Genomic DNA, 55,353 nt, shown 5'->3' with positions numbered 1-55,353 from the left:
CGATTCCCTCCGCCGCCAGCTCGTCGCGCAAGCGGTCGGCCTCGGCGAAGTCGCGGGCCTCGCGAGCCGCCGCGCGGCGGCCGATCAGATCCTTGATGCGGGCGCCGTCGCCGTCGCTGGTTCCCTGGAACCAGACCCCGGCGGGCTGGCCCAAAAACCCCATCAAATCGGCCGCAGCGCGCAGTCCGGCGCCATCGCCGGCCGCCGCCAGGGCATGCATCTCGGCGATGGCCTGGGGCGTGTTGAGGTCATCATCAAGCGCCGCCAACAGGCCCGCCGGCAGCTCGCCCGCGGCCGTGGTGATGTCGGCCACACGGTACCAGCGGTCCAGCGTCTGTTTGGCCTGGCGCACGCCATCACGGCTGAAGTCAAGCGGCTGACGGTAGTGGGCCGTGAGCAGGGTCAAACGCAAGGCCTCGCCGGGAAACTCGCCCAGCAGCTGGCGCACCGTGAGGATGTTGCCCAGCGACTTTGACATCTTCTCGCCCTCGACGGTGAGAAAGCCGTTGTGCACCCAAAAGCGCACGAACTCGGCCTCATGGGCGCAGACGCTTTGGGCCAGCTCGTTCTCGTGGTGGGGGAACGTCAGGTCCCGGCCGCCGCCATGGATGTCGAAGGGCTGGCCCAGGTGCTTGCGGCTCATGGCCGAGCACTCGATGTGCCAGCCCGGCCGGCCCCGCCCCCAGGGACTGTCCCAGCCCGGCTGCTCGTCGGCCGAGGGCTTCCACAGCACGAAATCGGCCGGGTCTTTTTTGTAAGGCGCCACCTCGACCCGGGCGCCGGCGATCATCTCGTCGCGATTGCGGCCCGAGAGCTCGCCATAGGGCGGGTGCGAAGCAACGTCGAACAGCACGTGCCCCTCGGCCTCATAGGCATGGCCGCGTTCGATCAGCGCCGCGATGGTTTCGATCATCTCGGCGATATGGCCGGTGGCGCGGGGCTCGACGTCGGGCTCGAGTGCACCCAGGGCCGCCATGTCGTCGTGGTAGGCCTGACTGGTGCGCGCCGTAATGGCCTCGATGGCCTCGCCTGAGGTCTCGGCGGCGGCCATGATCTTGTCGTCGACGTCGGTGATGTTGCGCACGTATTTGACTTCGGCGTATTCCCGCTTGAGCAAACGGTAAAGCACGTCGAACACCACCACCGGCCGGGCGTTGCCGATGTGGGCCCAGTCGTAGACCGTCGGCCCGCAGACATACATGCCCACACGGTCGGCCTGAAGGGGCTCGAAAAGCGCCTTTCGGCGCGTTTGCGTGTTGTAGAGCGCGAAGGCCACGGGACCGTTAACCTATTGAAAGACAAAAGTTTTCCGACCGAACACCAGAGCGACTGGTTTGAGCCGCACAGGCGTAGCAGATTCCCGCCCCCAGGTCCACGCCGGGGGAGGCGCTCGCGTCAGCGACGCTGTTTCTTCCGCTCCTCGAGATCGCCCAAACCCGCGAGCCGCACCGGCGGGCGATCAGGAAAGCGTGCCGTTAGTTCCAGACTGCCGCCCATGGCCTCGATGTAGCCGCGCAGCGTCGAGAGCAGCAGGTCGCTGCGGCTCTCCAGGCGAGACACGCTGTCCTGACCGATGCGCAGCTTCTGCGCCACACTGACCTGAGTCTGATCGAGCGCCTTGCGCAAATCGCGTAGCGTCGACTCCTTGGTCAGCAATACCCCAGTGCGTGCCGCGATGGCCTCGCGCTCGTCCGGCGGTAACGATTCCAGCACCTGCTCCAACGATTTCGCCATTATCGGCCCCCTTTGCTACCGGAGTTCTCCAAATGGTCGGCGAACCGCCCATCGGCATGAGGCCGGGCCAGTTGCGGACCAAACACCTTCAGCAATCCCGCCAAAGAAGCGATTTCGACGCGGACCGCTCGGGACAGATCCAGGATCTCCGGCACAAACGCTTCGGCGATTTCAACGTCCCACACCATTACTAATTATGCAGTTCAGACCATATGGCTTCAAGATCATTATTGGTTATTTTCGAGATTCATGAGGAAATCCACGAAACGTCAGGTTTTCAACTGATATCCCTTGGGATGGTGATCGAGTGGAGACCTTAAATCGAAATTTCCGATCGATCGATTGAATTTATGATTGCTTTTCGCCCATCAGCGGGCCACAATGGGGCTCCTGGTTGGGGGGCCCTGTGGGGCCTACTTCCAACGACCTGGAAGACTGAGAAACAAGATGATCAAGGCGGAAAAACGGCGCGGTGGGGGGCGAGGCGTGATACCCATGTTGCGCTATCGCATTGCCCGGGCGCGGCGCACGGCCGAGCTTTCCAAGGCACAGTTGGCCCGTCGTCTCGGCGTTCCCACCCAGGTGGTGGCCGACTGGGAGCACGGCACGGATCAGCCCGGCCCCTTTCAGATCAAGCGCCTGGCCCGGGTGCTACACCCCGGTTTCGGCAGCGCGCAGATCTGGCTGCGAAGCGGCCCGCCAGTGCCGCGGCCCACGACCGGCGAGCCTTCGCCGGCAGCCATGTTGGAGGCCGTCAAGGCCTACCGCGAGAGGCGGACCAGCTGGTAACAGCCTGACCCGCGGGCCGACTCTCCGGCCGCGCGGAGCAAATGAATATCGCTAGCCAAACCGGTGCCAGGCGCCGCCGCGCCCACGACCTTTATACCGCCGCGCGGGTGGTTTGAAAAAAATGCGAGGACAGTAATATGCCAAGTCTAGAGAGCTACGCGTCGACCAACGAGGGCAAACAGGATTTCGCCGGGATCTACAATCGGCCCGATGCCCGCACCTATTTCCAGACCCTGAAGCGGGTCGATTACGCCATACCCGAGGTCGCCAAACCGATCTTCAGGGGGCTGCTCGGCGATCTCAGGGCAAGGCGCAACGGTGGCGGCGACGGTGGCCTAAAGGTTCTCGATCTCGGCTGCTCATACGGTGTCAACGCCGCCATGCTCAAATACGATTTCACCATGGAGGGGCTTTACGACTATTACGACCGCGGCGAGGAACGCCCCTTCGACGAGGCCGTGCAGCAGGACCGGCACTATTTCGGCCGCCAGGACGGGGACCAGGAACTGAACGTCATCGGCCTGGACGAGGCCGACCGCGCCGTCGACTACGGCATTGCCACGGGCCTGCTCGACGATGGCGTCGCCGCCAATCTCGAAACCTCGCCGCTGGGCAACGGAGACGCCGAGAAAATCAAAGGCTGCGATCTCGTCACCTCGACGGGCTGTGTCGGCTACGTCACCGACCGCACATTCCGTCAGTTGTTGTCGAGATTGAACGATCGCCCTCGGCCCTGGTTCGCCAACTTCGTGCTGCGCATGTTTCGCTACGAACCCATCGCCGAAGTGCTGTCCGACGCCGGGTACGTCACCCGAAAGCTCGAGGGCGCGCTGTTTGCGCAGCGCCGCTTCGCCAGCATCGAGGAGCGCGAAGCAGCATCCGAGGCCATCCAGCAACTCGAACTCGACCCCGAAACGGAGCTCACGACCGATCGTTACTACGCCGAGTTCTTTCTCTCCCAACCGGCCGAAGAGGCCGACAGCGTTCCCCTCGAGAGACTGGCGAGGTGGGCACAGGGAGCACAGGGAGCACAGGGAGCAGAGGGACCGGCTGGCCAGCAAATCCCTTAGCAAAAACTTGACGCGCTGATCGTGTTCGCGTCATGGGTTTTTGCGAAACAATTGCGTCACAAAACCCCTTATTTGCTGACATATTGGCGCAGCATCGAAATACCCCTGACACAGGACGCCCCTATGGTGGACGCTGCCTCATAGCGACGAGATCCGAGGCTCCTGAAGCAAGTTAGCCCGCATTTCTCACCGGGTCATGGCCTCTGGGGCCTCTGGGAGCCTCCGGAGCCCCCGGCCACCTTACCCCCTATCACGAAACCGGTTGGTAATCGGATAGCGCCGGTCGCGGCCGAAGTTGCGCCGCGTGATCTTGACGCCGGGGGGGGACTGGCGGCGTTTGTATTCGGCGATGTAAAGCAAATGCTCGATGCGGCGTACGGTGGCCTCGTCGTGGCCCCGGGCGACGATCTCGGGCAGCGCCATTTCGGCCTCGATGAGGCAACCCAGGATATCGTCGAGCGCCTCGTATTCGGGGAGCGAATCCTGGTCGGTCTGGTCGGGGCGCAGCTCGGCGCTGGGCGGCTTGGTGATGATGCGTTCGGGGATAACGCGGCCCTGGGGGCCCAGGCCACCGGCCGGATGGTGCTGGTTGCGCCAGCGCGAGAGCGCGAACACCATGGTTTTGTAGACGTCTTTCAGCACCGAATAGCCGCCGCACATGTCGCCATAAAGGGTGGCGTAGCCCACCGACATCTCCGACTTGTTGCCCGTGGTCAGCACCATGTCGCCGAACTTGTTGGAAAGCGCCATCAGCACCAGGCCACGGAGGCGAGCCTGGATGTTTTCTTCGGTAATGTCGGGCGCCCGCCCGGCGAAGGCGGCGGTCAGCATGTCATGGAGTGCCGCCACGCCGGGCACGATGGGAATCTCTTCCAGGCGCGCGCCCATAAGCCGGGCGCACTCGGCGGCGTCGATCAAGCTTTCCTCGGAGGTATAAACGGACGGCAGCATGATGCAGCGCACGCGCCCGGGGCCGAGCGCATCGGCAGCCACCGCCGCCGAGAGAGCCGAATCGATACCGCCCGAAAGCCCCAGCACGACGCCGGGAAAGCCGTTCTTGTCGACGTAGTCCCGAAGCCCCGCAACCATGGCCTGGTAGACGGATTCGAGGCCCTCGGGCGGCTCCTCGATGGCGCCTTCGGCGCAATGCCAGCCCCCTTGGCCGCGCTGCCAGGCGGTGGCGACCACCGTGCTTTGCCAGGCCGGCGCCTGCACGGCGCGCGCACCGTCGCCATTGAGCACGAACGAGGCGCCGTCGAAGACCAATTCGTCCTGGCCGCCGACCTGGTTGACGTAGATCAGCGGCCGGCCATTGCCCTGGATACGCTCGGCCATGAGCCCGACGCGTTCGCTGAACTTGGCGGCTTCGAAGGGCGAGCCGTTGAGCACCACCAAGATCTCGGCCCCGGCGGCGGTGAGCGCGTCGACCGGCGCCTGGGTCCAGACGTCCTCGCAGATCAGCACGCCCAGCGAGACGCCGCGAAAGGCGACCGGTTGCGGCTGGGGCCCCACGGAAAAGACCCGTTTCTCGTCGAAGACGCCGTAGTTGGGCAGGTCGGTCTTGAGGCTGAGCGCCGCAACCTTGCCGCCGTCCAGCAGCACCGCGGCATTGTACAAGCGCCCTTCCCGGCGCCACGGCGTGCCCAGCAGCAGCGCCGGGCCGCCGTCGCCGGTTTCCGCCGCCAGATCCCCGACCAGGGCCTCGATACGGTCCTGGAAGGCGGGCTTCAGCACCAGGTCCTCGGGCGGGTAGCCGCTGACCACCAGTTCGGGCGCCACGACCAGGTCGGCGCCCTCGGCGGCGGCCGCTTGCCGTGCCGCCCGCACCAGCTCGACATTGCCCTCGAGATCCCCGACGGTGGGATTGAGCTGGGCCAGCGCGATGGTCAGTGCCTCGGTCATGGAGCCTGTTTAGCGCATTTCGGGATCGATAGGAATCGCCGGGCCAGCCAAGCCCGGCGATCTGCTATAACTTGGGAAATCACCCCAACCCATCTACGCGAGGATCCGATGCGCAACACCAACCGCCGTGTCACCCTGGCTGCCCGCCCCACGGGCTTTCCCAAACCGAGCGATTTCGCCCTCGTGGAAGATCCCATCCCCGAGCCCGGCCCGGGCCAGGTGCTGGTGCGCAACCACTACCTTTCGCTCGATCCCTACATGCGCGGCCGCATGAACGACGTCAAATCCTACGTGCCACCGGTACAGATCGGCGAAACCATGGTCGGCGCCACGGCGGGCGAGGTGACGCAATCCAACGCCCCGGGCCTGGCGGTCGGCGACTTCGTCATGGTGCCCGGCGGCTGGCAGGACTATTCCGTCGCCAGCGCCGCCGAGGCCCTCAAGCTCGACGCAGAAGCCGCTCCCATCTCGACCGGGCTGGGGGCGCTGGGCATGCCCGGCATGACGGCCTATTTCGGTTTGCTGGATCTGGGCCAGCCCAAGCCCGGCGACACCGTCTTCGTCTCGGCCGCTTCCGGTGCCGTGGGTGCCGTGGTGGGCCAGATCGCCAAGATGTGCGGCTGCCGCACGGTGGGCAGCGCCGGCTCCGACGCCAAGGTGGCCTACGTTCTCGACGAGCTCGGCTTCGACGCCGCCATCAACTACAAAACCGCCGATCTGGGAGCAGCCATCGACACCGCCTGCCCCGACGGCATCGACGTCTACTTCGACAACGTCGGCGGTGCCATCACGGACGCCGTTTTCGAGCGCATGAACATGTGGGGCCGGGTGGCGGTCTGCGGCCAGATCTCGCAGTACAACCTGACGCAAGAAGACCTGGGCCCCCGGAATTTGCGCTTTTCCCTGGTCAACCGGATCAATATTCGCGGCTTCATCGTCTTCGATTTCATGGCGCGCTACGGCGAGGCCCGCAAGCGCCTCACGCGCTGGTACCAGGAAGGCAGCCTGAAGATCCTGGAAGACATCAGCGACGGCCTGGAGAACGCGCCGGCGGGGCTCATCGGGCTGTTGCAGGGCGAGAACTTCGGCAAGAAATTGATCCGCATCGTCAACGAATAGGAAAACGCCATGGCGGAGAGATTCAGCGAGTACAAGGTCATCCACATCGTCGAGGGAGGCTGCGGCACCGTCTTCCTGGGGGCCTCGGGCATCCCCATCCAGAAGCTGGAAGCGGAGTTGAACGAGCTGGCGGCGGAGGGCTGGCAGGTCGTCTTCCAGGTCATCGAGAGCAAGCGCTTCATGCTGTTCTGGACCCGCGAAGCGGTGCTGGTGACGCTGGGGCGGTAGTTCGGGAAACGCCATGCGGTCGCTGCTGCTCCGGCTGATCGGCTGGTACCGGCGCCGAGGCGGCGGTGTGGCCATCGGGGTGGACTGCAATTTCACGCCCACCTGTTCGCGCTACGCCGCCGAGGCCATCGAACGCCATGGCGCCTGGAAGGGGCTCGGGCTGGCACTTGCCCGGCTGCGGCGCTGCCGCAACCGTGATCAGGTGGGCCGTCTGGCGGATCCGGTGCCGTGAGTTGGTTCGACGTCGCCGCCGAGGACGGGCCCCTGAAGCAACGCGAGGAGGCGCTGCGCCAGCGCCTCAGCCGCCTCGCCGACAGCCAGCGCAAAACCTACTACCAAGCCTACAAGCAGGCGCTGCGCGATCCCGACACATATGCCGTGCTGGTTTACAGTTTGGGGTTTGGGCTACAGCACTTCTATCTCGGGCGCTATCTCAGGTTCGCGCTCGATTTCCTGACCTCGGTGTTCTTCTACGCCAACCTCATCGTCTGGCTATGGAGCGGCGAGTTCCTCTCGTTCTGGCTCAGTATGTTTTGCCTGGCCTACAACGTGGTCGATTTCGTGCACAGTTTGTTTTGGTCACAGCGCATCGTGACAGGGCACAACATCACGGCTGGCGAGGCGCATCGCCGGCGAGGTCGAATCCGTCGCTACGGCCGCTCCAGCAGGAACTCGCGGCCAACCTTGACCACCGGCTCGTCGTCATAGGCCACGATGTCGGCGGTGGCGTAGGTCTCGGCCCAGTTCTCGGGGAGGTAGGACCCCGTGCCGACGACGTCGATGGGTGCCCCGACGCTAGCCATGACCGCGCACTTGGTGATTCCGAAGCCCGAGGAAGCAACGATCTTCACCTTGTCGAAACCGGCCGCATCCAACTGCTCACGCATGTGGAAGATGGCCGCCGCCGAGACGCCGGTGCCGACCAGGCATTTGAGCTCCTGTTCGGTGCGGTACTGCTTGACGGCCAGCGGCGAGTGGCGTTCCAGCACCTCGTAGGAAGCTTGCGTGTCGAGGCCTTCGACGAAGCGGCCGCCATGGGTGTCGACACGTACGCCGAGCCGGCCCTCGGCCGCCAACTCGGGAAAGCGCCGGCAGACGGCCAAGGTATCGCTCACCTCCTGGCCGTAATAATCGACCAGCACGGTTAAGTTCTCGTCGGGGAAGGTTTCGTGGAACATCTCGGCCGCCCTCAGCGTCGAGCCGGCGTAGCCGATCAGCGCGTGCGGCATGGTGCCGAGCCCCTTGTCGGCGCCGAAAAAATGCGCCGTGGCATCGGTGGCATTGCCGATGAAACCCACGGCACCGGCGTGCTGCTGCGCCGCCTTGGAGCCCACACTGGCGGCATAGGCCATCAGCTCGGCCATCTTGGCGCCGGCGCAGTGGCGGGCATCGAAGGCGACGAAGGCGGTCTTGGGCAGATCGCAGCACATGACATAGGCGTTGTAGGCCGCCACGCAGGGCGCGCCCAGAAGCTGGAGGTAAAGGGTCTCGAGATCGACCAGGTGGTAGAAGGAGCCCGAGATATATAAGAGCGGCTCGCCGGCGCCGACCCGGTCGCCCTCCTCGAAGCAGAGCTTGAGATCGAACTCGACGCCGCGCTCGGCCGCCACCTCGGCCAGCCAATCCACCATCAGGCGCGGCGTGAACAGCACCGGGCGGCGCATGAACACGGCATAGGTGACACGGCGGTCGCCGAAGCGGCCGACGGTCTCCTTGGTGCGCCAGAAATATTTGTCGGTGAGGCGCCCGATCTCGTCGTCCTGCATCTTCGACACGGTCAGAACGCCTCGACGATAGCCGCGGCCCCGGCGGCGTCAGCGCTGCCGGCGCGCCGCTGCTTCAGGCTATCGGCAATGAGAAACGCGAGCTCGAGGCTTTGCGTGGCATTGAGCCGGGGGTCGCAGTGCGTGTGATAGCGATGGGCCAGGCCGTGCTCGGTGATCTCCTGGGCGCCGCCCAGGCATTCGGTGACGTCCTGGCCGGTCATCTCGATGTGGATGCCGCCGGCGTGGCTGCCCTCGGCCTGGTGCACGGCGAAGGTGCGCTCGACCTCGCTCAGCACCTGATCGAAGGGCCGGGTCTTGTAGCCGGTGGCCGATTTGATGGTGTTGCCGTGCATCGGGTCGCAGGCCCAGACCACCGAGCGGCCCTCGCGCTGGATGGCCCGCACCAGCGGCACCAGGCCTTTTTCCACGCCGTCGGCGCCCTGGCGGGAAATCACCGTCAGGCGGCCCGGCTGGTTGGCCGGGTTGAGGATATCGACCAGCCTAAGGAGCTCGTCGGTCCCCAGGCTGGGCCCGGCCTTGAGGGCGATGGGATTCGAGATACCGCGCATGAACTCGACGTGGCCGCCGTCGGGCTGGCGGGTACGGTCGCCGATCCAAAGCAAATGCGCCGAGGTGTCGTACCAGTCGCCGCTGGTCGAATCGACCCGTGTCATGGCCTCCTCGGCGCCCAGCAGCAGCGCCTCGTGGGAGGTGTAGAAATCGGTCTGGTAGACCTCCGGCACCTCGTCGGCGGTGAGGCCGCAGGCGCCCATGAAGGCCAGCGCCTCGGCGATGCGGTCGGCCAGGTCCTCGTAGCGCTCACCCTCTGGCGTGTCGGCCACGAAGCCCATGTTCCAGCGGTGCACGCGGTGCAGGTCGGCATAGCCGCCCTGGGCGAAAGCGCGCAGGAGATTGAGCGTCGCGGCCGCCTGGCTGTAGGCCTGCAGCAAGCGGTCGGGGTCCGGCCTGCGGGCCTCGGGGGAAAAATCCATGCCGTTGATGCAGTCGCCCAGGTAGCTCGGCAGCGTTTGGCCGTCGCGGACCTCAATGGGCTCGGAGCGGGGCTTGGCGAACTGGCCGGCCATGCGTCCCACCTTGACCACCGGGCAGGCCGCGGCGAAGGTCATCACCACCGCCATCTGCATCAGCACGCGGAAGGTGTCGCGGATGTTGTCGGCATTGAATTCGGCGAAACTCTCGGCACAATCGCCGCCCTGCAGCAAAAAGGCCCGCCCTTCGGCGACCTCGGCCAACAGCGTCTGCAACTGCCGCGCCTCACCGGCAAAGACCAGCGGCGGATAGCGCCCAAGCTGCTTCTCGACGGCGGCCAGGGCCGCCGCATCGGGATATTCGGGCTGGTGCGCGACGGGCAGGCCGCGCCAGCTATCGGGGCTCCATTTGCCGCCCATAACCTGCTCCTTGTGAAATCGGCCCCAGCCTATACGCCGGAAGCCCCCCCTTGCCAAGCTTTCTGCGGGCGCAAAACGCCCTATTCGGCGGCCTTGGCCTCCTCAGCCACGTACTTCTCGCGCATGGTGACGAATTCCTCGGCCGCCGAGGGATGGACGCCGACGGTGGCGTCGAACTGCGCCTTGGTGGCACCGCAAGTCAACGCCACGCCGATGCCCTGGATGATCTCGGCGGCATCGGGGCCGACCATGTGGGCGCCCAGCACGCGATCGGACTTGGCGTCGACGATCAGCTTCATCATGGTTCTTTCCTGGCGCCCGGAAAGCGTGGCCTTCATGGGCCGGAAGCTGGATTTGTAAATATCGACGTCGAAGCTTGCCCGCGCCTCTTCCTCGGTCAAGCCGGCGCTGCCGACGCTGGGGTTGGAAAAGACGGCCGAGGGCACGAAGCGGTAGTCAATCGTTCGCGGCGCGCCGCCATAGACCGTGTCGGCAAAGGCCCGGCCCTGGTTGATGGCCACCGGGGTGAGGTTCATGCGATCGGTGACGTCGCCGATGGCGTAGATGTTGTCGACCGAGGTGCGGCCGAAGTCATCGACGACGATGGCCCCGCCCTCGCCGGTGTCCACACCCAGCGCCTCGAGGCCCAGGCCCTGGACGTTGGGCCGGCGCCCGGTGGCATACATGACGAGGTCGGTTTCGATGACGTCGTCCTGGACGGTAGTGACAACGAAATGGCCATCTTGATGGCCGATGCGGGCGACTTGGCAGTCGAGGCGCAGGTCGATGCCACGGCCCAGCATCTCGCCGGCCAAGGCGTCGCGGACATCGCGGTCGAAGCCGCGCAGGATCTGCTCGCCGCGGTAAAGCTGGCTCACCCGGCTGCCCAGGCCGTGGAAGATGCCGGCGAATTCGACGGCGATGTAGCCTCCACCGACCACCACCACGAGGTCCGGCAGGGTCTCGAGATGGAAGGCTTCGTTGGAGCTGATGGCGTGTTCGATGCCGGGCACCTCGGGCGTCCAGGGCCGGGCCCCGGTGGCGATGAGGATGGTCTCGGCCCTCACCTGGCGTCCGCCGATGTCCAATGTGTGGCGGTCCTTGAGCTCGGCCCGGCCTTCGATCAGGCTGACGCCGGCGCCCTCGAGCATGCCCAGATAGATGCCGTTGAGGCGGTCGATCTCGCGATCCTTGTTGGCGATCAGGGTGGCCCAGTCGAAGCTTGGCGGCGCTACGCTCCAGCCATAGCCGGCGGCGTCTTCGGCGTCCTCGGCGAAGTGGGCGGCGTAGGTCAGCAGCTTCTTGGGCACGCAGCCGCGGATGACGCAGGTACCGCCGACGCGGTATTCCTCACAGATGCCGGCCCTGGCACCATGCGCGGCGGCGCGCCGGCTGGCCGAGACGCCGCCCGAGCCGGCGCCGATGACGAAGAGGTCGAAGTCGAAATCCGTCATCAAATCCCGCCCATGCAGAGGTATTTGATCTCGAGAAATTCGCCGATGCCGTACTTCGAGCCCTCGCGGCCGATACCCGATTCCTTCATGCCGCCAAAGGGCGCCACCTCGGTCGAGATGAGGCCCGTGTGGACGTAGCACTGCTGGCGAAAAAGGTTCTTGTCGGTGAGCTTCATGGCGTCCCTGCTCCGGCACGAAAAATTCGGCTGCAAGCCTAGCACATTGCCGACCGGGCCAAGTCCAGACCTTGAATATGGTACGCTGGATACCGAATGCACGGCATTCGTGCCGGCCGCCACCTTCGCCCGGGGAAAATGATGCGGATTCGTGGTTTGCGCTTTCTCCTGCCGCTGCTCCTCGCCCTCTTGACAGCCTGTGCCCCCAGCCCGGAACCTCGTGACGTGAGCGACAAACCCTACCATCACACGCCCACCGGCTTTCGCAACGCCGAGGGCAGCCCGCGGCGCGCCACCAGGCACGGCTTCAGCGACCGCTGGGGTTTCCTCTGGCGGCGCATCATCATGCAGCGCCAGACGCCCAAGCCGCCGGCAGACCACGTGCTGCCGCGCCGCCAAGCGCTGGCCGAGCTGGCGGCGCACACCGCCAACCCCACCATCACCTGGCTGGGCCACGCCGCCTTCCTCATCCGCATGGGTGGCAAGACGGTGCTGACCGATCCCTACCTCAAGAAATACGCCTCGCCGCTGGGGCCGCTGGGCCCGGCCCGCTACGCTGGCCCCGGCCTGGAAGTGGCGGAGCTGCCGCCCATCGACGTGGTTATCGTTTCGCACAACCACTACGACCACCTCGACGCGGTCACCATTGAGGCGCTGCCCGGGAAAGATCGTATCACCGTGCTGGCACCGCTGCGCTTGGGCGATTTCTTCCGTGAACGCGGCTACACCGACGTGCGGGATGTCGATTGGCACGACAAAGTCGAATTCGGCGAGCTCGTGGTGACGGCGCTGCCGGCCGTGCATTGGTCGCGCCGCAGCCTCAACGACATCAACCAGACCTTATGGATGGGGGCCATGCTGGAGGGCGACGGCCGGCGTGTCTATTTCTCCGGCGACACCGGCTATGGCCCGGTGTTCACCGAGCTCGGCCGACGCTACGGCCCCTTCGACCTGGCGCTGGTGCCGATCGGCGCTTATCTCCCGGTGTGGCTGATGAAGACCTCGCACACCAACCCCGAGGAGGCGGTGCAAGTGAGTCACGACCTCGGGGCGCGGACGCTGCTGGCCCACCACTGGGGCACGGTGGTGCTCTCGGACGAGCCCCCCTTCGAGCCACCAGAGCGCTTCCGCGCCGCAGCCCGGGCCGCCGGCTTCGACGACGACCACACCTGGGTCATGAAGATCGGCGAAACCCGGGCCCTAGGGGCCTCGAAATAGTAGTTTTGAGGACAGGAAAGTAGGGACAGGGACCACTTTTTTCGCCGCCTGCGAAATCGAAAAACTGTTCTGCTTCAAAAGGTTAAGCTGAAAAAAGTAGGGACAGGGACCACTTTTTTTAGGAAAAGCGTATGAGCGCCATCGCATTCGACATTCCCGACGAAATCGAAGCCGTAAAAGACGGGCTGACGGGATTTCTCGACGCCGAGGTCATTGGCCGGCACGAGAAACACCACGAGCTCTTGTCGAACCCGCGCCATACCTATGGCGAGGACGGGCGCTATGTGCCGGAAGTGGTGGCGCTGATCCGCGAGGTGCGCATGGCCGCCGCCGAGGCCGGTTACTACAACATGTGCGTGCCCGAGGACTTGGGCGGCGCCGGGCTGGGCAAGCTCGCCTACTACGTCTGCTGGCATCATGCCTTTCACCACTGTGGCCCGCTGAACTGGCTGACCGTCTACGCCATCAGCCACTGGGCCTTCGGGCCGAGCCCGGTGCTGGCCAAAGTCACGCCCCAGGCGCGCGAGGAAATCCTGGCCGACATGCTGGCCGGACGCACCTCCATGTGCTTTGGGCTCTCGGAACCGGGCGCCGGCTCCGACGCCGCCGGGCTTCGCACCCGGGCCGTTGCCGACGGCGAGGGCTGGCGCCTGAGCGGACGAAAGATCTGGACCACCAATTCGCCCATTGCGGACTATTGCATCGTCTTCGCCATCAGCGATGCCGACAAGGCCGCGGCCCGGCGGGGCGGCATCAGTGCCTTCCTGGTGCCCACCAGCGCGGCCGGCTTCGAGATCGAACGCATCATCCGCATGCACGGCTCGGTGGGCGGCGACGAAGCGGAGCTGGTGCTGGAAGATGTGCGCGTCGAGCCCTACCAGCTGGTCGGCGATCTCCACCAGGGCTTCGCCACGGCGCTGCTGGGCGTATCATTGGGGCGCATCTACAATTCTGCCCGGGCCACCGGCCTGGCGCGCTGGTCGCTGGAGTTGGCGCTGGATTACGCCAAGACCCGCGAAGCCTTCGGCAAGACCATTTCCGACTACCAGGGCGTCACCTTTCCGCTCGCCGAAGCGGCCATGGAAGTGCACGCCGCCCATCTCATGGGCCTCAACGCCGCCGCCCTTCTCGACCGTGGCGAGCCGGCCATCAAGGAGCTCTCGATGGCCAAGGCCTACTCCGTCGAGGTCGGTGTCCGGGCCATCGACCGGGCCCCATCCAGACCTTTGGCGCCATGGGCTTCACCAACGAATTGGGCCTCTCGGAGGCCTACAAAACCGTTCGCGTCATCAACGTCGCCGACGGCACCAACGAGATCCTGCGCCGCACCATCGTGCATCGGATGTTGGGCGGCGACTTGGAGCTTTAGTTCCGCAAGCGGCGCACAAAATCCACGAAGCGAAAGACTCAGTAAGTACCACTTTTTCTAGTAATAATTAGAGTATATTACTATTTTTGCTAGTTTTTTTTCAACTTTCTAGCAATATCCTTGCATTTCAGCGAAGGGTGCGAAATACTCTTTCATTCAAGCAATAGCTGCTGACAAGTTCATTATGCTATCTACCATTGCTATTCGGACAGAAGAGAAATTGGGAGAAGCACATAAGGCCTTAAAGCTACCTGTCCTCATTTTTCCCTTTTTAATAATAACCCAATTTCAGAGGGAAAGTTAGTGGTCATCCTGTGGTATTCGGATGTGGATAGTCTGACAAGTGTATTTTGGCCTAGATGTACCCACCCCCTTTTTTTCGACAGTGACGCACGAAGTCAACGAATCGGTCGGCCCAGGGGTTCCCCCCGACGTGCCGCAAGTGGACGTAGCCGGCCAGAAGGTTACCCACCACCAGGCCGTCGTGCTGGCCGTCGAAGCCGTGGCCGCGCAGCACCTGGTAGGCGAAGGGGATCTCGGGGTCGAGGTTCTCGAGCCGCGAATAATGAAACTCATGAGCCGGCAGGCTTTCGCCTGCTTTTCCTTGTAGCGGCCAAAGCCCGGCGCCGGTTTCGCGCAATCTTACGTAGCCCCGGCCCACGGGCCTGGGCGTCATAACCACATCGGCCGGCACGGCGCCGACCATCTGGCGGCGTTCTCCCTGCCAGGCGATGGAGCGCGCCAGGTACATCAGGCCGCCGCATTCGGCATAGGCCGGCAGGCCGGCCGCCAGGGCCTGGCGGATCGCTTGGCGCAAATCCGCGTTGGCTTCCAGCGCCGCCATCTGAGTTTCGGGAAAGCCGCCCGAGATAAATAGCCCGTCGCAGTCCGGCAGCACCGGGTCCGAGAGCGTATCGAAGGCGACGATCTCGGCCCCCGCCGCCTGCAGCGCCTCCAGATCGCCCGGGTAGTAAAATCCGAAGGCGGCATCGCGGGCCACGGCCAGGCGTACGTCGGGACTCCGACTCGTCGCCGCCAGCGCCAGCGCCGGAACTTCCACACTGCCCACACGGCGCAGCAAAAGATCGATATCGACGTGCTCGGAGACGTGCTCGGCGATGACCTCGATGCGGCGGTCGGGGCCGTCGGCTTCGTTGGTCGGCACCAGGCCGATGTGGCGCTCGACAATCTCGAGCTCGCGGTTGCGCTGCACGGCGCCCAGCACGGGCAGGTCGGTGTAGTGGTTGACGGCGGCGTGCAGCTTGCCCTCGTGGCGCTCGCCGCCGACTTTGTTCAGGATCACGCCGGCGATGGCCAGATCGGGCTCGAAAGCCTGGTAGCCGAGAATCAGCGGCGCCACGCCACGGGTGATGCCCTGGCAGTCGATGACCAGCACCACGGGCAGGCCGAGCAAGCGGGCGAGCGCCGCCGTGCTGTCGCCGCCGGCCGGGTCGATGCCGTCGTAAAGCCCCTTGCTGCCCTCGACGATGGCAACCTCGGCAGCCCCGGCAAAGCGCTGGAAATGAGCTTCGATCTCGGCCGCACCTTGGGTCCAGAAATCGAGATTGCGGCAGGGCCGGCCGGCGGCCCGGCCGAGCCACATGGGATCGATGTAGTCGGGGCCCTTCTTGAAGCTCTGGACAGCCAAGTCGCGGCCCGTCAGCGTCGCCGCCAGGCCCGTGGCGATGGTCGTCTTTCCCGAGGACTTGTGCGCCGCCGAGACCAGAAAAGCGATCATGGCTCGGCCGTCGCGGCCTCCGGCTCGGTCTCGGGTTCGGGGTCGGGCTCGGGCTCGGGCGCGCTGTCGGCCAGGCTTTCGGGCAATAGGCGCAGGAGCCCGAGGCCGAGCTGCACGATCAACAGCGCCAGCGCCAGACCGCCGATGCCCAGGCCGATCTCCAGGCCGCTGGGCGCGTAGCCCGAAACCACGCCATCGAAAAACGAGCTCGTCACTTGGCGTCCGGGAAACAGCAGCAGCGGAAACGCCTGGCCGCCGATGATGATGACGTAGACCTGCGCCAGCCCGCCGATGACCACCATCGGAGCGGCCGCCAGCAAGCGCCCGGACCAGGTGCCCAGACGATCGTTGAGCAGGATCAGCAGCGGCAGCACGCCGCCGATCAGCACTTGGCCCAGCCAAAAGAGCAGCGCAAAGACGCCGCCCTCGAGCAAGATAAAACGTTCGATGCCGGCGTGTTCGGCGGCATAGAGGTTGGTCAGGTGCTGCACGGTCGTGAAATAGAGCACCAGCGCCACGAAGATCGCCAGCAAGCGGCCCAGCCGGGCCAGCAGCGCCTCACCCAGCGGCCGGCCGTCGGCGGCACAGGCGACCAGCAGCACCAGCACGAAGATGGCCAGGCCGAAGGAGAACGACATGACGATGAAAAGCGGCGCCATGATGGCCGCGTCGTAGGCCTGACGGGCCACCAGAAAGCCGAAGATCGAGCCCGTACCGGTGGTCAGCACGAGGCGCCAGAGAAAGGCCACCAGCCCGGCCGGCTTGGCGACGCGGGCGAGGCGGGGCTCCAGCAGGAACCAGAGATAGAACCCGGCGATGCCGAGGAAACCGACATAGAGAAAAATATTCCAAGCGAAGATCGACCTGAAATTATAGCTCGTCATGGCCACCAGCAGGCGGTCGGGGCGGCCCAGATCGAGCACCAATACGGCCAGACCGCCGACCAGCAGGCCGATGGCCAGCAGCGCCGACAAGGGCGCCAAAGGTTTGTAAGGCGCACGCTGAAAAACCGAAGCGATGGAGGCCACGTTGAGGGCGCCCGAGGCGGCCACGATGAGGAAAACGGCGAAGACGTGCGGCATGCCCCAGACGATCTGGTTGTTCATGCCGGTGACCACATGGCCGGCGGTTTCCATCACCAAGGCACAGACCAAGCCGACCAACAGCAGCGCGCCCAACGCCAGGAAGACGATCCAGAAACCGCGGCTGGCGGGCAGTGTTTTGAAGGTGATGCCGGGCACCGCTCAGATCCCCCTGTAGACGACGCCCGGATCCAACCCCAGGTCGGCCCGGATGCGGCGGCCGGCGCGGGCCGTGAGCCGGCGCGAGATTTGGCTCGCGGGGTCCATGAGGTCGCCGAATAGCATGGCCCCGTGGGTCTCGGCGCAGGCCTCGACGCAGGCCGGCGTGCCGGCCCGGTCGACGCGGTGGACGCAGAAGGTGCAGCTTTCCACCGTGCCCATGCCGCGCGGGGCAAAGGACTTTTGGCCCCGCACCGGCTGGTGCACGAACGAGCGCGCCTTGTAGGGGCAGGCCATCATGCAATAGCGGCAACCGATGCAGATGTGCTTGTCGACCAGCACGATGCCGTCGGCACGGCGAAACGAGGCGCCGGTGGGGCAGACGTCGACGCAGGGTGGGTTGGCGCAGTGCTGGCACATGAGCGGCAGCGAAAAGCTGCCGTCCGAGGCGCCACCTGTGACCTTGACCTTGCGGATCCACTGGGCGTCGGTGGCCGGGCGGTCCCGGGGGCCTGATCCACCAAGGCCGTTCTCCTCGGCACAGGCGGCGACGCAGGCCTGGCAGTCGTCGGCGCACTTGGCAACATCGATCAACAGCCCCCAGCGCACCGCCGCCGAGGCCGCGACGCCAGCCGGCCTGGCCTGGGCCAACAGCGTCAGGCCGGGCGCCAGCGCCAAGGTGGCGAAGGCCGCACCGCCCTTGAGTAGGGTCCGCCGGGTCTTCACTGTGCCCTCCCCGCCCGCTGATCCGGCTTGGCCGAATGGCAATCGAAGCAATCGATGCGCACGGCGGCATAGCCGTGGCAGGACTGGCAGAAATGCCGCGGGTCGTCGTAGCCCACGGGCTGGGCATGGGCGTCCTTGACGGCGTGGCAGTCGAGACAGCCGGCCAGGCTATACTTGCCGCCTCGGATGCCCAGACGCAGGGTCTGGTCGCGCTGGCGCCTAAGCTCGTCGCCGTGGAAGCGGCGCATGTAATCCACCTCGGCGACACAGGCCTCGCCCCGGCCGCGCGGCGGCTCGGGCCGCGGCACCCTTTCGCCGGCCGCTGCCGGCAGGACCAGCAGCAGCACGAAAAGCCAGGCGCCGAGCCGCAGCGGCATGATTACTCCCCCAGCCCCATCTGAATGTAACCCGAGGGGCAGACGTCGGCGCAGATGTGGCAGCCGATGCAGCGCGAATAGTCGGTGTAGACGTAGCGCCCCATGGTGCTCTCGCCGCGCTTCGAGCGCTTGACCGCGACCTGGGGGCAGAAGACGACGCAGTTGTCGCATTCGAAGCACATGCCGCAGCTCATGCAGCGCTCGGCCTCGGCCTTGACGGCGGCTTCGTCAAGGCCGCTGATGCGTTCGGAGAAATGGCCGAGAACGGCCTCGGTGCCGATCTCGATCTCGCTACGCCGGTTGCGCGGCACCGTGTCCCAGTGGCCGAGAAAGAGCTGGTCGGCCGGGATGATCTCCTGGAACGAGCGGTTCTCGTAATTGTGCACGGCGAAATTGGCGGCGTCGGTACCGCGCACCTCGCCGGGCTCGAAAGCCTCGGGCTCGAGCTGGCCCTCGTGCAGTTTCTGCAAAAGATCGAAGTGCCGCACCTCGACCTTGGGCCGGCGCCCCACTTCTTCGCCTTGCAAGTAGCGCTCGATGCTCTCGACGGCCACCGTGGCCTGGCCCACGGCGGTGGTCAAAAGGTGGGGATTGACGATGTCGCCGGCGACGAAGTAACCGGGCTTATCGGGCACCTGGAAGTTCTTGTCGGCATCGACCAGGCCGCGCTCGTTGGCCAGACCCTCCATGCCGCGAAAGTCGCCGACCTGGCCCAGCGCCGGCACGATCAGATCGCAGGGGATGTCGAACTCGGAGCCCTCCTTGGCCGTCATTTTCTTATTGTCTTCCCACTCCACTTCGATGACGCGCAGCGCCGTGGCCCGGCCGTCGGGGCCCAGCACCGCCTCGACCGGGGCCAGGCAGGTGCGGATCTCGACGCCTTCCTGGCGCACGTGCTCGATCTCCATCTTGGCCGCCGGGGCGCGCTCAATGGGGCGGCGGTAAACGATGGTGACCTCGGCGCCCTGGCGCTTGGCCACGGTGGCCACGTCGTGGGCCGTGTGGCCCATGATGACGTGCTCGACGCGGTCTTTCTCGGCCACGTTTTCGATGTGGCCGATGCGGCGCGCCACCGCCGCCACGTCCATGGCGGTGTCGCCGCCGCCGATCACCAGCACCCGCTGGGCGGCGTGCATCAGGCGGTTCTCGTTGAAGGCGGCAAGGAACGAGATCCCGGAGATGACGTTGGGCGCCTCGCCGCCCGGCACCGGCAGCGCCGTGCCGGCCTGGGCGCCGATGGCCACCAGGATGGCGTCATAGTCGTTCTCGATGGTCTCCAGCGTGACGTCGACGCCGACCCGGGTTTGGAGACGGATCTCGACGCCCATATCGGTGATGCGCTTGATCTCGGCATCGATGACGTCGCGCGGCGTGCGGTAGCCGGGGATGCCATAGCGCATCATGCCGCCCAGGTCGGCGTGGTCGTCGAAGACGGTGCAGCCGTGGCCGCGGCGGCGCAACTGGTAGGCCGCCGCCAGGCCGGCCGGTCCGCCGCCGATGATGGCGACTTTCTTGCCCGTATCGGCGCCCGCCTCACCGAGCCCAAATCCGCGCTCGATGCCGCTGTCGCCGATGAAGTGCTCGACCGCATTGATGCCGACCTGTTCCTCGACCTCGTTGCGGTTGCAGCCGTCCTCGCAGGGCGCCGGGCAGACCCGGCCCATGATGGCGGGAAAGGGATTGGATGCGGTCAGGCGGCGGAAGGCGTATTCCTGCCAATCGCTGTCGTCATCTGATTCGGCGCCCGATTTTTCGATACCGCGCACGATCTGCAGCCAGCCGCGGATGTCCTCGCCGGCCGGGCAACTGCCCTGGCAGGGCGGCGTGCGGTGGACGTAGACGGGGCACTTGTGGGAATAGTCGGCAATGAAGATCTGCTCGTCCAGCGGCCCCGGCGCGTCGTCGCCGTCCTGGTAGCGCCGTGCCGTGCGGGCGGCGAGTTCCGTATCGACCTTGTCGTCCATGTCTTTCCTCGAATCTCGTGACTACTGTTCGCCACCAAGCTGGATGGCGTTCGAGAGCAGCTGATGCACGCCGACGATCATGTCCATGTCATGGCCGTAGTAGGGCAGCACCTTGCTGAACTGGCTCTTGCAGATGGCGCAAATGGCGGCCAAGTGGGTGACGCCGTGGTCTTCGATGACGCGCTGCAGGGCCTGCATGCGGGGGTAGGCGCCCTTGACGCGCAGCTCGGTCAGGTCGTCGGTCAAGAGGCCGCCGCCGCCGCCGCAGCAGTACGTGGCCTCGCCGATGGTCTCTTCGGCCATGTCGACGAAATTGTTGACCGAGGCGCGCAGGATGGCCCGAGGGATATGGAATTGCCCACCGGGCCAGCCGCCCATGCGCGAGGCTCTCGCCACGTTGCAGGAATCGTGAAAGGTCACGACCTTGTCGTCGTTGGCCTCGGGGTCGAGCTTCAGCGCACCGCGTTCGATAAGGTCATAAGTCATCTCGCAGATGTGCTGCGGCGCGGGAAAATCACGATCGAGGAAATCGAAAGGCCCGACCAGGGTGTTCCAGAAACTGTAGGCGACGCGCCAGGCATGGCCGCACTCTCCCACCACCAGGCGCTTGACGCCGAGCTCGAGGGCGGCATCGCGGATGCGCATGGCGACCTCTTGCATCTGGCGCTGCGAGCCGATGAACAGAGCAAAATTGGCGGCCTCGGAAGCAGCCGAGCTCAGCGTCCAGCTGATGCCGGCCTGGTGGAAGACCTTGGCGTAACCCATTAGGCCATCAACGTGGGGCTCGGAGAAGAAATCGGCGCTGGGCGTGATCACCAGCACGTCGGCGCCTTTCTCGTCCACCGGGATGCGCACGGCAACGCCGGTTTCGTCCTCGATGTCCTCTTCCAGGCCCTCCAGCGTGTCGACCAGCGCCGGTTGCGGAAGGCCCAGGTTGTTGCCGATCTTGTGCACCTTGGCGATGATCTCGTTGGAATATTTCTGGCCCAGGCCAATGCAATCCATGATCTCGCGAGCCGCCATGGAGATTTCGGCCGTGTCGATGCCGTAGGGGCAAAAGACGGAGCAGCGCCGGCACTGCGAGCACTGGTGGAAGTAACGGTACCAGTCGTCCAGCCGTTCGCGCGTCAGCTCGGCCGCTCCCACCAGCCCGGGCAACAGCTTGCCGGCAACGGTGAAATGGCGGCGATAGACCTGGCGCAACAGGTCCTGGCGCGCCACCGGCATGTTCAGGGGATCGCCGGTGCCGAGGAAATAGTGGCACTTGTCGGTGCAGGCGCCGCATTTCACGCAACTATCGAGAAAGACCCCGAGGCCGCGGTTTTCCTTAAGCAACTCGCCCAGGCGGACGATGGCCTTCTGCTGCCAGTCCTCGACCAGCTCGCCGGGAAAGCCCAGGGCCTCCTGGTGCTCGGCCGCCGCCACGAAGGGCTGGCTGTGGGCCATGGCACCGGACTCGATTTCCGGGGTCTCGATGAATTCGCCCACTTCGGGCGTCACGAAGTCGTTCATCGGACCGCCTCCGGGGCATGGCGCCGCTCGCGGGCATCGTCGGCCTGGTTGCGACTGGGGCTGAAAAACAGGCCGGGAATGTGCAATAGCTTGGAAAAGGGCAACACGGCCATCAGCAGCGCCACCAGGAAAAGATGCACCAGCAGCACCGGATCGGCCGGCAGCGGCTGCCAGTCGAAGCGCACCAGGCCCAGCGTGAAGGCCTTCAGCGCCACGATGTCGGTGCGTGCCACGTAGCGCATGAAAAGCCCGCTCACGCCAATGGCGATGATCAGCAGCAGCATCAGGTAATCCGATGGCGCGCTGATGAAACGCACCCGGGCCAGTACCAGGCGCCGGGCCAAGAGGCCGAGCAGCGCCAGCACCATGGCGAAGCCGGCGTATTCACCGAAAGGCTGCAGCCTGGTCAACAAAAACCCCACCGGCTCGACGAAATAGCGGCCATGGCGCAAAAGCGCCAGCAGCAGCGCCGCATGGAAGGCCCAGCCGAAGATCCACAGCCATTTGTTGGATTTGAACAGGCTCTCAAAGAGCACCACTTCGCGACCCAGCCTGAGCACCACCCCCGAGCGCCCCAGCGGCGCCGGCATGGTGGGGATCTTGAGCGGCGCCGGCGCCCGCCAGTAGGCCACGATCTTGCGCCCCAGCCCGGCCAGCAAAATCAAGGTGGCGGCATACAGCAGAAGTGCGAAAATAACCCCAAGTACCGTCATCGCACGCCCTCAACCGGAACCGCCTCTAACGGCGGCACCCAGCAACAACAAAAGGCCAGCGAGCTGGCTGGCTAGATGCAGCCGGTGGGCTTGGGCAGGCCGGCGATCTTGCAGGCCTGTTTGGCCGGGCCGTAGGGGAAGAGGGCATAGAGGTACTTGCTGTTCCCTTTGTCCTTGCCCAGCTTCTTGCCGATGGCCTTGGTCAGCACCCTGACCGCCGGCGCGATCTGGTATTCATCGTAATAATCGCGCAGGAAATTGACGACCTGCCAGTGATCCTCGGACATTTCGATCTTTTCGTCCTCGGCGATCAGGCCCGCCAATTCCTCGTTCCAGAGGCCGATGTCCTGCAGGTAGCCCTCCTCGTCAGCCTCGACGGTGGCGCCGTTGAGTTCGTAAGCCATGTTCCCCTTACCTCCTTCTTAGATTGCCCATTATAACCATGAATGAACGGCGGAATGCTCCGCCGCCAGATCGACGAAGCCCCCGTAGTCGACCACGGCGACGCCCTCGAGCAGGCGATCCTCGGCCAGGCCACGGGCGGCCAAGTCGGGACCCAGCACATAGACCTTAAGACGCCCCATGGCCTGGCCCAGAGGCCCGGCCGCGGCGCCGGCGCCATCGGCGGCATAGACGCCGTCCTCGATGAGCAAGACGGCGGCGCCGTCTTCGGCGAATTCGAGGCAGCGTTCCAGTGCCTTGCGTTCATAGGGCGACTTGTTGACGGTGTGCAGCATTGGCATGTCTTGATCCCTACATTTGGCCTAGGAACTCAGGACCACGTCCTGTTCGGCCATCAGCGCCCTGAGCGCCTCGGTCTCAAGGACCTCGACCGGCACCACCAGGTCGTCGGGCGAAAGCCCGCGTTCCTCCATCGAGCGCCGGCAGACGTAGAGCTTTTCCACGTCGTAGTCATCGAGCGCCCTGTAGGTGGGCGAGAAGTTCTTCATGTTGATGGCCTCGGTGTCCTGGTCCTTCTTGATCTGGTAAACGCCGTCGTCCATGAAGACGACACTGACGTCCTGGTCGAAGGCAGCCGCGATCAGTACCATCTCCAGGCATTCCAGGGCATAGATGGTGCCGTAGGGCGCCTTGCGGTTGACATAGAGGAAGCGCTTGACGACACCGCCTTCGCCTTCCTCCCAAGGTTCCGTTTCGCTCATCTTCCTCTCCCGCAAATCAAGTCAATCGCCGAAAACCACCAGGCGGTCGGCCTGGATGCCGGTCTCGATGAGCTGGCCCAGGCCCGAGATGCGGAAGCCGGCGGCCAGGATCTCCTCCTTGAGGCCGCGCCTCAGCGCCGCCGCCACGCAGACCACCAAGTCGAGATCGTGCTCGGCAGCCAGTTCCGACCACAACTTCATCAGGTTGCGGTCGTCGACCTGCGGCTCCATCAGCTTGTTCGAGGTGTTGACGCCGTCGTGAAAGAAAAACACACGGCTCACTTTGTGTCCCTTGGCCAGCGCCGCCTTGGCGAAATGGTAGGCCGTATCGGCAGCCTGGTGGGTAAACGGGCCTTCGTTGACGAGGATTCCGAAGTCCATGGAGGTTTCCTAACTAGAACCTGACATGAGCCGAGGCGTTGAGGCTGCCCCGGGCGCCGCGCCAGTCGTCGATGTGGTACTTGGTGAAGGGGATCTCGGTGAGCTCGAAAAAGCGTGGCCAGCCGATGCGTTCGATCCACTCGCCCAGGCGCTCCCAGTCACGGCCGTCGGCCTTGTAGGCGGCCAGGATGCGCTTGACGATGGCGGCGGCCTCGGGCCAGCGCGGCGGGTTGTTGACGATGCCGGCGGCCACCAGCTTGTGGAAGGTGGGCTTTGAGCGCGCATTGGAATGCTTGCCACCGACCCAGATCGCCAGCTTGGTGTGCTCGGGGTCGTTGATCTGCATGGGCGGACAGGGCGGATAGCAGGCGCCGCAGCACATGCACTTCTTCTCGTCGACCTCCAGCGAGGGCTTGCCGTTGACCAGGGCCGGACGGATCGCCGCCACCGGACAGCGCGCCACCACGGCCGGGCGCTCGCAGACACCGGCGATCAGGTCGTGGTTGATCTTGGGCGGCTTGGTGTGCTGGATGTTGAGGGCGATGTCGCCCTGGCCGCCGCAGTTGATCTGGCAGCACGAGGTGGTGAGGCGCACCCGGTTGGGCATCCCCTCGTTGCGGAACTCGTCGATGAGCTCGTCCATAATCGCCTTGGCCACACCCGAGCCGTCGGTGCCGGGAATGTCGCAGTGCAGCCAGCCCTGGGTGTGGTTGATCTGGGAGACCGAGTTGCCGGTGCCGCCGACGGGATAGCCGGCGCCTTCGAGCTCGTCGATCAGGGCCGCCACGCGGCCTTCCTCGGCCAGCATGAACTCGATGTTGCTGCGCGAGGTGAAGCGCACGTGGCCGTCGGCATATTGGTCGGCGATATCGCAAAGCTCGCGGATGCGGTGGACGTCGAGCTGGCGCGGCGTGCCGGCCCGCACGGTCCAGATCTGGTCGCCGGAGTGGGCCACGTGGTGCAGCACGCCGGGCCGGGGGCGGTCGTGCCAGGTCCAGTCGCCGTAATTCTTCTGCATCAGCGGGTGCATCAGCGGGAAGGGATCGGGAACGCCGCTTTCGATGGCTTCGCGGGGGGCTTCGGACATACCTCTCCCCTCCCCTACTCGGCCGCCTGGGCGCCACCGCGGCGCTGCTGCCATTTCTCGGCCTCTTCGTCCCAGTCGTCGGTGCGGACGTAGGAGTTGGTGCGCGGATGAACCACCATGTTGGGGTCGACCTCGAGGCCGATGCCGTCCAGGAAAGGCACCAAGCCGATACGGTCGATGCACTCGCCGATACGTTCGTGCTCGAGCGCGTTCTCGGCGAAGAAGTCGATGGTCTCCTCGGCCATCTCCTGCAGGCGCTCGAAATCCTCGTCCGTTTCCAGTGGCATGAAGGGCACTACCAGGCTGCCCATGAGGTCACCGATCTTGAGGGTGCGCTTGCCGCCGATGAGGATGGTGACGCCGCGTTTGGATCCTGGCTTGAGGGCCTTGGTGCAGACGTTGATGCAGTGCATGCAGCGCACGCAACTGCGGTTGTCGACGTCGAGCGAGTCGTCGTCGTTGAGGCTGAGCGCATTGGTCGGGCAGCGCGCGATGACGTTGTCGATGAAATACTTGCGCCCGGCCTTCTCGATGTAGGCCTGGATTTCGCCCTGGTCGACCTGCATGTCATCGGCCCAGGTGCCGATGACGGCGAAGTCGGAGCGTTGAATGGCGTTGACGCAGTCGTTGGCGCAGCCCGAGAACTTGAATTTGAACTTGTAGGGCAGCGCCGGGCGGTGCATTTCGTCGATCAGCCCGTTGATGATGTTGCGGTGCGCCCGCACCTCGTCGTAGCAGCTTTGTTCGCAGCGCGCGTGGCCGACGCAGCTCATGGAAGTGCGCAGCGCCGGACCGGCACCGCCCATGTCGAAGCCGAACTCGTTGAGCTCGTCGAAGGCCTCTTGCACTTTCTCCGTGGTGCAGCCCTGGAACATGATGTCGCCCGACTGGCCGTGCAGCGCGATCAGGCCTGAGCCGTGCTTCTCCCAGATGTCGCAAAGCTTGCGCAGCGTCGCCGTGTCGTAGTGCATGCCGGCCGGCGGCTGGATGCGAAGGGTGTGGAACTCGGCCGATTCGGGGTAGTCCTCGGCGATCTCGGAAAAGCGCGGGATGACGCCGCCGCCATAGCCGTAGACGCCGACCGTGCCGCCCTTCCAGAAACCCTTGCGCGTCTCGTAGGAACGCTCTAGCTGGCCCAGCAGATCGTTCATCATGCCGGCCTGGGGATTTTTCTCGTCACCGGCCAGGCGCTTGAGTCCGGTCACGAAGCTCGGCCAGGGACCGTCTTCGAGAACGTCCAGCATCGGTGTTTCGTGTTTCTTTTTCGCCACCCTTCAACTCCCTCCTCGCGCCTTGTATATTACATTATGCTAATATTATGGGAAGCGACAAGGCATAACAGTATTTTCCTAATTAGCCTGCGCCGCAACACGAGACGAAGCCATGCTTTACCTCAGCCATATAGTCAAGGCCCACAGCGACCTCGAGCACTTCGACGAACTCGCCGGCGTGGTCGCGGCGCTGGGCCGCCAGGGCATGATCCTGCTGACCATGGACGAACGCCCGCCCTACGCCGACACGCCGGAAAACCGGGAGTTCGTTCTGGAAAGCGCCTTCACGGAGCACGAGCGATGAGCGGGGGCTTCGAAAGCGCCGCGCCGCTAGCCACCATCGCTGCCCCTTACGGCCGCGAGATCCGCCTCGAGGATTTGGCGGCCGGCGAACTCAGGCTGTTGCGCCTGCGGCTGCGCGAAGGCCGGCGCCACACGGTGCTCGACATCGACGCCGAAACGGCGCGCGCGTGGGGCCAGGCCATGCTCGACTGGGCCGGAGATACGGACATTTGATAAAGTGCCGACGCTCGGTCGTGCCCAAGGGTTGATCACCAAGAGACGTTTCCCGCCGCCGCCGCCCGGGCGAGCCGGCAAATCATCACAGCAGAATGCCTCTGGCATCCGCTCGTAGAACCTTTCCGCTCACGTCATGAAACGAGGATGCAGGTCGGCGTGTCGCCAAGCGCGGTTATCGGGAAAATACCGATCCCCCTTTCCAGACGGTTTCCTTAACTTCAACCGCTCCAATTTCCTCGGCGGACAAATCTTCCAATGGGCGTTCGAGAACCACGAAATCCGCCCATTTCCCGACCGAGAGCGAGCCGCATTCCCTTTCCAGGTCCATCGAGCGGGCGCCGTTGAGGGTGAAGATGGGCAAGGCCTGAGCCAGGGAAATGGCTTGCTCGGCGCCGACGTTGCCGGCGAAGGTGCCGGTGGGGTCGCGACGGCTGATCATGCCGGCGAGGCCGATCCAGGGGTTGGCGTCGGGTGCCGCGGCGGGCCAATCCGAGCCGTAGGTGAGTTCGGCCCCGGCCGCCAGCAGGCTGGCGATGCGGTGGCAACGCTCTGTTCGCTCGTCTCCCAGAACGGCGCGTTGGCCCGCCGTCACGGGATTGGGAAACCAGATCTTCGGTGATACCTCGGCGACCACGTCCAGTTGCCGGAAGCGCGGGAGGTCGTTGTCGTGAATGAACGGGCAATGGGAGATCTCGTGACGCAAACCGCTGGGTCCGTTCTCCTGGCGGGCGGCTGCGATGGCGTCCAGGGCGGTTCTGACCGCAAAGTCGCCGACGGCGTGGATCTTGGTGACGAAGCCGCGGCGGTCGAGCTCGGCAACCGTCTCGGCCATTTCCGCCGGCGACATCAAAAGCGTGGCTAGAGGGTTGTGCAAATCGGCGTCATAGCCGCTTTCCGCCAGATAGGGATCAATGAATGAAGCGCTGTGGCTGGGGGCAACGCCATCCAGGAACAACTTGGCATAACCGGTCCTGAGGTTGGCGGATGCGTAGGCGCTGCGCCATTCCTCCAGCATGTCGTAGGTAACCTCGTCGGGCGAGAGCGGCGAGCTTTTGGTCAGATGGGCGGCCACGTGAAGGGTCAAATCACCCCGCTCGTCGGCCGCCTTGTAGGCCTGGAGATCGGGCTCGAAAGCCATGGGATCCTTCAGGGCCGTGACACCCAAGCCATTGAAATAGCGCACCAGGTGACGCGCGGCTTTCGCCAGCTGTGCCTCCGTGCGCTCGAGATGGCGCTTGATCGGCCGGCAGGCATTTTCCGAGAGTATGCCGTTGGGCTCCCCGGTGGCCGCATCGCGTTCCATGACCCCACCCGGCAGATCCGGGCTGTGGGCGGTCAGGCCGGCAATCTCCAGGGCCCGCGAATTGCACCACAGCGAGTGCTGCGTCACGTCGTTGAGCACCACAGGATGGGCCGGAGAGACCCGGTCCAGGACATCCCGCGGCCGCGATCCCATCTGCGCACGCATATCCGGGCGCCAGGGTCCGCCAAGCACGAATGCTCCAGCTGCCAATGAGGCGGTGCGCTCCGCCACCGCCTGCATCAGCTCGGCGAAACTCGCTTGATAGCCGACATAGACGTCGAACAGGTCCCGGCACGCCCCCCACAAGGCATGGGTATGGCTGTCGACCAGCCCCGGCATCAGGTAGCCGCCGCCCAGATCGTTGAGGCGCGTGCCCGGTCCCGCCAAGGCCCGGATATCCGCCTCTTCTCCGATGGCCAGTATGCGGCCTTCCTTGACGGCCATGGCCTTTGCCCGCGGGGCGCTGGGCTTGAGCGTTTCGATCCGCTCGGCGATCCAGATCTCATCTGCATGTGTCGTGGTCATGATTGCCCTGCCGAACAGTAGGATTCTTCAAGATTGGCCCAGGTTCGTTGACAAAGTCACCATATTCGTTGAATATGTCAATGATTTCCCTGGTCATACCGAAATTCAGAGGGAACATGACTATAGAGGCGTCCGCGAGCGATCCTGCCGCTGAGGCTGTTCATCCTCCAGCCCAGGATATCACCGAGCTGATGGTTTTCCGGCTGGCCCGGCTGGTCGCCATCAACGAGCGCGCAGGTCATCGCTGGTCGGAGCAGATGTTCGCTCTCCGTCTCAACGAATGGCGCGTCTTGGGCCTCGCCCGGGCCCTGGAACCCGTTCAGTTTCGTGAGATTGCCGGACGCCTGATCATGGACAAGGGGCAACTGAGCCGCATTGTCAAAGCGCTGGTGGAGCGTGGATTCCTTGATACGATGGTGGCCAGGGATGATGCCCGTTCGCTGGAAATCCACACCACCGAAGCAGGAAGGCAACTGCATGACAGAGTACTGCCATTCACAAAGCAAAGGAACGAAGCGGCTGTTGAAGTTCTGACCAGGGAAGAATACCTGGAATTCATGCGCGTTCTCGACAAACTGCTGGAACACAACGAAAGCCAGTTGCGCCAGAGCGAGTGGGACAAATGAGCGAGACTGCCTGGGGCTCATCTGCCGATAGGGCAAACTATCTTCCTATTCAGAGATTCGGGCGAATTTGCGCCGGCCTTTTCTCGCTCGTCATCATCGCCATCATCGCCTTTTTCGTCATCGACGAGGCCAACGCCCGTTTCGGCGCCATTGCCGTCAGTGCGGTCATCGTGCTGACGACGCAACCGGCGGCACTTCTGCCCGCCTTTTGGAGGGTTCGTTTTCTCGCCTGGGCCATGGATGCCCTGATCGTCGCGGCCTTCCTTTTTTCCGCCTACTGGTTCTTCCAGGTCAAGGAGGAGCTGTGGACCGGTTTCTATATGTCGACGCCGATGAACATTGCCGCGGCCCTGGCCGGCATGACGGCACTGGTGCTGTTGACCATCCGGGCCTGGGGCTGGTCGCTGGCGATCATGGCTCTCGTTTTCATTGCCTTCGGATTTGCCGGCCCTTGGCTGCCGGGGATTCTCGAGCATTTCGGCGTCAACATGCGCGATTTCATGCAAATCGTCTGGTATTCCTTCGATGGCGTATTCGGACGCATCACCGGGCTGGTCGCCGACAACGTCCTGATCTTCCTGATTTTCGGCGCCGTCCTCGAACGTACCGGCGCCGGCGAAAGCCTGATCCATATCTCGACGGCGCTGATGGCCCGCGTCCGGGGCGGCGCCGCCCACGCCGCCATCGTCGCCAGCGCCGTGTTCGGCATGATGAGCGGCAGCGTGGCGGCGAATATCGCCGGCACCGGCGTCTTTACCATCCCGATGATCAAGCGGCAGGGGTTCTCGGCCAACTTCGCCGGGGCGGTTGAGACCGCGGCCTCGTCGGGCGGTCAGCTGACGCCGCCGATCATGGCGGCGGCCGTCTTCGTCATGGCCGACCTCGTGGGCATGCCCTTTTCGCTGGTCATCGCGGCCGCCGCCCTGCCGGCGCTGTTCAAGTACATCGGCCTTTTTGCCCAAGTCTATGCCGAGGCCATCCGGCTTGACATCAAGACCCTGCCCGAGGACCAGATCCCGCAGCTCAGCGCGCGGGATTGGCTGGACTCCCTGCTGGTCGTGCTGCCCATAGCGATGCTGATGATCACCTTCATCATGGGCAAATCGCCGGCCACGGCGGGGCTTGTCGGTGTGTTGACGGCAATCGTCACGGGTTTCGTGCTCAATTCGGCCTTCCGCAACGATCCGATGCGTATCGTCAGGGCTCTTATCGAGGGCGGCAGATCGGCGGCCCAGATCATGCTGGCCGTTGGCGTAATCGGGATTGTTCTGGCGGTGGTGAACGAGACCGGCGTGGCCATTCGATTCGCCGGAGCGATCTCGGTCTTCGGCGAAGATTATCTGATTGTTGCCCTTGTCCTGGGGATGTTCGGGGCCCTGGTCCTGGGAATGGGCCTGCCGACGCTGCCCGCCTACCTGATCATCGCCATCATGATTGCGCCGGCCATAATCAAGGCCGGGGTATTGCCCTTGGCGGCGCACATGTTCGTGCTCTACTTCGCCGTCTACTCCTCGATCGTGCCGCCCATCGCCTACGGCTGCTTCGTCGCGGCCCCGATCGCCGGCGGCCATCCGCTGCAAACGGCTTTCATCGCGCTCAGGATCTCCATTGTCGGCTTGCTCGTGCCCTACGTCTTCGTCTACTCGCCGTCACTGCTGCTGGTGGCCGGCGAGTTCAGCTGGGCTGAGCTTGTCACCACCATCATTCGCCTGCTTGCCGCCACTTGGATGTTTGGCACGTCTCTCGGCGGTGCGGATCCGATCCTCGGTCGAATCGGACTCAGGCAGAGAGCGCTACGCTTCGTCGTCGGCTCCGCTGCCATGTTCCCCATCGCCGTGCTCTGGGTGCCAGCGGCTCTGTTGGCGCTGGTCATCGGCCTTTTTTCGTCGCGACTCATGCCGTCGTTTGTCGGCAATCGGAATTAACTGAAGGGAGGAAACCATGAAACACGTCATGACCACATCGCTCAGATTGGCTGCTGCCGGCATTCTGGCCGGGGGTTTGCTTACGACCGCCGCGGTAGCGGAAGTCTTCAAAGTCACCTCGATTGCACCCGGGATGTCGCCTTTTGTCGTCAACACGGCCATCTCGAAGGTCGTCAACAAGTACGTCGACGGGGTCGACTTCCAGGTCCGGGCGACCGGGGCGGCCACCAAGCACTTCGTCGACGCGGCCAAAGGTTCGGTCGATTTCCTGTTTGGCTCGCCGACCATCAACTGGCTGCTGGTCAACCACTTCGGCCCCTACAAGAAATTCACCAACGGTCCCGAGCTGGAAAAGCACATCGGCATGATCTTCTCGTATCAGATCGGCCCCTATCACTACGTGACCAGGGCCGATTCCGGGATCAAGACGCTTGCCGATCTCAAGGGCAAGAAGGTCTTTGCCGGTCCTCCCGGTGGCGCCGCCAAGGGCGTCGTGTTGCGGGCGCTCAAGCAGACGGTGGGTCTCACGGCCAAGGACATGGACGTGCAAAGCTTCGGCTTCGACGCCGCCATTCAGGCTTTCCAGGACGACAAGATCGACGTGATCGTGCTGCCCACCAATGTGCCTTCTCCATCCATCCAGCAATTCGCTCTGACGAAAAAGATCCGCATCCTCGATGTCAACGTCGACAAGATGAAGATCAACAAGGCCATCGGTGGCACGGTCAATACAATCCAGCCAGGGGCCTATGGCTCCAGTCAGGTCAACGACACGGCGACCAGAACACATGGTGCCGTGGTGAATTTCTCCGCCGGTATGCATGTCGACGCCGACGTCGTCTATCGGGTCACCAAAGCGATTTGGCAGCACCTCGGGGAGATACACGAAACCGCCCAGTGGATGCCCTCGACGATTACCCGCGAGCTGGGCCTCGAACTGGTCGCCAGCCGGCTGCACCCGGGCGCCGAGAGGTACTACAAGGAAAAGGGCTGGACGATTCCGGAACCGGTCGTTTTCAAGCCAAGGAAATAGCGGGTTGCAACCCCGAGACATGGGGGCCGGCGCATCCGTGCCGGCCCCCAATTACTAACGAAGCAAGCGACACGGAGCCCGCATAGGGTCCATTCCGGCCTCTCGAGGTGGCGGGCGGAAGTCGAAACAGCCAACATCAATTGTCAGCCCCTAATTTCGTCGCCGCCCGAAAAGCGAGCGAGGAAAAAGGGCCCGGCGATGGTGGCGAGCGCGACGATGGCGAAAGCGATCCCCCACGAGGCCACCACGTCGGCACCGCCGGCCAGGTCGAGCATGGCGCCGAAAGCTAGCGGCCCCATGAAGCCACCGCCGAAGCCGACGAAGGAATGCACGGCCATTGTGGCGCCACGCTGTTCGGGCCTGGCCGCCATCACCGTGCCGGCCGTCAGCGAGGCCGAATCGGCGGCGATCACGGCGCTGTAGAGGATGCAGAAGCCGACCAGCAGCGGAAACCACAGGGTAGCCGCAAAACCGATGCCGGCACCGCACAGAGCCGACACAACCATCACCACCGAGATAAAACGCCGCCGCCCGAAACGCCGCGCCCCTTCATTGCCCAGCACGCTGGCCGGCAGACCGACGACCGAGGCCACGGCACCGATCAGAGTGATGCTCCAGCCCAGCGCCGCCGCCGGCTGCAACGCGGCAGCGAAGGTCAGGAACGCCACCGTCCACGACATGGCGGCCATCATCTCGGCGGTATGCAGGGCATAGGCCAGCATGTAGCCGACGGCGGCGCGATTCCTGAAGACCGGCCGAAAATCGAGCAGCAGCGGCGCCTCGTGGTCGCGCACCACCGGCTTGGGCGCCGTCCCCAGCCAGACCAGCAGAAAAGCCACAAGCCCCCCCAGCGACGACACTCCGAAGGCCACCGGCCAGCCCCAAAGGGCGTCGATCTTACCGGCGAAATAGAAGCTCAGCGCGCCCCCGATGGCATAGCTGGCGGTATAGAAGGCGACGCCGCGCGAGGGATCGTCGGTCTCCAGCCGGTCGGTCAGCACCTTGAGCCCGGGCATGTAGCTGCCGGCGAAGCCAACGCCGTGCAGCGCCCGCAGCGCCAGCGCCGACCAGAAACCCTCGGCCAAGAAGCCGAAGGCGAGCAGCGATAGGAAGGAAAGCGCCGTCGAGCCCAGCACCACGAAGCGGGCGTCGATGCGGTCGGTGAGGCTGACCAGCACGATCACCGAGACCATGTAGCCACCGAAAAAGATGCCGTTGAGCCATCCTGCTTGGGTGCCCGAGAGCGACCACTCAGTGATGAAGCCGGGCAGCAGCGCCGGCAGCACCCCCATGCCCAAGAGCCCCGTGGCCTGGGTCAGGCACATCACCACGACAAGCGTGGTGCCCTGGGCGCGCGCTGGTGGCATGGCTTTTTCAAAATCCCCTAAAGAGCCGAGAGACTAGCGATCGCCGTTAGCGGGCGCCAGCAGCAGCCTTTCGAGAAAGCCGCGCGCCAGGTCATAAATGTCCTCGTCCTCGCTGGCCCGCGGGCCACCGACGTTCAAGAGCCGCACCCGGTGGCGGCGAAGCCAGGCGCTGGCCTGGCGCGGCCCCTGGTCAGCCGTGGGATCGACCACCAGGCGCGGCCGGGCGACACCGGCCTGGCTGGTCAGGATGGCGCTGCCGCCCCATCCCCCCTGCGGCCGATGGCGCGCCAGCACCAGCGTGGCGTCGCTGTCGCGCATGTTCCAAAGCGTGCGCTGAACCACCCGGGCCAGCGGCGTCTGGCGCAACGGATAGCGCGCATCGAGCGGCCCATCCTCGGCCCAACGCCCCCTCGGACACCAGCCGCCGCAGGGCATGCCGGCGGCCAGCGCCAGATCGAGGGCGGCCCGGTCGACGCCGGTTTGGCCGCCGCTGACCAGACCCTCCAGGCCGAGCCGGTGCCAGGGCTGACGTCGCAGATCCCTCCGAGCCATGGTAATTCCCCATCTAGCGCAAATAGATTACCCGCCATGGTCGACGAAGCCGAGCCTTCCGCCGGCAAAACGCCCGATCAAGCTGCACGGCGGTCGGAACGGAAAAAACCTTTGATTCTTTGTGCTTTTGGGATCGCGCTTGATATATATCAATGCAATAATCCGAAAGCTCCGGCATTATTCGCGAGCTTTACCCGCCGCCGGCCATCCGGCGGCGGGTAAACGATTAGTGGGAACTCAGCCAAGAAAGTCACGGCCGGATGTTGATGAAGGCACAGCCCGAGGCTGCCAGCAACGCTGAGCGCCGCCCTAACCTGCCCCGGCCCCTGACCGGCAACGAGGCCATCGCGCGCGGCGCCTGGGAGGCCGGGGTGCAGGTTGCGGCCTCGTATCCGGGAACGCCCAGTACCGAGATCATGGAAAGCCTGGCGACCTACGACGCCGAGGACCTGCACGCCCAGTGGTCGACCAACGAGAAGGTGGCCATGGACGTGGCCATCGGTGCCTCGCTGTCGGGCGTCCGGGCGCTGGCCAGCATGAAGCACGTGGGCGTCAACGTGGCCGCCGATTCGATCATGTCGCAGACCTACATCGGCGTCCACGGCGGCCTGGTGCTGGCGGTTTGCGACGATCCCGGCATCCACTCATCGCAGAATGAACAAGACACCCGGATCTTTTGCCGGCTGGCCAACATCCCGGCGCTGGAACCCTCGGACGCCCAGGAGGCGCTCGACTTCACGCGCCTGGCCTTCGACATCAGCGAGCAGTTCGACACCGCCGTGATCGTGCGCGCCACGACGCGGCTCTCCCACACCCGCAGCCCGGTGCTGGTGGGAGAGCGCCACGAGCATCCCTCCAAGGGCTGGGTCGACGATTCCCAGAAAACGGTGATGATCCCGGCCTATGCCCGCATCCGCCACCCCGAACTGATCAAACGCGAAGAAGGTTTGCGCGAGTATTTCGAAAAGAGCGACCTCACGCGCTGGGAAAAAGGCGAGACCAGCTTCGGCATCATCACCCACGGCACCTGCTACCCCTACGTCAAGGAAGTGGCGCCCGAGGCCAGCGTGCTCAAGCTGGCGGCCTCGTACCCGCTGCCCAGCAAAGTGGTCGAGGAGTTCTGTGCCTCCGTCGACCGCGTCTTCGTGGTCGAGGAACTGGAGCCGGTGATCGAGACCGAGGTGCGGGCACTGGGCATCGCAGCCGAGGGCAAGGAATTCTTTCCCCGCGTCGGCGAGCTTTCGCCCGAGGGCGTGCGCGCCGGATTGGCCAAGGCGGGCGTGATGGAAGCACCGGCCGAGGTTCACGACTGGGGCGTGACGCCGCTGGTCAGGCCGCCGGTACTCTGTCCGGGCTGCCCCCACACCACCAGCTACATGGCGCTGAGGGCGCTCGATGCCCGGGTGGCGGGCGATATCGGCTGCTACACGCTGTCCGCCGTCGAGCCGCTGAAATCCATCGAATCCACGGTCTGCATGGGCGCCAGCATCGGCAACGCCGTGGGCATCGCCAAGTCGGGCAGCGAGCAAAAGCCGATCGTCGCGACGCTGGGCGATTCGACCTTCCTGCATGCCGGCATCCCGCCGCTGATCGACGCCGTCTACAATCAGGCCGACATCACCGTGCTGATCCTCGACAACCAGATCACGGCCATGACCGGCGGCCAGGACCATCCTGGCACCGGCCGCACGCTGCGCGGCGACGAGACCCACAAGATCGAGTACGAAGCTCTCTGCCGCGCCGTTGGCGTCGAATGGATACGCACGGTCGACAGCTACGACGTCGCCGCGGTCTACCAGACGCTGCGCGAGGCCACCGAGTACAAGGGTGTCGCGGTGGTCATCTCCGACCGGCCCTGCGTGCTCGACCCGGTCAAGCTGCGCGGCCCGACGCTGGCGGTCGAGGCCGCCGGCTGCGTCGCCTGCCAGGCCTGCATGAACCTGGGCTGCCCCTCGATCAGCTGGATCGACGAGACCTATGAAGGCCACCGCAAGGTGGCCATCGACGGCGCCAGTTGCATCGGCTGCACGCTGTGCGCCCAGATCTGCCCCAGCGACTGCATCCAGCCCGTGTCATGAGCCAATCATGAGCCAGCCTGAACTCCTCAGCCAAGATCAAGCCGCCGCCCTCGATCCGGCCACGGCGGTGACGCGCAACGTGCTGGTGGTCGGCGTCGGCGGCCAGGGCGTTATTATGATTTCCAAGGTGCTGGCCCTGGTCTGCCAGATGCAGGGCTACTCGGTAAAGCAGAGCGAAGTCCACGGCATGGCCAAGCGCGGCGGCTCCGTTTTCAGCCACGTGCGCTATGGCGGCCAGGTCTGGTCGCCGACCATTCCGTTGGGCGAGGCCGACGTGCTGTTGGCCCTGGAGTGGGCCGAGGGCCTGCGCTGGCTGCCTTATCTCCGCCCCGAGAACGGCGTCTTCATCTCCGACACGCAACAGGTGGTGCCGCCCTTTGCCTGCCGCAACCGAGGCATCGGCGCCGAGCTTGGTTATGCCAAGGAGACGCCGGGCGAGATCGTCGCGCGCGTCGGCGAAGGTTATGCCCTGGCGGCCGGCCGCATGGCCGACGAGATCGGCAACAGCCGCGCCGCCAACACCATCCTGCTCGGCACCCTGTCGACGACCTTCGACTTCCCGCTCGAGGACTGGCGCAAGGTGATCGCCATGTTCGTGCCCAAGGGCACCGAAGACGTCAACCTCGAGGCCTTCGAGCAGGGCCGCACCTGGATCGAGGAGGCGCGGGCAAAGCCCGAGCCGGCGGCCGATCCGGCGCCGCCGGCAGCGCCCCTCCCGAGCCAGCCGATGGAAGTGGAACTCGAGATCACCGAGGCCTGGTGCAAGGGCTGCGACATCTGCGTCAAACTTTGCCCCGAACGCTGCCTGGTGCTGGATGCCCGGCAGGTGGCCCGGCTCACCGACCCCGAGGCCTGTACCGGCTGCCGCATCTGCGAGTGGCTCTGCCCCGACTTCGCCATCGCCGTGAAGCATCGCGAGCCGGTCGCCGCCTGATGAGTAACGGTTTGCAACACCTGCACGGCAACCACGCCTGTGCGCTGGGCGCCGTGGCGGCGGGCTGCCGCTTCTTCGCCGGCTACCCCATCACGCCGTCCTCGGAGATCGCCGAGCGCATGTCGCGCGAGCTGCCCCGGGTGGGCGGCACCTTCATCCAGATGGAAGACGAGATGGCCTCGATGGCGGCCGTGCTGGGCGCCTCGATGGGCGGCCTCAAGGCCATGACCGCAACCTCGGGCCCGGGCTTCTCGCTCAAGCAGGAGCACATCGGCTTTGCCGCCGCCACCGAGGTGCCCTGCGTCGTGGTCAACGTCATGCGCGGCGGCCCCTCCACCGGCATGCCCACCAAGCCGGCCCAGTCCGACATCATGCAGGCCCGCTGGGGCAGCCACGGCGACCACCCGCTGATCGTGCTGACACCGGCCTCGGTCAAGGAGATCTACAACGAGACCATCCGCGCCTTCAATCTCTCCGAGGCCTATCGGGTGCCGGTGATCGTCACCTTCGACCAGATCGTGGCGCATCTCTTGGAGACCTTCGAGACGCCGCCCGAGGCCGATATCGTGCGTATCGAGCGCAAATGGGCCGAGGCCGATGCACCCGACTACCAGCCCTACGCCGAAACCTCCGACGGGGTGCCGGCGATGGCCCGGCCGGGCGACGGCAATCGCGTCCACACCACCGGCCTGACCCACGCCGAAAGCGGCTTTCCCACCCAGGAACCGGAGGTGGTGACGCGGGTCATGGAGCGCCTGCTGGGCAAGCTCGAGCGCCACCGGGCCGACATCGAGAGCTACCAGGCGCTCGACTGCGACGACGCCGAGATATTGATCGTGGCCTACGGCATCACCGCCCGGGCGGCCCGCCGGGCACGGCGCGAGTTGCGCCAGGAAGGCTTGAAAGTCGGCCTTTTCCGCCCCATCACGATTTGGCCCTTCCCCGAGGAAGCGCTGCGCCAGGTGGCGGCACAGGCCGACCACGTGCTGGTGCCGGAGATGAACGCCGGGCAACTGGTCATCGAGATCGAGCGCCTGCTGCCCGGGCCCCAGGTGCTGCCCCTCAACCGCATCGACGGCGAACCCATCGGACCGGCCGAGATCGCCGCCCGGGTACGCGAGTTGGCCAGATGAACGAACAAGCGCAATCTTTCGAGATCCGCGACTACCTCAGGCTCGAGCTGATGCCGCACTTCATGTGCCCGGGCTGCGGCCACGGCATCGCGCTGAGGGCGCTGTTGTGGGCCGTGCACGAGCTGGGCATCGACAAAAATGATCTGGCCATCGTTTCCGGCATCGGCTGTTCCGGCCGGGTGGGCGCCTATATCGACGCCAACACCTTCCACGTCACCCACGGCCGGCCGCTGGCCTTCGCCACCGGCCTCAAGCTGGCCCGGCCCGAATTGCGCCTCGTCGTCATCACCGGCGACGGCGACTGCCTGGCCATCGGCGGCAACCACCTGATCCACGCCGCCAGGCGCAACCTCGACATCACCTGCCTGATGCTGAATAACGAGGTCTACGGCATGACCGGCGGCCAGGTCTCGCCGGTAACCTCGCCCGATCGTCTGACCACCACCACGCCCAGCGGCAACATCGAGCCGGCTTTCGACGCCTGCGCGCTCGCCGGGGCCGCCGGGGCCGGCTTGGTGGGCCGCGAGGTGACGCTGCAAACGCCGGCCCTGAAGAACCTGATCAAGGATGGTCTCGAGTATCCCGGTTTTGCTTTCCTCGAGATCATCTCCGACTGCACCGAGATTTACGGCCGCAAGAACGACCTCGGCGAATCGGCCGAGATGATTCTCAGCCAAAAAGCCGACATGCGGCCCGAGGCCTACCACAACACGGCCGACCAGCCCTTCCGGCCAAACAGCATGGAAACCGGCGTACTGGTGCGCCTCGAGCGCCCCGAATACGGCGAGACCTATCGCCGGCATGCGGCGGGGCTGGCGGGGGAAACGGAGTGATGCGCATGGCGGCGATCCCCCCCACCCCGACCCTCCCCCAGTTTCGTTTTTGTGGGGGCGGGAGCTATCACCAGCCATCACAATCTTCACCGCCTTCCACTTCCTTCCCCCTCCCCCTTGATGGGGGAGGGAGGGGTGGGGGTGACGCACCCCGGCCCGAGGCCGAAAATGACTGAGCGCGAGATCAGGCTGGCCGGCAGCGGCGGCCAGGGGCTGATTCTGGGTGCCCGCATGCTGTTCCGCGCCGTCGGCTTCGAGGGCAAGCAGGCGGCCCAGTCGCAGAGCTACGAGCCCACCAGCCGCGGCGGCTTTTGCCACTCCGACGTAGTGGTCAGCGACTCGGACGTCGACTATCCCCTGCTCAGCGCCATCGACGTGTTGCTGGCGCTGGACCAGGTCGGACTCGATCACTCGGCGGCCCAACTCAAACCCGGCGCCCTGGTGGTGCTGGACGAGCGCCTGGCGCCCCAGCCGCCCGAGGGCGACTACCGCCTGCACGCCTCGCCGCTCACCGACCGCGCCATCGAACTCGGCAACCCGCGCGCCGCCAACATCGTCGGGCTGGGCGTGGTGGCGGCGCTCGACGGCATCTGCGGCCGCGAGGCCCTGGAACGGGCGATTCGCGACGAGATCCCGGCGCGTTTTCTCGATTCCAACCTGGCCGCCCTGGACGCCGGCTACGAGCTCGGCGCCGCCTGAGTCTTACGGCCTGCTGTCGAGCCATGTGGAACCGGTTATGCCGCACCATCGGCCGGCTGCTGGTTCACCACCTGGAAAAGCCGGCGCGCAACTACGTGCCCTTCGCCGTCAGCGATCCCGAGACGCTGGGCCGCGTGCTCGAGCCCGGCGACATCGTGCTGGTCGAGGGCAACGAGCGCATCTCGGTGGCCATCAAGTACCTGACCCAGTCGACCTGGAGCCACGCCGCCGTCTACGTCGGCGACGCTGCCGAGTGCGAAGGCGGCCAGTGCCTGATCGAGGCCAACCTCTCCGAGGGCGTGGTGGCCGTGCCGTTGGCCAAATACAAAGGGCACAACACGCGCATCTGCCGCGCCGTGGGCTTAAGCGATTCCGACCGCCGCGCCGTGGTGGAGGCGTTGGTGGCCGGGCTCGGCACCGCCTACGACCTGCGCAACGTCATCGATCTGGCGCGTTACCTACTACCCAAACCGCCGGTGCCGGTGCGCTGGCGGCGCGGCCTCTTGGCGCTAGGGAGCGGCGATCCCAGCCGCGCCATCTGCTCGACCCTGATCGCCCAAGCCTTCCAGTCGGTGCACTACCCCATCCTGCCGCGCCGCGAGCACGAGGTCCTGCACCTGCGTCACCACAGCCTGTTCGTGCCGCGAGATTTCGACCTCTCGCCCTACTTCCAGGTCGTCAAACCGACGCTGGAGACGGGCTTCGATTACCGCAGCCTGACCTGGGGGGATAGTGGGGCGGAGGAGGATTAGGGGATCCGATCCGGCGATATCCAGCATGAATGGGGCCTAATGGTGCCCCCTCTACTTCCGTCAATTGGATATGGTGTCCCCGGAACCCTGGAGACTTTCGCGATAGACCACGTAAAGACCAGCCGCCGCGATGACGGCGGCGCCGATCAAGGTATCCAGATCAGGGAATTCACCAAACACCAAGTAACCCAAGATCATTACCCAGATCATTTTGCTGTAATTGAAGGGTGCCAGAAAAGATGCCTGCGCCTTCGAAAACGCCTGAATCATACAAAAATGGGCGCCAGCCCCCATCGCGCCGATTACCAAGAACATCAGCCATTGGCTAACTGTTGGCGCGGTCCAGAAAAACGGCACAATCAGGCTGGCCCAGGCAGTTCCGCCGATGCTCGTGTAAAGCAGTGTGGTCTCGTGCCGTTCCTTGCCCGCAAAGTGACGTGTGATGAGTTGAAAGACGGCAAAGCAAACCGCGCCAAATAACGCCACGCCCGCTGACCAGTGCCAGACTGCGCCGCCAGGGTGGACAATCAACAGCACACCGGCCAAGCCGACGACAACGGCGAGCCAACGATGCCAGCCTACGCGTTCGCCCAGAAACGGAACGGACAACGCCACAATGAACAACGGCCCGGTGAAGCCGATAGCTGTGGCTTCGGCAATCGGCAAATAGGTCAGGCTGACAAACAAGCTGGTGATCGACAGGACCAGGAAACCAGGGCGCACGAGCTGCATTATTGGCCGGCCGCTTTGCAACAAAGCAAACTCTCTACGGCCGCCGAAGTAACCGGCGACAATTACCGTGATGCCGACGAAATAACCCCACACGAGCATCACCGCATGCAGTTCATCCGTATAAAACTTGCAGGTGGTGTCAACGATGGCAATCAGCCCGGTCGCCGCCAGCAAATAGAGGACGGCAAGATTGTTCTGGGGAAGCGGCATAAAAAATTATCAACTTTGATGAGGATCTTTAGGGGTAAGCCAGCAGGGTCCGGGGACACGGGTCCGGGACACCATACTTAATTGACGCAAGTCCGGAACTTCGGAACTTGGGTAGCCCCCCTACTCCGGCAGCGGGTCCTGGCCGCCGATGTCGCGCAGCAAATTGACGTAGTAGCGAAAATCGTCGAGCTTGACGTCGGGCGGCACGGCGTGGTCGAGGCAGGGGAAGTAGGCGCCGGTTTCCAGCAGGTGCGGCACCTTGGACATGACCTCGTGGCGGATGGCCTCCTTGCCCTCGAGGAAGACGCGCTTGTCGATGTTGCCGCTGAGGACCAAGTCGCGGCCGTATTCCTTGCGCAGTGCGATGGCGTCCATGCCGGCCGCCACTTCCAGCGGCCAGGGGAAATTGACGCCCACCTCGAGCCACAGCGGGATCAGTTCCGTAGCGTCGCCGTCGCTGTCGACATGCAGGATCTCGATGCCCTCGCCGCGCAGGTAGTCGGTGATGACCTGGTAGCGCGGTGTCATGAACTTCTTGAACATCTCGGGCGAGATCAGCGGGCCGGAACGATACGCCATGTCCTCCCAGAAACGCACGCAATCGATGCGCAGATCCTTGAGCACGCGCTTGGCCATGACCAGGCTGAGATGCAGCACCTGGTCCATCATGTCCTCGACCAGATCGGGCGCGTCGTAAAAGAGGTAGATCAGCTCCTCCAGGCCGGTCCATTCGCGCAAGGGCCCGAAATAGCCCTCCAGCAGCAGCATGGTGGGCGCGTCGGTGGCGTTCATGCGCTCGACGTAAGCCTGCCAGTCGGCCGGGTAGCGTTCCGGCGTCTCCGGATCGAGGCGCTTTTTGTATTCCTTCCAGGTGGCCCAGTCCTTGACCGGGCGGTCGACGTACTTGGGCATGCGCCAGGGGTGCTGCTTGTTGACCTCGACGGTGACGCCGCCATAGGTGGTCTCGACGCGGTGGCGCTCGTCCTCGCTGATGATCTCGATTGGGAAGACCGGCATGATGGGCGGCGTGACGTGGACCGAGAGCAGGCTTTGGGTGTCGAGCTCCTTCAAGTCGGCCCGGTTGTGCTCGGAGATGATCTCCTGCAGGCCGTGCAGGTGGTCGAGCCCGAAATATTCGTTGTAGGCGTCCTGGTTTCTGATCTCGGGTGGCGCGCCTTCGTCGATCCAGTTGTCGATGGTCTCGAGCCAGGAGCGGTGGAACCAGTCGATCAGCGAGACGTCGCCATCACGCTCGCCCCGGCAGATGGCCTTGAAGCGCTCGCGGTTGGGCATGGCTGGGGCTGCATCGTTCATCGGGCCACCTCCTGCATCCACTTCTCCGAGACGTCGACGGCCGCCACGAAATCCTCGCCGAAGCCGTCGGCCCCGGCCTTGTCGGCGAACTGCGAGGTCACCGGAGCGCCGCCGATGATGATCTTGACCTTGTCCCGAAGACCGGCCGCGTCCAGCGCCGCGACGACATCCGAGACCCCCACCATGGTGGTGGTGAGCAGCGACGAGATGGCCAGGATGTCGGCGTTGCACTCGCGCACGGCGGTGACGAAGTCCTGGGGCAGCACGTCGGTGCCCAGATCCTCGACCTCGAAGCCGTTGCTCTCCAGCATCAATTTCACCAGGTTCTTGCCGATGTCGTGCATGTCGCCCTCGATGGTGCCGATCACCACCGTGCCCTTGTGGGGCATGTTGATCTTGCCCAGTTCCGGCTGCAACAGCGCCACGCCACTGTTCATGGCGCGGCAGGCAACCAGAATGTCGGGCAAATAGACGGTGCCTTCCTGAAAGAACTTGCCCATCACCTGAATGCCCGGCACCAGGCCTTTCTCCAGGATCTCCAGGGCCTGCCGGCCACCCTGCATGGCCTCGCCCACCAGGCTGGCCACCGCCTCGGCATCGCCGTTCTCAACGGCTTCGCCGATTTGTTCGTAAATCTCCGCCATGCTTGTGCCCTCCGCCCTATGCCTCCCCCACCGCCCATTTAGCCAGACAAACCACCCTCCAGGCAAACGCCTTTAGCCGCCGTCATCGCTTTCCACGATCGGCAGCTCGCCGCCTTCCTTGAGCCATTCCAGTACGATATGCGATTGCACGCGGGCCACCGCGGGGTGGGGCAGCAGCACGTTGCTGATCAGGTCATTGAACTGGTCCAAATCCCGGGCCACGACCTTGAGCAGGAAATCCACGCCGCCGGTCAGTTTGGTGGCCTCGAGAATGTTCCTGTTCACCTCGATCAGCCGAATGAACGATGAAATGTCCTCCTGACTATGGCTGGTCAGCGTGACATCGACGAAAGCCATGATGCCGATGCCGACCTTGCGGTACGAGAGGTTGGCCCGGTAGGCCTTGATGACGCCCAGTTCCTCGAGGCGCTGGCGGCGGCGGCCGCACTGCGAGGCCGACAGCGCCGTCGCTTCGGCCAATTGCTGGCTGGTCAAGCGACCGTCCTGCTGCAGGGCGCTGAGGATCTGGCGATCGAATTCATCGAGATTGATCATTGTGCAAATCCTGTTGCGGACATCACGCATGATCATATGTCCATTCGCAAGTTTTCCGCAAATATCGAGAGTGCCGCCCTGTTATTTGCGCAATTCCTCCCTGACAACTGCGGCATAATACTGAACGAATTCGACAGCCGGTCCCGCCTCGGAATGTTTCGGCTCCTGCCAGACGGACGGAAGGCACCACCATGCTTCAACCCAACTGCATCATCCCCGACGGCGAAAGCCTGAGCGTCGAGGCCACCGCCTTTGCTGCCCGCAACCCCGGGCTGGCCCTGGAGATCAGCGACGAAATCCGCGGCCGCGTTGCCGCCTCGCGAAAACTGCTCGACGAGTTCGTGGCCTCGGGACGCATCATCTACGGCGTCACCACCTCCGTCGGCGGCTTCGTCAATTGGCTGGTCCCGGCGGCCCGGGCCAGCACGGTGCAAAACAACATCCTGCGGGCCGTGCAATCCAACGTCGGGCCGGACCTCGACGACGACTACGTGCGCGCCGCCATGCTGGCGCGCATCAATTCGCTGGGGCGCGGTAACTCGGCGTTATCCACGGCCAACTTCGACAAATACGTCGCCATGTACAACGCCGGCATCCTGCCCTGCATTCCCGAGAAGGGCTCGCTGGGCACCAGCGGCGACCTCGGCCCGCTGGCCTGCATCGCACTGGTCGGCACGGGGCAGTGGCGGGCCAAGTACGAGGGCGAGATCATGCCCGGGGCCGAGGCCCTGCAGCGCGCCGGCATCGAGCCCATGGAACTCGACTACAAGGAAGGCCTGGCGCTGATCAACGGCACATCGTGCATGGCCGGCATGGCGGCCTGCCTGACCACCGACGCGAAGCGCCTGATCAAGTCCTACACGCTGGTGTCCTGCCTCAGCCTGGAGGTCCTAAAGGCCAAGATCATGCCTTTCCATCCCGCGGCCCATCGCCAGAAGCCGCACCGCGGCCAGGTGCTGGTGGCCGATGCCATCTATCGCACGCTGGCCGACAGCGACATGATCGTGCAAGACCATGAGGTCGAGCAATGGCTGCACAAGATGGCCCGGGACGAGCCCCGGGGGCTGGACGAGCAGATCGAGGACGCCTATTCGATCCGCGCCACGCCGCAGGTGCTGGGTCCGGTGGTCGACACAACGCTGTTTGTCGAGGCCACCGTCGAGACCGAGCTCAATTCCTCGAACGACAATCCCCTGATCGTCGTCGAGGAGGGCGACGCGGTGCACAACGCCAACTTCCACGGCCAGTACATCGCCAACGCCATGGACCAGCTGGCCATCGTCCTGGTCACCATGTGCAACCTCTCGGATCGGCGCAACGACCGGCTGCTGGATCCCGACCACAACGGCGACCTGCCGCCCTTCCTCTGCCGCGAGGATCCCGGATTACGCCTTGGCCTGATGGGCGGGCAGTTCATGGCCACCTCGCTGACCGCCGAGATCCGCCAGATGTGCCATCCCATGTCGATCCAGTCGCTGACCTCGACGGCGGATTTCCAGGACCACGTGTCGTTCGGGCTGGTGGCGGCACGGCGCACCCGCGACATCCTCGACAACGCCTACTGCATCCTCGCCTTTGAATTGATCTCGGCCTGCCAGGCGGCCGATATCCGCGGCACCGAGACCCTGAGTTCCGCCACCCGCCGGCTGCACCAGATCGTCCGCGAGGAGGTGCCGTATCTGGATTTCGATACGCCCACCACGGACTACATCGAGGCCGTGGCGGCCCAGCTTCGCCAAGGCCGCATCCTCGAGGCCCTGCCCGAGGATATCGAGGGCTACGAGTGGTGAAGATTACTCGCTAGTCGAGCCCAGCGCCGCCTCGACGGCGCGGGCGATGGAAAACAGCCGCCGGTCGGTGCCGTGCCAGCCGGCCACGGTGAGGCCGACCGGTGCCTCGCCGGGCTGGTGGCAGGGCAGCGAAATGGCACAGCCATCGAGGAAATTGAACACCGAGGGATTGCGCAGCAAGAGCAGGTTGGTCCGGCCGAAGCTCTCCTCCGATTCCACCTCGGCCAAGGTCGGCGCAATGATCGGCACCGTCGGCATGACCAGGGCATCGCAGGACTGGAAGAGCTGGCCGGCGCGGCGGATGAAGTCCGTGCGAACGCCCTTGAGTTCGATGTAGTCGGCGGCCAACTGGTCGCGCCCCTTCAGGATACGGGAGCGCACGTAGGGATCGTAGGCGTCCGCCGCCCGTTCCAGATGACGCCGGTGCCAGGCATAGGCCTCGACCGCCACCAGACCGCCACGGGCGTTGATCTCGGGCAGCTCGGCAAGCTGCTCGAAGGCGATGCCGTTGATCGTGGCGCCGGCCGCCGAGAGCCGCAACAGCGCCGCTTCGAAGGCCTTGGCCACAGCCTCGTCGAGATCGTCGAGGACCAGGGTCTGGGGCACTGCGAGGCGCAGGCCATTGAGCGCAAAGGCCGACGGCGGTGGCCGCCTGTCGCCGGAAAGGATGGTGTCCAAAATGGCGCAGCACTCGACGCTGGCGGCCAGCGGTCCCACCGAATCGAGCGAGGGCGAAAGCGGTGCCACGCCGTTCAACGACACCCGGTTGGCCGTCGGCTTGTAGCCCACGACGCCCGACAGCGCCGCCGGTATGCGACACGAGCCGCCGGTGTCGGTGCCCAGCGCCGCCACCGCCATGCCGTCCGTCACCGAGACCGCGGCGCCCGACGAGGAGCCGCCGGGGATACGCCCGACCTCGCGATCGAAGGGGTTGGCCGGGGTGCCGAAGTGGGGGTTGAGGCCGATGGCGGAATAGGCGAACTCGGTCATGTTGGTGCGCCCGATGATGATCAGGCCGGCCGCCTTGAGGCGCGCGATGACGGGGGCATCGGCCGTGGCCGGCGGCTGCTGCGCCAGCACCTTCGATCCGGCCCGAGTGACCTGGCCGGCAACGTCGAAGAGATCCTTGGCCGAAACCGGAATGCCGGCCAGCGGCGACGGCGCCTGGCCGTTGGCGCGCAACTGGTCCATGGCCGCCGCCGCCGCCAGGGCCGCCTCGGCGTTGACGGTGATGAAGGTGCGGGCACCCTGGCCGTCGGAATCACTGATGCGGGCCAGGCTCTGCTCCACCAACTGGCGGCTGGAACTTTGGCCGGCCGCCAGGTCGGCGGCGAGTTGACTGAGCTTGGGCATGCCGGTACCACCCTTGGCGTATGAGAAATCCAGACCAGTAATTGTACAATCAAGCAGCATCATCGGGCGATAGGGCCGAAATGAAGCAGGCAGACATATCCGCTATCCACCTCGACGCCGTCGGCGGCGTTGCCGGTGACATGTTCGTGGCGGCGCTCCTCGACGTTCGCCCCGAGCTCTGGCCCCAGTGCCAGGCGGCGTTGGCGGCGCTGGAGTTGCCGGCCACTGTCGTGGCCTCCTTGATTCCCCACAGAGACGGCACCCTGGGCGGCAGCCGATTCGTGGTCAGCGACGCCGGCGGCGGCCACGCCCACACGTCCTGGCGGCAGCTCCGCGGCCGCCTCGAAAAGGCGCTGCGGGGCGAGGTGCGCCGGGTGGCGCTGGGCATCTTCCAGGCCCTGGCCGAGGCCGAGGCGGCGGTCCACGCCATCGCCGTCGACGAGGTGGAGTTCCACGAGGTCGGCGCCATCGATTCCATCGTCGACGTGGTTTGCGCCGCCGCCCTCATCGCCGCCATCGGCCCCTGCCGCTGGTCGCTGGGACCGCTACCCAGGGGGCGCGGCCAAGTCAAGACGGCACACGGCGTGCTGCCGCTGCCGGCCCCGGCGACGCTCGAGCTGCTCAAGGGTTTTTTGCTCGTCGACGATGGCGAGGAGGGCGAACGGGTGACGCCCACCGGTGCCGCAGTCCTGCGATTCCTGCAGGCCTCGCAGGAAACCGACAGCCAAGTCAGGCGCCTTGTGGGCGCCGGCACGGGTTTCGGCAGCCGCACCTTTGCCAGCCGCAGCAACATCCTGCGCGCCAGCCTCTACGCCGACGCTCCGGGAGCCGAAATCGGCACCCTGAACACCGACCAAGTCGAGGTGCTGCGCTGCGAAATCGACGACCAGAGCCCCGAGGACCTGGCCGTGGCGCTCGACCACCTGCGCAAGAACGCAGGCGTCATAGACGTCTGCCAGTGGCCGGTGTTCGCCAAGAAGGGCCGCGTGGCCACGGCGCTCCAGATACTGGCTCGGCCCGAGGCGGCCGAGCGGGTGATCGCCGAGATCCTCGACGAGACCACGACATTGGGCGTTCGCCGCGAGGCCCAGGCCCGGTGTACACTCGCCCGCCGAAGCAGCCGGGTGGGTGGCGTCGGCGTCAAGCTGGCCCGGCGGCGCAGGGGCACCACGGCCAAGGCCGAGATGGACGACCTGGCCGCCATCGACGGCGCCCAGACCCGGCGCGCGGCGCGGCGCGAGGCCGAGGCCAAGGCCTTGCGGGAAGGGGAAGGAAACGAGAGTGACGGAGCGGCTTGAACAGAGACTGGCAGGGATCCTGGAGGGTTGCGGCGAGGCCACCGTCGCCGTCTCGGGCGGCGTCGATTCGATGACGCTTTCGAGCTTCGCCCGGCGCACCATCGGGGCCCGGGCAAGCATGGTTCACGCAGTATCGCCGGCCGTTCCCGTTGCCGCCACGGAGCGCGTGAAGACCCAGGCCCAAGCCGAGGGCTGGCGCCTCGAATTGGTCGATGCCGGCGAGTTCGGCGACGAACGCTACCGCGCCAATCCCCTCGACCGCTGCTATTTCTGCAAGACCAATCTCTACCGCACGCTGGCCACCATGACGCCCGGCGTGGTGCTGAGCGGCACCAATTGCGACGATCTCGGCGATTTTCGCCCCGGCCTGCGGGCGGCCGTCGAGAACGCCGTGCGCCACCCCTACGTCGAAGCCGGCTTCGACAAGAAAGCGGTGCGCGCCCTGGCGCGGCGCCTGGGCCTGCCCGAGCTTGCCGCCCTGCCGGCCTCGCCCTGTCTGGCCAGCCGCATCGAGACCGGCATCCCCATCACGGCCCCGGACCTCGAGCTGGTCGACGGCGTGGAAAGCTGGCTGCGCCGGACCATCGAGCCGCGAACGGTACGCTGCCGGGTGCGTGCCGAGGGCCTGGTCATAGAGCTCGATGGCCAGGCCTTCGCTGCTCTGGCCGACCGGCAGGGTCTGATAGAGAGGCTCCGCCAACGCTTCCGCTTGCCGGCCGAGCGTACCCTTCGCCTCACCACCTACCAGCGCGGCAGCGCCTTCGTCGGCGACCGCCAGGCGGCCGAATGATGGAAAGCGCCGAAGTCAAACTCGATTTCCAGCGCCACCAGCGCCTGGGCATCAGTGAGGCCGTGCTCTGTGCCCAGAAGTCGCCGGCCCAGATCGGCGAAATTCTCGACCAGGCCCGGGCCGGCGGCGAGACCTTGCTGCTCACCCGTCTCGGCGCCGAGAAGGCCGCCGAACTGGCCCCGGAACAGCAGCGCCGGCTCGACTACGACCCGGTCTCCGAGACCGCCTTCTTCATGCGGCCTTTGCGGCCTCTGGCGCCGGCCCAGGTCGCCGTGGTCACGGCCGGCACCTCGGACGCCGGCCCGGCCCGCGAGGCCATCCGCACGCTGGAATTCCACGGCCTGGGCTCGACCGCCATCTTCGACGTCGGCGTGGCCGGTATCTGGCGCCTGATGGACCGCGTCGACGAGATCAAGCGCCACCCCGTGGTGATTGCGCTGGCCGGCATGGATGCCGCCATGCCGACGGTGCTGGGCGGCCTGGTGCCGGGGCTGTTGATCGCGGTACCCACCTCGACCGGCTACGGCGTGGCGCTGAACGGCGAAACCGCCTTCGCGGCCTCGCTGGCCAGTTGCGCGCCGGGCGTTATGGTCTGCAACATCGACAACGGCTACGGCGCCGCCTGCGCCGCCATCAGGGCGCTGACGGCGGCCCGCATGGTGGCCGCAAAATAGGTCGCCCGGCCCTCGCCGAAGGCGAAACCAAACACCCCCACCCTGCCCTCCCCCAAGCTTCCGCCCTGTGGGGAGGGGGTGTTTTTCTCTCTGTTCATGCAGTGCCGTCGGGTCGGAAGAACGGCACCACGTAGGGGCCTTCGGGAATCACGGCCACAGCGGGGTCGCCGCTGCGTGCCATGGCTTGGGCCACGGCGGCCTCGAGCGAATCCACCGTCTCCACTCCCGTCAGCAGCAGCTCGTCCGCCGTCAGACCAGGCGTGAAGAACTTGACCTCGCCCAGGCGCATGGCCTTGAGCTGCATCTCGGTCTGCCATTCGTCGACGTCGGCCAGGCGCTTGGCCAGCAGGCCCTCGAGAAAGGCCTCGGGGCCCTGTTCGACCAGGCGCCGCTGGGCCGCCGCGAATTCGACCGAGCCGAAACCCTCCGAACATTCCGAGGCGATGATGATGGTGCCGCCGGGCTCGAGGATGTCCAAGGGCGTCACCATGCCCTTGACGGTCTGGTAGTAGGTCTTGTCCAGGGGATAGCCGGCGGCCGAGGTGAGGATGGTGGCAAAGCGTCGCCCCACCGCCACTTCGGTAGCGCTTCGCACGAAGTCGACGGCCGCCAGGTGGCTCTCGACGATATCGCCGAAATTGACGTAGACCAGATTTCGTTCCTCGTCGAGCACCGTGTTGAGGGCATAAACCGGTGCCAGCAGGTCGATGATTTCGAGCTGTTCCTGGTGCAGCGGGTTGCCCTCGAGGTTGCACTGGATGGCGGCCGGGTCTTCCATGAAACGGGCCGAGTGGAAGGTGCGAATGGTCTCCTCGTGGGCGATGCCGGGCGCCACCACCTTGCGCCCGCCGGAATAGCCGGCCATGAAATGGGGCTCCACCAGTCCCGTGGCGATACGCAGATCGGCCTCGACGAAACGCCGGTCAAGACGAATCGGCGTGCCCCGCTTGGCCGTACGACCCAGGTCGACGTGGTCGGCGTCGTTGCGCGCGAAATGGTTGGCCACCTCGACCGTCTCCAGGACCCAGGGGTCGCCGACCAGTTCCTCGAGCTCGGCGCCCTCGTTGGGGCGATGGAGGCCCGTCGCCACCAGCACGGTAATGGCCTCGGCGGCCAGACCCTGGGCCAGCAGGCGCCGGATCATGGGGCCCAGGAAGAGGCCGTTGGGCACCGGCCGGGTGATGTCGCAAATGAGAATGCAGGCGGATTTGCAGCCCCGCGCCAGTTCGTCCAAGGGAGCCGCACCGAGGGGCCGATCGAGGGCCCTCGCGAGAGCGGCGGCCGGATCGGGCAGTACCGCCAGCGGCCGTTTGCGCAACACCGTGGCCCGGCAGCCCTCCGGCAGTCTGACTGCCAGCGTCGATTCGCCGAATGCCAGGTCGACGATCATCGCCCAAGCCCGGCGATGGCCGCCGGCAATTCGTGAAAATGATCGATCAGGGCATCGGCACCCAGCTCGGCCGGCGGCACCTCGCTGTAGCCGAAGCTCACCGCCACCACGGGAATGCCGGCGGCTTTTGCCGTTCTTACGTCGGTCAGGCTGTCGCCCACCATGATGGCGTTCTCCGGCACCCCGCCGAGCGCCGCGACGACGGCCAGCAGGTGGCCGGGATCGGGCTTGCGCACGGCCAGGCTGTCACCGCCCATGACGACGCTGAAGAAACCGTCGAGCCCGAGATCGGCCAGGAGCGGCGTGGTGAAGCGCATCGATTTGTTGGTACAGACCGCCAGGGCATGTCCGGCCTGGCGCAAACCGCCGAGCACTTCCGGCACCCCGGGGAAGGCTTCGCTGCGGCGACAGAGATTGGCGGCGTAGAAAGTAAAGGCCTGTTCCAGGAGTTCGTCGGTGCGGGCCTCGGAAGGTGCACCGCCGGTGCGCTCCAGGCCACGCACGATCATTTGCCTGAGGCCGCCGCCGATAAAGTCCCTGAGTTCGCGCATGGCCAGGGCCGGCCGGCCGATGATCTCCAGGGCGTGGTTGACGGCGTCGGAAAGGTCGCCGGCGGTTTCCGCCAGGGTGCCGTCGAGATCGAAGATGATGGCCGGGTTCGACATTCGGGATCCAGTGAAAAAATTCGTAAGAATTAGTTACTTGGCGCCTCCCCGGGCTTTGTGGCATGGTCCGCCCGGCTGCCGTCCCGGGTTGTTTTAGACGCCCCGCCGACCGCAGCCAACCGAAAAGGCCGCGCGGCGGCGGAGCCGCGTGGCGGCGGAAACCCGGCCGGCGCACCCGGAGATCGCGAAAGCATGGCAACGGACAGCAACCTCGCCGTTATCGTTCTCGCAGCGGGCAAGGGAACGCGGATGGAATCGGACCTGCCCAAGGTCCTGCATCCGCTGGCCGGCCGGCCGCTGATCGGCCACGTCATGGCCACCCTGGCGGAACTGGGTCCTGCGCGCATGGTGGCCGTGGTGGGCCCCGGAATGGAGGACGTGGCCGAGGCCGTGGCCCCGGCCCAGGTGGTGATCCAGGATCCCCAACTCGGCACCGGCCACGCCGTGCTGCAGGCGCATGAAGCACTGACGGACTTTGCCGGCGACGTGTTGGTGATCTTTGGCGATTCACCGCTTTTCCGAAGTGAGACACTGGCCGCCCTGGTGGCTGCCCGGGGCGAGGCAGCGGTTGCCGTGTTGGGCTTCCGGCCCCAAGGCGAGAACCAGTACGGCCGCCTGGTCACGATGGCTGAGGGCGGCCTCGAAGCAATCGTCGAATGGCGCGACGCCGACCAAGCCACGCGGGCGTTGCAGCTGTGCAATTCGGGCGTCGTGGCGGTCGATGGGAGGCGCTTGTTCGAACTCCTGGACGGTGTCGGCAAGCAGAACGCCAAACAGGAATACTACCTCACCGACATCGTCGCCGTGGCCCGCAGCCTGGGCTTGGATTGCACTTTTTTGGAAGGTGATCCCGAGGAAGTGCTGGGCGTCAACTCGCGGGCCGAACTGGCGCTCGCGGAAGCAGTGATACAGCGCCGCCTGAGAGCCGCCGCCATGGCCCAAGGCGCCACGCTCTATGATCCCGACAGCGTCTTTTTCAGCTTCGATACACGTCTCGGCCGCGACGTGGTGGTCGAGCCCCAGGTCTTCTTCGGCCCCGGCACCGAGATCGGCGACGGCGTCACCATCAAAGCCTTCAGTCATATCGAGGGCGCCCGCGTGGCGGCCGGAGCGACCATCGGCCCCTTCGCCCGGCTCAGGCCCGAAACGGACGTCGGTCCCGGCGCCCGGGTCGGCAACTTCGTCGAAATCAAGAAGGCCAGCATCGAAGCCGGCGCCAAGGTCAACCATCTGACCTACGTCGGCGACGCCCGGGTGGGCCCAGGCGCCAACGTCGGCGCTGGCACCATCACCTGCAATTACGATGGCTTCGACAAATCCTTCACCGACATCGGCGCCGGCGCCTTCATCGGCTCGAATTCGGCCCTGGTGGCACCCGTCAAGATCGGCGACGGCGCCATCGTCGGGGCCGGCAGCACCATCACCAAGGACGTGGACGCCGAGGCGCTGGCCGTCACGCGAGCACCGCAAAAGGAGCTTGCCGGCTGGGCCAGCCGTTTCCGGGCGAGAAAGAGGGGCGACTAGCGCATGTGTGGCATCCTAGGTGTCATCGGTAAGGCCGAAGCCGCGCCCATATTGCTGGCCGGCCTGAGAAGGCTGGAATACCGGGGCTACGATTCGGCCGGCGTCGCTACGCTCGTCAACGGCTCGATCGAGCGCCGCCGCGCCGAGGGCAAGCTTGGCAACCTGGGTGCGCTGCTGGACGACCGGCCTCTGGCCGGCACCATCGGCATCGGCCACACGCGCTGGGCCACCCACGGCGTGCCCAACGAGAAGAACGCCCATCCCCACGCCACGGCACGGGTGGCGATGGTGCACAACGGCATCATCGAGAACTACCGCGAGCTGCGCCAGGAACTGGCGGCCGATGGCTACGACTTCGTCACCGACACCGATACCGAGGCCGTGGTGCAGCTCATCACGGCGCATCTGGATCGCGGGCTCGAGCCGGTGGCGGCGACACACGAGGCCCTGAAACGCCTGCACGGCGCCTTCGCCCTGGCCATCATCTTCGCCGGCGAGCACGATCTGATGATCGGCGCCCGGCTGGGCAGCCCGCTGGTGGTGGGTTGGGGCGAGGGCGAAATGTTCCTCGGTTCCGATGCGCTCGCCCTGGCCGGGCTTTCCGACCGCATCACCTATCTGGAAGAAGGCGACTGGGTGGTTATCGACCGTGGTGGCGCCGAGGTGCGCGGGACCGACGGCCGACCGGTCGAGCGCGAGGTCAAGACCACGGCGCTAAGCGGCGCCACCGTGGGCAAGGGCAACCACCGCCACTTCATGCTCAAGGAGATCTACGAGCAGCCGACGGTGATCGGCGACACCCTCAACGCCTACTTCAATCCGGCCAGCCGCTCGATCCAGTTGCCGGTGCTGCCCTTCGATTTTGCCGAGCTGCCCAAAGTCACCATCGTCGCCTGCGGCACCTCGTTCTATGCCGCCATGGTGGCCAAGTACTGGTTCGAGCAGGTCGCCGGCCTCGGCGTCGAGATCGACATCGCCTCGGAATTCCGCTACCGCGCGGCGGCCATGCCGGCGGGCGGCCTGGCACTTTTCATCTCGCAGTCGGGCGAAACCGCCGACACTTTGGCGGCGCTCAGGTATGCCCGCCAACAGGGCCAGCACGTGGCCAGCATCGTCAACGTCGGCGAGAGCACCATGGCGCGCGAATCGGACCTGGTGCTGCCTACCCACGCCGGGCCCGAGATCGGCGTCGCCTCGACCAAGGCCTTTACCTGCCAGCTTGTCACCCTCGCTTGCCTGGCCATCGCCGCGGCCTCTGCCCGTGGCAGCATCGATCACGCCCGCGAGGAGGAGCTTTCAAAGGCCATCGCCGAGGTGCCGGCCCGGGCCGCCGAGGTGCTCTACCACGACGAAGCGCTGCAGGCGCTGGCTCATGAGCTGGCCGAGGCCCGCGATATCCTCTATATCGGCCGCGGCCCCTCCTATCCGATAGCCCTGGAGGGCGCCCTCAAGCTCAAGGAAATCTCCTATATCCACGCCGAAGGCTTCGCCGCCGGCGAGCTCAAGCACGGCCCCATCGCACTGATCGACGAATCCGTACCGGTGGTCGTCATGGCGCCCTCGGACCCGTTGTTTGAGAAGACCGCCTCGAACATGGAAGAGGTTATCGCGCGAGGCGCCCACGTCGTTTTCCTCAGCGACGCCGCCGGCATCGCGGCGCTGGGCGAACGTGCCAAGCACACCGTCGAGCTGCCCGCCGTCGATGCCTTCGTGGCCCCCATCCTCTAC

55 protein-coding genes and 1 pseudogene (1 of these 56 only partly in view) are annotated in these 55,353 nt (G+C 65.4%); 26 read left to right on the top strand and 30 right to left on the bottom strand.

What is annotated here, in order from left to right; genetic code table 11:
• Nucleotides 1-1,276: the 5' portion of a cysteine--tRNA ligase gene (gene cysS, locus QGG75_21565; GenBank protein ID MDP6069816.1), read on the bottom strand. 47 nt of this gene lie to the left of the window's left edge; only the first 1,276 of its 1,323 coding nucleotides appear in the window; the start codon lies at nt 1,274-1,276; the stop codon falls past the left edge of the window.
• A 119-nt stretch (nt 1,277-1,395) separates the two neighbouring features.
• The gene (locus tag QGG75_21560) at nt 1,396-1,734 is read right to left on the bottom strand and encodes an XRE family transcriptional regulator (GenBank protein MDP6069815.1); all 339 of its coding nucleotides are present in this window, start codon (nt 1,732-1,734) and stop codon (nt 1,396-1,398) included.
• 495 nt (nt 1,735-2,229) lie between these two features.
• On the opposite strand from QGG75_21560, the gene QGG75_21555 reads away from it, so the two are divergent.
• On the top strand, nt 2,230-2,523 hold the full coding sequence (locus tag QGG75_21555) for a helix-turn-helix transcriptional regulator (protein MDP6069814.1): 294 nt from the start codon (nt 2,230-2,232) through the stop codon (nt 2,521-2,523).
• Nucleotides 2,524-2,660: 137 nt separating this feature from the next.
• Entirely contained in the window at nt 2,661-3,593 is a 933-nt protein-coding gene (locus QGG75_21550; GenBank protein MDP6069813.1) for a class I SAM-dependent methyltransferase, read from the top strand.
• A 240-nt stretch (nt 3,594-3,833) separates the two neighbouring features.
• Here QGG75_21550 and QGG75_21545 read toward each other — a convergent pair whose 3' ends face one another.
• The gene (locus QGG75_21545) at nt 3,834-5,495 is read right to left on the bottom strand and encodes an NAD+ synthase (GenBank protein MDP6069812.1); all 1,662 of its coding nucleotides are present in this window, start codon (nt 5,493-5,495) and stop codon (nt 3,834-3,836) included.
• A 108-nt stretch (nt 5,496-5,603) separates the two neighbouring features.
• Between QGG75_21545 and QGG75_21540 the strand changes: the two genes are divergently transcribed.
• From QGG75_21540 to QGG75_21525, 4 genes are read left to right on the top strand one after another with little or no spacing between them, the layout of a single operon-like run.
• Complete coding sequence (locus QGG75_21540; protein ID MDP6069811.1) at nt 5,604-6,614, top strand: NADP-dependent oxidoreductase; 1,011 nt, start codon at nt 5,604-5,606, stop codon at nt 6,612-6,614.
• A 9-nt stretch (nt 6,615-6,623) separates the two neighbouring features.
• Nucleotides 6,624-6,842: a DUF4177 domain-containing protein gene (locus QGG75_21535; protein ID MDP6069810.1), complete on the top strand. Its 219-nt coding sequence runs from the start codon at nt 6,624-6,626 to the stop codon at nt 6,840-6,842.
• 13 nt (nt 6,843-6,855) lie between these two features.
• Nucleotides 6,856-7,074 carry a membrane protein insertion efficiency factor YidD gene (gene yidD, locus QGG75_21530; GenBank protein ID MDP6069809.1) on the top strand — a complete coding sequence of 73 codons (219 nt, stop codon included), beginning with the start codon at nt 6,856-6,858 and terminating at the stop codon, nt 7,072-7,074.
• A complete protein-coding gene (locus tag QGG75_21525; protein MDP6069808.1) occupies nt 7,071-7,550 on the top strand; it encodes a hypothetical protein in 480 nt (159 codons plus the stop codon). The genes yidD and QGG75_21525 overlap by 4 nt, the downstream gene beginning before the upstream one ends.
• Here the strand turns inward: QGG75_21525 and QGG75_21520 are convergent.
• The 4 genes and pseudogenes from QGG75_21520 to QGG75_21505 form a co-directional block, all read right to left on the bottom strand.
• On the bottom strand, nt 7,493-8,608 hold the full coding sequence (locus QGG75_21520) for a nicotinate phosphoribosyltransferase (protein ID MDP6069807.1): 1,116 nt from the start codon (nt 8,606-8,608) through the stop codon (nt 7,493-7,495). The two genes, QGG75_21525 and QGG75_21520, sit on opposite strands and share 58 nt — an antisense overlap.
• A gap of 11 nt (nt 8,609-8,619) precedes the next feature.
• Complete coding sequence (locus QGG75_21515; GenBank protein MDP6069806.1) at nt 8,620-10,017, bottom strand: 3-deoxy-7-phosphoheptulonate synthase class II; 1,398 nt, start codon at nt 10,015-10,017, stop codon at nt 8,620-8,622.
• Between the two features lie 80 nt (nt 10,018-10,097).
• Complete coding sequence (gene gor / locus QGG75_21510) at nt 10,098-11,471, bottom strand: glutathione-disulfide reductase (protein ID MDP6069805.1); 1,374 nt, start codon at nt 11,469-11,471, stop codon at nt 10,098-10,100.
• Nucleotides 11,471-11,605 (bottom strand): annotated as a pseudogene (locus tag QGG75_21505) (aldehyde dehydrogenase family protein). Before QGG75_21505 ends, gor begins: the two are co-directional and overlap by 1 nt.
• A 267-nt stretch (nt 11,606-11,872) precedes the next feature.
• On the opposite strand from QGG75_21505, the gene QGG75_21500 reads away from it, so the two are divergent.
• Nucleotides 11,873-12,865: an MBL fold metallo-hydrolase gene (locus QGG75_21500; GenBank protein MDP6069804.1), complete on the top strand. Its 993-nt coding sequence runs from the start codon at nt 11,873-11,875 to the stop codon at nt 12,863-12,865.
• Between the two features lie 131 nt (nt 12,866-12,996).
• The gene (locus QGG75_21495) at nt 12,997-14,295 is read left to right on the top strand and encodes an acyl-CoA dehydrogenase family protein (protein ID MDP6069803.1); all 1,299 of its coding nucleotides are present in this window, start codon (nt 12,997-12,999) and stop codon (nt 14,293-14,295) included.
• Nucleotides 14,296-14,589: 294 nt separating this feature from the next.
• Here the strand turns inward: QGG75_21495 and QGG75_21490 are convergent, their stop codons facing one another.
• From QGG75_21490 to dsrA, 13 genes are all read right to left on the bottom strand, one after another.
• Nucleotides 14,590-15,972, bottom strand: coding sequence for a cobyrinate a,c-diamide synthase (locus QGG75_21490; GenBank protein ID MDP6069802.1), 1,383 nt, complete (start codon nt 15,970-15,972; stop codon nt 14,590-14,592).
• Complete coding sequence (nrfD, locus tag QGG75_21485; protein MDP6069801.1) at nt 15,969-17,213, bottom strand: polysulfide reductase NrfD; 1,245 nt, start codon at nt 17,211-17,213, stop codon at nt 15,969-15,971. Before nrfD ends, QGG75_21490 begins: the two co-directional genes overlap by 4 nt.
• Before the next feature lie 3 nt (nt 17,214-17,216).
• Complete coding sequence (locus QGG75_21480) at nt 17,217-17,939, bottom strand: 4Fe-4S dicluster domain-containing protein (protein MDP6069800.1); 723 nt, start codon at nt 17,937-17,939, stop codon at nt 17,217-17,219.
• Nucleotides 17,936-18,316 (bottom strand): Hdr-like menaquinol oxidoreductase cytochrome c subunit, encoded by a 381-nt coding sequence (locus QGG75_21475; GenBank protein MDP6069799.1) that lies wholly within the window; start codon nt 18,314-18,316, stop codon nt 17,936-17,938. Before QGG75_21475 ends, QGG75_21480 begins: the two co-directional genes overlap by 4 nt.
• Before the next feature lie 2 nt (nt 18,317-18,318).
• Nucleotides 18,319-20,280, bottom strand: a complete 1,962-nt coding sequence (locus QGG75_21470) for an NAD(P)-binding protein (GenBank protein ID MDP6069798.1) — start codon at nt 20,278-20,280, stop codon at nt 18,319-18,321.
• 21 nt (nt 20,281-20,301) lie between these two features.
• A complete protein-coding gene (locus tag QGG75_21465; protein ID MDP6069797.1) occupies nt 20,302-21,792 on the bottom strand; it encodes a (Fe-S)-binding protein in 1,491 nt (496 codons plus the stop codon).
• Nucleotides 21,789-22,505 carry a respiratory nitrate reductase subunit gamma gene (locus QGG75_21460; GenBank protein MDP6069796.1) on the bottom strand — a complete coding sequence of 239 codons (717 nt, stop codon included), beginning with the start codon at nt 22,503-22,505 and terminating at the stop codon, nt 21,789-21,791. Before QGG75_21460 ends, QGG75_21465 begins: the two co-directional genes overlap by 4 nt.
• A gap of 71 nt (nt 22,506-22,576) precedes the next feature.
• A complete protein-coding gene (locus QGG75_21455) occupies nt 22,577-22,909 on the bottom strand; it encodes a TusE/DsrC/DsvC family sulfur relay protein (GenBank protein MDP6069795.1) in 333 nt (110 codons plus the stop codon).
• 30 nt (nt 22,910-22,939) lie between these two features.
• The gene (tusB, locus tag QGG75_21450) at nt 22,940-23,248 is read right to left on the bottom strand and encodes a sulfurtransferase complex subunit TusB (GenBank protein MDP6069794.1); all 309 of its coding nucleotides are present in this window, start codon (nt 23,246-23,248) and stop codon (nt 22,940-22,942) included.
• A 21-nt stretch (nt 23,249-23,269) separates the two neighbouring features.
• Nucleotides 23,270-23,668: a sulfurtransferase complex subunit TusC gene (gene tusC / locus QGG75_21445; protein ID MDP6069793.1), complete on the bottom strand. Its 399-nt coding sequence runs from the start codon at nt 23,666-23,668 to the stop codon at nt 23,270-23,272.
• 21 nt (nt 23,669-23,689) lie between these two features.
• Complete coding sequence (gene tusD / locus QGG75_21440; protein MDP6069792.1) at nt 23,690-24,049, bottom strand: sulfurtransferase complex subunit TusD; 360 nt, start codon at nt 24,047-24,049, stop codon at nt 23,690-23,692.
• A 13-nt stretch (nt 24,050-24,062) separates the two neighbouring features.
• Entirely contained in the window at nt 24,063-25,136 is a 1,074-nt protein-coding gene (gene dsrB / locus QGG75_21435; protein MDP6069791.1) for a dissimilatory-type sulfite reductase subunit beta, read from the bottom strand.
• A 14-nt stretch (nt 25,137-25,150) separates the two neighbouring features.
• The gene (dsrA, locus tag QGG75_21430) at nt 25,151-26,380 is read right to left on the bottom strand and encodes a dissimilatory-type sulfite reductase subunit alpha (protein MDP6069790.1); all 1,230 of its coding nucleotides are present in this window, start codon (nt 26,378-26,380) and stop codon (nt 25,151-25,153) included.
• Between the two features lie 139 nt (nt 26,381-26,519).
• On the opposite strand from dsrA, the gene QGG75_21425 reads away from it, so the two are divergent.
• A complete protein-coding gene (locus QGG75_21425) occupies nt 26,520-26,711 on the top strand; it encodes a sulfur relay protein DsrC (GenBank protein MDP6069789.1) in 192 nt (63 codons plus the stop codon).
• Nucleotides 26,708-26,923, top strand: coding sequence for a hypothetical protein (locus QGG75_21420; protein MDP6069788.1), 216 nt, complete (start codon nt 26,708-26,710; stop codon nt 26,921-26,923). The genes QGG75_21425 and QGG75_21420 overlap by 4 nt, the downstream gene beginning before the upstream one ends.
• 175 nt (nt 26,924-27,098) lie before the next feature.
• On the opposite strand, the gene QGG75_21415 is transcribed toward QGG75_21420, so the two are convergent.
• On the bottom strand, nt 27,099-28,754 hold the full coding sequence (locus QGG75_21415; GenBank protein ID MDP6069787.1) for an amidohydrolase: 1,656 nt from the start codon (nt 28,752-28,754) through the stop codon (nt 27,099-27,101).
• A 116-nt stretch (nt 28,755-28,870) separates the two neighbouring features.
• On the opposite strand from QGG75_21415, the gene QGG75_21410 reads away from it, so the two are divergent.
• The 3 genes from QGG75_21410 to QGG75_21400 are packed head-to-tail and all read left to right on the top strand — an operon-like array spanning nt 28,871 to nt 32,338.
• Nucleotides 28,871-29,380, top strand: coding sequence for a MarR family winged helix-turn-helix transcriptional regulator (locus QGG75_21410; GenBank protein MDP6069786.1), 510 nt, complete (start codon nt 28,871-28,873; stop codon nt 29,378-29,380).
• Nucleotides 29,377-31,305, top strand: a complete 1,929-nt coding sequence (locus QGG75_21405; GenBank protein ID MDP6069785.1) for a TRAP transporter fused permease subunit — start codon at nt 29,377-29,379, stop codon at nt 31,303-31,305. The genes QGG75_21410 and QGG75_21405 overlap by 4 nt, the downstream gene beginning before the upstream one ends.
• A gap of 16 nt (nt 31,306-31,321) precedes the next feature.
• Nucleotides 31,322-32,338 (top strand): TAXI family TRAP transporter solute-binding subunit, encoded by a 1,017-nt coding sequence (locus QGG75_21400; GenBank protein ID MDP6069784.1) that lies wholly within the window; start codon nt 31,322-31,324, stop codon nt 32,336-32,338.
• A gap of 143 nt (nt 32,339-32,481) precedes the next feature.
• Here the strand turns inward: QGG75_21400 and QGG75_21395 are convergent, their stop codons facing one another.
• Together QGG75_21395 and QGG75_21390 are read right to left on the bottom strand one after the other, a co-directional pair.
• A complete protein-coding gene (locus QGG75_21395) occupies nt 32,482-33,705 on the bottom strand; it encodes an MFS transporter (GenBank protein MDP6069783.1) in 1,224 nt (407 codons plus the stop codon).
• 33 nt (nt 33,706-33,738) lie between these two features.
• Nucleotides 33,739-34,257, bottom strand: coding sequence for a putative molybdenum carrier protein (locus QGG75_21390; GenBank protein ID MDP6069782.1), 519 nt, complete (start codon nt 34,255-34,257; stop codon nt 33,739-33,741).
• A gap of 36 nt (nt 34,258-34,293) precedes the next feature.
• Between QGG75_21390 and QGG75_21385 the strand changes: the two genes are divergently transcribed.
• From QGG75_21385 to QGG75_21355, 7 genes are all read left to right on the top strand, one after another.
• Complete coding sequence (locus QGG75_21385) at nt 34,294-34,479, top strand: hypothetical protein (GenBank protein ID MDP6069781.1); 186 nt, start codon at nt 34,294-34,296, stop codon at nt 34,477-34,479.
• A 44-nt stretch (nt 34,480-34,523) separates the two neighbouring features.
• On the top strand, nt 34,524-36,335 hold the full coding sequence (iorA, locus tag QGG75_21380; protein ID MDP6069780.1) for an indolepyruvate ferredoxin oxidoreductase subunit alpha: 1,812 nt from the start codon (nt 34,524-34,526) through the stop codon (nt 36,333-36,335).
• Between the two features lie 7 nt (nt 36,336-36,342).
• On the top strand, nt 36,343-37,269 hold the full coding sequence (locus QGG75_21375; protein ID MDP6069779.1) for a 2-oxoacid:acceptor oxidoreductase family protein: 927 nt from the start codon (nt 36,343-36,345) through the stop codon (nt 37,267-37,269).
• The gene (locus QGG75_21370) at nt 37,269-38,402 is read left to right on the top strand and encodes a 2-oxoacid:acceptor oxidoreductase subunit alpha (GenBank protein MDP6069778.1); all 1,134 of its coding nucleotides are present in this window, start codon (nt 37,269-37,271) and stop codon (nt 38,400-38,402) included. Before QGG75_21375 ends, QGG75_21370 begins: the two co-directional genes overlap by 1 nt.
• Nucleotides 38,399-39,235: a thiamine pyrophosphate-dependent enzyme gene (locus tag QGG75_21365; GenBank protein MDP6069777.1), complete on the top strand. Its 837-nt coding sequence runs from the start codon at nt 38,399-38,401 to the stop codon at nt 39,233-39,235. The genes QGG75_21370 and QGG75_21365 overlap by 4 nt, the downstream gene beginning before the upstream one ends.
• 168 nt (nt 39,236-39,403) lie before the next feature.
• Nucleotides 39,404-39,934, top strand: a complete 531-nt coding sequence (locus QGG75_21360; GenBank protein ID MDP6069776.1) for a 2-oxoacid:acceptor oxidoreductase family protein — start codon at nt 39,404-39,406, stop codon at nt 39,932-39,934.
• Nucleotides 39,935-39,957: 23 nt separating this feature from the next.
• A complete protein-coding gene (locus QGG75_21355; protein ID MDP6069775.1) occupies nt 39,958-40,686 on the top strand; it encodes a YiiX/YebB-like N1pC/P60 family cysteine hydrolase in 729 nt (242 codons plus the stop codon).
• 60 nt (nt 40,687-40,746) lie between these two features.
• Here QGG75_21355 and QGG75_21350 read toward each other — a convergent pair whose 3' ends face one another.
• The 4 genes from QGG75_21350 to QGG75_21335 form a co-directional block, all read right to left on the bottom strand.
• Nucleotides 40,747-41,628, bottom strand: a complete 882-nt coding sequence (locus QGG75_21350; protein MDP6069774.1) for a DMT family transporter — start codon at nt 41,626-41,628, stop codon at nt 40,747-40,749.
• 120 nt (nt 41,629-41,748) lie between these two features.
• Nucleotides 41,749-42,942 carry a uroporphyrinogen decarboxylase family protein gene (locus QGG75_21345; protein MDP6069773.1) on the bottom strand — a complete coding sequence of 398 codons (1,194 nt, stop codon included), beginning with the start codon at nt 42,940-42,942 and terminating at the stop codon, nt 41,749-41,751.
• Nucleotides 42,939-43,586: a corrinoid protein gene (locus QGG75_21340; GenBank protein MDP6069772.1), complete on the bottom strand. Its 648-nt coding sequence runs from the start codon at nt 43,584-43,586 to the stop codon at nt 42,939-42,941. Before QGG75_21340 ends, QGG75_21345 begins: the two co-directional genes overlap by 4 nt.
• A 72-nt stretch (nt 43,587-43,658) precedes the next feature.
• Entirely contained in the window at nt 43,659-44,141 is a 483-nt protein-coding gene (locus QGG75_21335) for an Lrp/AsnC family transcriptional regulator (protein MDP6069771.1), read from the bottom strand.
• A gap of 191 nt (nt 44,142-44,332) precedes the next feature.
• Here QGG75_21335 and QGG75_21330 point away from each other — a divergent pair, with 191 nt between their 5' ends.
• Nucleotides 44,333-45,931, top strand: a complete 1,599-nt coding sequence (locus QGG75_21330) for an aromatic amino acid ammonia-lyase (GenBank protein MDP6069770.1) — start codon at nt 44,333-44,335, stop codon at nt 45,929-45,931.
• 3 nt (nt 45,932-45,934) lie between these two features.
• Here QGG75_21330 and QGG75_21325 read toward each other — a convergent pair whose 3' ends face one another.
• Nucleotides 45,935-47,284, bottom strand: coding sequence for an amidase (locus tag QGG75_21325; GenBank protein ID MDP6069769.1), 1,350 nt, complete (start codon nt 47,282-47,284; stop codon nt 45,935-45,937).
• An 80-nt stretch (nt 47,285-47,364) separates the two neighbouring features.
• Here QGG75_21325 and QGG75_21320 point away from each other — a divergent pair, with 80 nt between their 5' ends.
• The 3 genes from QGG75_21320 to larB are packed head-to-tail and all read left to right on the top strand — an operon-like array spanning nt 47,365 to nt 50,046.
• Nucleotides 47,365-48,582, top strand: a complete 1,218-nt coding sequence (locus QGG75_21320) for a LarC family nickel insertion protein (GenBank protein ID MDP6069768.1) — start codon at nt 47,365-47,367, stop codon at nt 48,580-48,582.
• On the top strand, nt 48,566-49,372 hold the full coding sequence (locus QGG75_21315; GenBank protein ID MDP6069767.1) for an adenine nucleotide alpha hydrolase: 807 nt from the start codon (nt 48,566-48,568) through the stop codon (nt 49,370-49,372). Before QGG75_21320 ends, QGG75_21315 begins: the two co-directional genes overlap by 17 nt.
• Entirely contained in the window at nt 49,369-50,046 is a 678-nt protein-coding gene (gene larB / locus QGG75_21310) for a nickel pincer cofactor biosynthesis protein LarB (protein MDP6069766.1), read from the top strand. Before QGG75_21315 ends, larB begins: the two co-directional genes overlap by 4 nt.
• 94 nt (nt 50,047-50,140) lie before the next feature.
• Here the strand turns inward: larB and larA are convergent, their stop codons facing one another.
• Together larA and gph are read right to left on the bottom strand one after the other, a co-directional pair.
• Nucleotides 50,141-51,436 (bottom strand): nickel-dependent lactate racemase, encoded by a 1,296-nt coding sequence (gene larA, locus QGG75_21305; protein ID MDP6069765.1) that lies wholly within the window; start codon nt 51,434-51,436, stop codon nt 50,141-50,143.
• Nucleotides 51,433-52,101: a phosphoglycolate phosphatase gene (gene gph / locus QGG75_21300; GenBank protein ID MDP6069764.1), complete on the bottom strand. Its 669-nt coding sequence runs from the start codon at nt 52,099-52,101 to the stop codon at nt 51,433-51,435. The genes larA and gph overlap by 4 nt, the downstream gene beginning before the upstream one ends.
• A gap of 192 nt (nt 52,102-52,293) precedes the next feature.
• Here gph and glmU point away from each other — a divergent pair, with 192 nt between their 5' ends.
• Together glmU and glmS are read left to right on the top strand one after the other, a co-directional pair.
• Complete coding sequence (glmU, locus tag QGG75_21295; GenBank protein ID MDP6069763.1) at nt 52,294-53,625, top strand: bifunctional UDP-N-acetylglucosamine diphosphorylase/glucosamine-1-phosphate N-acetyltransferase GlmU; 1,332 nt, start codon at nt 52,294-52,296, stop codon at nt 53,623-53,625.
• A 3-nt stretch (nt 53,626-53,628) separates the two neighbouring features.
• The coding region (gene glmS / locus QGG75_21290) for a glutamine--fructose-6-phosphate transaminase (isomerizing) (protein ID MDP6069762.1) at nt 53,629-55,353 on the top strand (1,725 nt) is incomplete at its 3' end.

The organism is Alphaproteobacteria bacterium (genome assembly GCA_030740435.1).
In the GTDB taxonomy this organism is placed as follows: Bacteria; Pseudomonadota; Alphaproteobacteria; order UBA2966; family UBA2966.
Note: the sequence above shows the minus strand (reverse complement) of the source record. Positions and strands in the feature narration are given on the sequence as shown.

What these genes read in the sequence shown, in the direction of transcription:
- QGG75_21390 (MDP6069782.1), bottom strand. Translation starts at nt 34,257, where the DNA reads ATGGCTCGGAGGGATCTGCGACGTCAGCCCTGGCACCGGCTCGGCCTG.
- QGG75_21520 (MDP6069807.1), bottom strand. Translation starts at nt 8,608, where the DNA reads ATGCAGGACGACGAGATCGGGCGCCTCACCGACAAATATTTCTGGCGC.
- QGG75_21475 (MDP6069799.1), bottom strand. Translation starts at nt 18,316, where the DNA reads ATGCCGCTGCGGCTCGGCGCCTGGCTTTTCGTGCTGCTGCTGGTCCTG.
- glmU (MDP6069763.1), top strand. Translation starts at nt 52,294, where the DNA reads ATGGCAACGGACAGCAACCTCGCCGTTATCGTTCTCGCAGCGGGCAAG.
- QGG75_21350 (MDP6069774.1), bottom strand. Translation starts at nt 41,628, where the DNA reads ATGCCGCTTCCCCAGAACAATCTTGCCGTCCTCTATTTGCTGGCGGCG.
- QGG75_21515 (MDP6069806.1), bottom strand. Translation starts at nt 10,017, where the DNA reads ATGGGCGGCAAATGGAGCCCCGATAGCTGGCGCGGCCTGCCCGTCGCG.
- QGG75_21395 (MDP6069783.1), bottom strand. Translation starts at nt 33,705, where the DNA reads ATGCCACCAGCGCGCGCCCAGGGCACCACGCTTGTCGTGGTGATGTGC.
- larB (MDP6069766.1), top strand. Translation starts at nt 49,369, where the DNA reads ATGATGGAAAGCGCCGAAGTCAAACTCGATTTCCAGCGCCACCAGCGC.
- QGG75_21470 (MDP6069798.1), bottom strand. Translation starts at nt 20,280, where the DNA reads ATGGACGACAAGGTCGATACGGAACTCGCCGCCCGCACGGCACGGCGC.
- QGG75_21490 (MDP6069802.1), bottom strand. Translation starts at nt 15,972, where the DNA reads ATGATCGCTTTTCTGGTCTCGGCGGCGCACAAGTCCTCGGGAAAGACG.
- tusC (MDP6069793.1), bottom strand. Translation starts at nt 23,668, where the DNA reads ATGAGCGAAACGGAACCTTGGGAGGAAGGCGAAGGCGGTGTCGTCAAG.
- QGG75_21560 (MDP6069815.1), bottom strand. Translation starts at nt 1,734, where the DNA reads ATGGCGAAATCGTTGGAGCAGGTGCTGGAATCGTTACCGCCGGACGAG.
- dsrB (MDP6069791.1), bottom strand. Translation starts at nt 25,136, where the DNA reads ATGTCCGAAGCCCCCCGCGAAGCCATCGAAAGCGGCGTTCCCGATCCC.
- QGG75_21335 (MDP6069771.1), bottom strand. Translation starts at nt 44,141, where the DNA reads ATGATCAATCTCGATGAATTCGATCGCCAGATCCTCAGCGCCCTGCAG.
- QGG75_21540 (MDP6069811.1), top strand. Translation starts at nt 5,604, where the DNA reads ATGCGCAACACCAACCGCCGTGTCACCCTGGCTGCCCGCCCCACGGGC.
- QGG75_21345 (MDP6069773.1), bottom strand. Translation starts at nt 42,942, where the DNA reads ATGAACGATGCAGCCCCAGCCATGCCCAACCGCGAGCGCTTCAAGGCC.
- tusB (MDP6069794.1), bottom strand. Translation starts at nt 23,248, where the DNA reads ATGCCAATGCTGCACACCGTCAACAAGTCGCCCTATGAACGCAAGGCA.
- QGG75_21410 (MDP6069786.1), top strand. Translation starts at nt 28,871, where the DNA reads ATGACTATAGAGGCGTCCGCGAGCGATCCTGCCGCTGAGGCTGTTCAT.
- QGG75_21385 (MDP6069781.1), top strand. Translation starts at nt 34,294, where the DNA reads ATGGTCGACGAAGCCGAGCCTTCCGCCGGCAAAACGCCCGATCAAGCT.
- QGG75_21465 (MDP6069797.1), bottom strand. Translation starts at nt 21,792, where the DNA reads ATGAACGACTTCGTGACGCCCGAAGTGGGCGAATTCATCGAGACCCCG.
- QGG75_21330 (MDP6069770.1), top strand. Translation starts at nt 44,333, where the DNA reads ATGCTTCAACCCAACTGCATCATCCCCGACGGCGAAAGCCTGAGCGTC.
- QGG75_21320 (MDP6069768.1), top strand. Translation starts at nt 47,365, where the DNA reads ATGAAGCAGGCAGACATATCCGCTATCCACCTCGACGCCGTCGGCGGC.
- QGG75_21360 (MDP6069776.1), top strand. Translation starts at nt 39,404, where the DNA reads ATGACTGAGCGCGAGATCAGGCTGGCCGGCAGCGGCGGCCAGGGGCTG.
- QGG75_21420 (MDP6069788.1), top strand. Translation starts at nt 26,708, where the DNA reads ATGAGCGGGGGCTTCGAAAGCGCCGCGCCGCTAGCCACCATCGCTGCC.
- gph (MDP6069764.1), bottom strand. Translation starts at nt 52,101, where the DNA reads ATGTCGAACCCGGCCATCATCTTCGATCTCGACGGCACCCTGGCGGAA.
- QGG75_21415 (MDP6069787.1), bottom strand. Translation starts at nt 28,754, where the DNA reads ATGACCACGACACATGCAGATGAGATCTGGATCGCCGAGCGGATCGAA.
- QGG75_21555 (MDP6069814.1), top strand. Translation starts at nt 2,230, where the DNA reads ATGTTGCGCTATCGCATTGCCCGGGCGCGGCGCACGGCCGAGCTTTCC.
- QGG75_21405 (MDP6069785.1), top strand. Translation starts at nt 29,377, where the DNA reads ATGAGCGAGACTGCCTGGGGCTCATCTGCCGATAGGGCAAACTATCTT.
- gor (MDP6069805.1), bottom strand. Translation starts at nt 11,471, where the DNA reads ATGACGGATTTCGACTTCGACCTCTTCGTCATCGGCGCCGGCTCGGGC.
- iorA (MDP6069780.1), top strand. Translation starts at nt 34,524, where the DNA reads ATGAAGGCACAGCCCGAGGCTGCCAGCAACGCTGAGCGCCGCCCTAAC.
- tusD (MDP6069792.1), bottom strand. Translation starts at nt 24,049, where the DNA reads ATGGACTTCGGAATCCTCGTCAACGAAGGCCCGTTTACCCACCAGGCT.
- QGG75_21545 (MDP6069812.1), bottom strand. Translation starts at nt 5,495, where the DNA reads ATGACCGAGGCACTGACCATCGCGCTGGCCCAGCTCAATCCCACCGTC.
- QGG75_21340 (MDP6069772.1), bottom strand. Translation starts at nt 43,586, where the DNA reads ATGGCGGAGATTTACGAACAAATCGGCGAAGCCGTTGAGAACGGCGAT.
- QGG75_21400 (MDP6069784.1), top strand. Translation starts at nt 31,322, where the DNA reads ATGAAACACGTCATGACCACATCGCTCAGATTGGCTGCTGCCGGCATT.
- yidD (MDP6069809.1), top strand. Translation starts at nt 6,856, where the DNA reads ATGCGGTCGCTGCTGCTCCGGCTGATCGGCTGGTACCGGCGCCGAGGC.
- QGG75_21460 (MDP6069796.1), bottom strand. Translation starts at nt 22,505, where the DNA reads ATGACGGTACTTGGGGTTATTTTCGCACTTCTGCTGTATGCCGCCACC.
- QGG75_21495 (MDP6069803.1), top strand. Translation starts at nt 12,997, where the DNA reads ATGAGCGCCATCGCATTCGACATTCCCGACGAAATCGAAGCCGTAAAA.
- QGG75_21535 (MDP6069810.1), top strand. Translation starts at nt 6,624, where the DNA reads ATGGCGGAGAGATTCAGCGAGTACAAGGTCATCCACATCGTCGAGGGA.
- QGG75_21370 (MDP6069778.1), top strand. Translation starts at nt 37,269, where the DNA reads ATGAGTAACGGTTTGCAACACCTGCACGGCAACCACGCCTGTGCGCTG.
- QGG75_21425 (MDP6069789.1), top strand. Translation starts at nt 26,520, where the DNA reads ATGCTTTACCTCAGCCATATAGTCAAGGCCCACAGCGACCTCGAGCAC.
- larA (MDP6069765.1), bottom strand. Translation starts at nt 51,436, where the DNA reads ATGATCGTCGACCTGGCATTCGGCGAATCGACGCTGGCAGTCAGACTG.
- QGG75_21550 (MDP6069813.1), top strand. Translation starts at nt 2,661, where the DNA reads ATGCCAAGTCTAGAGAGCTACGCGTCGACCAACGAGGGCAAACAGGAT.
- dsrA (MDP6069790.1), bottom strand. Translation starts at nt 26,380, where the DNA reads ATGCTGGACGTTCTCGAAGACGGTCCCTGGCCGAGCTTCGTGACCGGA.
- QGG75_21455 (MDP6069795.1), bottom strand. Translation starts at nt 22,909, where the DNA reads ATGGCTTACGAACTCAACGGCGCCACCGTCGAGGCTGACGAGGAGGGC.
- QGG75_21375 (MDP6069779.1), top strand. Translation starts at nt 36,343, where the DNA reads ATGAGCCAGCCTGAACTCCTCAGCCAAGATCAAGCCGCCGCCCTCGAT.
- QGG75_21355 (MDP6069775.1), top strand. Translation starts at nt 39,958, where the DNA reads ATGTGGAACCGGTTATGCCGCACCATCGGCCGGCTGCTGGTTCACCAC.
- QGG75_21325 (MDP6069769.1), bottom strand. Translation starts at nt 47,284, where the DNA reads ATGCCCAAGCTCAGTCAACTCGCCGCCGACCTGGCGGCCGGCCAAAGT.
- QGG75_21365 (MDP6069777.1), top strand. Translation starts at nt 38,399, where the DNA reads ATGAACGAACAAGCGCAATCTTTCGAGATCCGCGACTACCTCAGGCTC.